The sequence below is a fragment of the Alteromonas macleodii ATCC 27126 genome (genome assembly GCF_000172635.2).
GTDB classification, from domain to species: Bacteria; Pseudomonadota; Gammaproteobacteria; order Enterobacterales; family Alteromonadaceae; genus Alteromonas; species Alteromonas macleodii.
Genome location: NC_018632.1, coordinates 288,357 through 346,027, shown reverse-complemented (window position 1 = coordinate 346,027; position 57,671 = coordinate 288,357). Strand labels below are relative to the sequence as shown.

General features: G+C 45.2%; 49 protein-coding genes and 3 rRNA genes (2 of these 52 cut by a window edge). 18 read left to right on the top strand and 34 right to left on the bottom strand.

All coding sequences use genetic code 11. From position 1 onward, the window contains the following. Positions 1-628, top strand: the 3' portion of a protein-coding gene (gene purU / locus MASE_RS01505) for a formyltetrahydrofolate deformylase (RefSeq protein ID WP_014947992.1). Its footprint begins 227 nt before the window's first position; the window shows 628 of its 855 coding nt (coding positions 228-855); its start codon lies beyond the left edge, outside the window; it ends in the stop codon at positions 626-628. 77 nt (positions 629-705) lie between these two features. Here purU and MASE_RS01500 read toward each other — a convergent pair whose 3' ends face one another. Then, complete coding sequence (locus MASE_RS01500; protein ID WP_014947991.1) at positions 706-1,146, bottom strand: hypothetical protein; 441 nt, start codon at positions 1,144-1,146, stop codon at positions 706-708. A gap of 148 nt (positions 1,147-1,294) precedes the next feature. Beyond that, positions 1,295-1,813, bottom strand: coding sequence for a YgjV family protein (locus tag MASE_RS01495; protein WP_014947990.1), 519 nt, complete (start codon positions 1,811-1,813; stop codon positions 1,295-1,297). On the opposite strand from MASE_RS01495, the gene MASE_RS01490 reads away from it, so the two are divergent. From MASE_RS01490 to MASE_RS01480, 3 genes are all read left to right on the top strand, one after another. Further along, positions 1,812-1,997 carry a hypothetical protein gene (locus MASE_RS01490; protein ID WP_014947989.1) on the top strand — a complete coding sequence of 62 codons (186 nt, stop codon included), beginning with the start codon at positions 1,812-1,814 and terminating at the stop codon, positions 1,995-1,997. The genes MASE_RS01495 and MASE_RS01490 overlap by 2 nt on opposite strands. Positions 1,998-2,067: 70 nt before the next feature. After that, positions 2,068-4,257, top strand: coding sequence for a M3 family metallopeptidase (locus MASE_RS01485; protein ID WP_014947988.1), 2,190 nt, complete (start codon positions 2,068-2,070; stop codon positions 4,255-4,257). Positions 4,258-4,665: 408 nt separating this feature from the next. Further along, the gene (locus MASE_RS01480; protein ID WP_014947987.1) at positions 4,666-6,576 is read left to right on the top strand and encodes a methyl-accepting chemotaxis protein; all 1,911 of its coding nucleotides are present in this window, start codon (positions 4,666-4,668) and stop codon (positions 6,574-6,576) included. 60 nt (positions 6,577-6,636) lie between these two features. On the opposite strand, the gene MASE_RS01475 is transcribed toward MASE_RS01480, so the two are convergent. Continuing rightward, complete coding sequence (locus MASE_RS01475) at positions 6,637-7,224, bottom strand: hypothetical protein (protein WP_014947986.1); 588 nt, start codon at positions 7,222-7,224, stop codon at positions 6,637-6,639. A gap of 273 nt (positions 7,225-7,497) precedes the next feature. Beyond that, positions 7,498-8,349 (bottom strand): SdiA-regulated/phytase-like domain-containing protein, encoded by an 852-nt coding sequence (locus MASE_RS01470; protein WP_014947985.1) that lies wholly within the window; start codon positions 8,347-8,349, stop codon positions 7,498-7,500. A 210-nt stretch (positions 8,350-8,559) separates the two neighbouring features. On the opposite strand from MASE_RS01470, the gene MASE_RS01465 reads away from it, so the two are divergent. Then, positions 8,560-10,377 (top strand): cation:proton antiporter, encoded by a 1,818-nt coding sequence (locus MASE_RS01465; RefSeq protein ID WP_014947984.1) that lies wholly within the window; start codon positions 8,560-8,562, stop codon positions 10,375-10,377. Between the two features lie 294 nt (positions 10,378-10,671). Here the strand turns inward: MASE_RS01465 and waaA are convergent, their stop codons facing one another. Continuing rightward, the gene (waaA, locus tag MASE_RS01460) at positions 10,672-11,982 is read right to left on the bottom strand and encodes a lipid IV(A) 3-deoxy-D-manno-octulosonic acid transferase (RefSeq protein WP_014947983.1); all 1,311 of its coding nucleotides are present in this window, start codon (positions 11,980-11,982) and stop codon (positions 10,672-10,674) included. 396 nt (positions 11,983-12,378) lie between these two features. Between waaA and MASE_RS01455 the strand changes: the two genes are divergently transcribed. Further along, positions 12,379-13,488 carry a glycosyltransferase family 4 protein gene (locus MASE_RS01455; RefSeq protein ID WP_014947982.1) on the top strand — a complete coding sequence of 370 codons (1,110 nt, stop codon included), beginning with the start codon at positions 12,379-12,381 and terminating at the stop codon, positions 13,486-13,488. Positions 13,489-13,568: 80 nt separating this feature from the next. Here the strand turns inward: MASE_RS01455 and rpsQ are convergent, their stop codons facing one another. From rpsQ to rpsJ, 11 genes are read right to left on the bottom strand one after another with little or no spacing between them, the layout of a single operon-like run. Next, positions 13,569-13,826: a 30S ribosomal protein S17 gene (gene rpsQ, locus MASE_RS01450; protein WP_014947981.1), complete on the bottom strand. Its 258-nt coding sequence runs from the start codon at positions 13,824-13,826 to the stop codon at positions 13,569-13,571. Continuing rightward, positions 13,826-14,017 carry a 50S ribosomal protein L29 gene (rpmC, locus tag MASE_RS01445; protein WP_014947980.1) on the bottom strand — a complete coding sequence of 64 codons (192 nt, stop codon included), beginning with the start codon at positions 14,015-14,017 and terminating at the stop codon, positions 13,826-13,828. The genes rpsQ and rpmC overlap by 1 nt, the downstream gene beginning before the upstream one ends. Further along, positions 14,017-14,427 (bottom strand): 50S ribosomal protein L16, encoded by a 411-nt coding sequence (rplP, locus tag MASE_RS01440; protein WP_014947979.1) that lies wholly within the window; start codon positions 14,425-14,427, stop codon positions 14,017-14,019. The genes rpmC and rplP overlap by 1 nt, the downstream gene beginning before the upstream one ends. A gap of 2 nt (positions 14,428-14,429) precedes the next feature. Continuing rightward, positions 14,430-15,134 carry a 30S ribosomal protein S3 gene (gene rpsC, locus MASE_RS01435; protein WP_014947978.1) on the bottom strand — a complete coding sequence of 235 codons (705 nt, stop codon included), beginning with the start codon at positions 15,132-15,134 and terminating at the stop codon, positions 14,430-14,432. A 9-nt stretch (positions 15,135-15,143) separates the two neighbouring features. Continuing rightward, positions 15,144-15,476, bottom strand: a complete 333-nt coding sequence (gene rplV, locus MASE_RS01430; RefSeq protein ID WP_014947977.1) for a 50S ribosomal protein L22 — start codon at positions 15,474-15,476, stop codon at positions 15,144-15,146. 11 nt (positions 15,477-15,487) lie between these two features. Continuing rightward, positions 15,488-15,763: a 30S ribosomal protein S19 gene (gene rpsS / locus MASE_RS01425; RefSeq protein ID WP_012516961.1), complete on the bottom strand. Its 276-nt coding sequence runs from the start codon at positions 15,761-15,763 to the stop codon at positions 15,488-15,490. Between the two features lie 15 nt (positions 15,764-15,778). Then, complete coding sequence (rplB, locus tag MASE_RS01420; protein WP_014947976.1) at positions 15,779-16,603, bottom strand: 50S ribosomal protein L2; 825 nt, start codon at positions 16,601-16,603, stop codon at positions 15,779-15,781. A 14-nt stretch (positions 16,604-16,617) separates the two neighbouring features. Next, positions 16,618-16,917, bottom strand: a complete 300-nt coding sequence (gene rplW / locus MASE_RS01415) for a 50S ribosomal protein L23 (protein WP_012516959.1) — start codon at positions 16,915-16,917, stop codon at positions 16,618-16,620. Then, entirely contained in the window at positions 16,914-17,519 is a 606-nt protein-coding gene (gene rplD / locus MASE_RS01410; RefSeq protein ID WP_012516958.1) for a 50S ribosomal protein L4, read from the bottom strand. The genes rplW and rplD overlap by 4 nt, the downstream gene beginning before the upstream one ends. A gap of 18 nt (positions 17,520-17,537) precedes the next feature. Next, complete coding sequence (gene rplC, locus MASE_RS01405; RefSeq protein WP_014947975.1) at positions 17,538-18,176, bottom strand: 50S ribosomal protein L3; 639 nt, start codon at positions 18,174-18,176, stop codon at positions 17,538-17,540. Between the two features lie 18 nt (positions 18,177-18,194). Then, entirely contained in the window at positions 18,195-18,506 is a 312-nt protein-coding gene (gene rpsJ / locus MASE_RS01400) for a 30S ribosomal protein S10 (protein ID WP_010179497.1), read from the bottom strand. Positions 18,507-18,894: 388 nt separating this feature from the next. Here rpsJ and MASE_RS01395 point away from each other — a divergent pair, with 388 nt between their 5' ends. Beyond that, positions 18,895-21,153: a GspE/PulE family protein gene (locus MASE_RS01395; RefSeq protein WP_014947974.1), complete on the top strand. Its 2,259-nt coding sequence runs from the start codon at positions 18,895-18,897 to the stop codon at positions 21,151-21,153. Positions 21,154-21,262: 109 nt separating this feature from the next. Continuing rightward, a complete protein-coding gene (locus tag MASE_RS01390; RefSeq protein WP_014947973.1) occupies positions 21,263-21,757 on the top strand; it encodes an SEL1-like repeat protein in 495 nt (164 codons plus the stop codon). Between the two features lie 61 nt (positions 21,758-21,818). Here MASE_RS01390 and acnA read toward each other — a convergent pair whose 3' ends face one another. Beyond that, the gene (acnA, locus tag MASE_RS01385) at positions 21,819-24,536 is read right to left on the bottom strand and encodes an aconitate hydratase AcnA (protein WP_014947972.1); all 2,718 of its coding nucleotides are present in this window, start codon (positions 24,534-24,536) and stop codon (positions 21,819-21,821) included. A 488-nt stretch (positions 24,537-25,024) separates the two neighbouring features. Between acnA and MASE_RS01380 the strand changes: the two genes are divergently transcribed. Together MASE_RS01380 and gpmA are read left to right on the top strand one after the other, a co-directional pair. Continuing rightward, on the top strand, positions 25,025-25,486 hold the full coding sequence (locus tag MASE_RS01380) for a cupin domain-containing protein (protein WP_014947971.1): 462 nt from the start codon (positions 25,025-25,027) through the stop codon (positions 25,484-25,486). A gap of 177 nt (positions 25,487-25,663) precedes the next feature. After that, complete coding sequence (gene gpmA, locus MASE_RS01375; protein ID WP_014947970.1) at positions 25,664-26,410, top strand: 2,3-diphosphoglycerate-dependent phosphoglycerate mutase; 747 nt, start codon at positions 25,664-25,666, stop codon at positions 26,408-26,410. Positions 26,411-26,476: 66 nt separating this feature from the next. On the opposite strand, the gene MASE_RS01370 is transcribed toward gpmA, so the two are convergent. From MASE_RS01370 to rrf, 4 genes are all read right to left on the bottom strand, one after another. Then, entirely contained in the window at positions 26,477-27,478 is a 1,002-nt protein-coding gene (locus tag MASE_RS01370) for a branched-chain amino acid aminotransferase (protein ID WP_014947969.1), read from the bottom strand. Between the two features lie 797 nt (positions 27,479-28,275). After that, positions 28,276-29,808, bottom strand: a 16S ribosomal RNA gene (locus MASE_RS01365). An 89-nt stretch (positions 29,809-29,897) separates the two neighbouring features. Next, a 23S ribosomal RNA gene (locus MASE_RS01360) occupies positions 29,898-32,776 on the bottom strand. Positions 32,777-32,920: 144 nt separating this feature from the next. Further along, a 5S ribosomal RNA gene (gene rrf, locus MASE_RS01355) occupies positions 32,921-33,036 on the bottom strand. A gap of 89 nt (positions 33,037-33,125) precedes the next feature. Between rrf and MASE_RS01350 the strand changes: the two genes are divergently transcribed. Further along, the gene (locus tag MASE_RS01350) at positions 33,126-34,274 is read left to right on the top strand and encodes an iron-containing alcohol dehydrogenase (RefSeq protein WP_014947968.1); all 1,149 of its coding nucleotides are present in this window, start codon (positions 33,126-33,128) and stop codon (positions 34,272-34,274) included. Here MASE_RS01350 and MASE_RS01345 read toward each other — a convergent pair. The 7 genes from MASE_RS01345 to MASE_RS01315 form a co-directional block, all read right to left on the bottom strand. Further along, positions 34,271-35,038, bottom strand: coding sequence for a 3-keto-disaccharide hydrolase (locus MASE_RS01345; protein ID WP_014947967.1), 768 nt, complete (start codon positions 35,036-35,038; stop codon positions 34,271-34,273). The genes MASE_RS01350 and MASE_RS01345 overlap by 4 nt on opposite strands. A gap of 65 nt (positions 35,039-35,103) precedes the next feature. Next, on the bottom strand, positions 35,104-35,721 hold the full coding sequence (locus tag MASE_RS01340) for a gluconate 2-dehydrogenase subunit 3 family protein (RefSeq protein ID WP_014947966.1): 618 nt from the start codon (positions 35,719-35,721) through the stop codon (positions 35,104-35,106). Next, positions 35,721-37,406, bottom strand: coding sequence for a GMC oxidoreductase (locus MASE_RS01335; protein WP_014947965.1), 1,686 nt, complete (start codon positions 37,404-37,406; stop codon positions 35,721-35,723). Before MASE_RS01335 ends, MASE_RS01340 begins: the two co-directional genes overlap by 1 nt. A 44-nt stretch (positions 37,407-37,450) precedes the next feature. Further along, on the bottom strand, positions 37,451-38,380 hold the full coding sequence (locus MASE_RS01330; RefSeq protein WP_014947964.1) for a hydroxypyruvate isomerase family protein: 930 nt from the start codon (positions 38,378-38,380) through the stop codon (positions 37,451-37,453). Next, positions 38,373-39,590, bottom strand: a complete 1,218-nt coding sequence (locus MASE_RS01325; protein ID WP_014947963.1) for a nucleoside permease — start codon at positions 39,588-39,590, stop codon at positions 38,373-38,375. Before MASE_RS01325 ends, MASE_RS01330 begins: the two co-directional genes overlap by 8 nt. Positions 39,591-39,616: 26 nt before the next feature. Further along, on the bottom strand, positions 39,617-40,684 hold the full coding sequence (locus tag MASE_RS01320; RefSeq protein WP_014947962.1) for a sugar phosphate isomerase/epimerase family protein: 1,068 nt from the start codon (positions 40,682-40,684) through the stop codon (positions 39,617-39,619). A gap of 36 nt (positions 40,685-40,720) precedes the next feature. Next, positions 40,721-41,875, bottom strand: a complete 1,155-nt coding sequence (locus MASE_RS01315; protein WP_014947961.1) for a Gfo/Idh/MocA family protein — start codon at positions 41,873-41,875, stop codon at positions 40,721-40,723. Between the two features lie 376 nt (positions 41,876-42,251). On the opposite strand from MASE_RS01315, the gene MASE_RS01310 reads away from it, so the two are divergent. The 3 genes from MASE_RS01310 to MASE_RS01300 all read left to right on the top strand — a co-directional run bounded on the left by MASE_RS01310 (position 42,252) and on the right by MASE_RS01300 (position 44,637). Further along, positions 42,252-43,256 carry a LacI family DNA-binding transcriptional regulator gene (locus tag MASE_RS01310; RefSeq protein ID WP_012516940.1) on the top strand — a complete coding sequence of 335 codons (1,005 nt, stop codon included), beginning with the start codon at positions 42,252-42,254 and terminating at the stop codon, positions 43,254-43,256. 54 nt (positions 43,257-43,310) lie between these two features. After that, positions 43,311-44,249 carry a sugar phosphate isomerase/epimerase family protein gene (locus MASE_RS01305; RefSeq protein WP_014947960.1) on the top strand — a complete coding sequence of 313 codons (939 nt, stop codon included), beginning with the start codon at positions 43,311-43,313 and terminating at the stop codon, positions 44,247-44,249. A 64-nt stretch (positions 44,250-44,313) separates the two neighbouring features. Further along, on the top strand, positions 44,314-44,637 hold the full coding sequence (locus MASE_RS01300) for a DUF3392 family protein (RefSeq protein ID WP_014947959.1): 324 nt from the start codon (positions 44,314-44,316) through the stop codon (positions 44,635-44,637). Between the two features lie 18 nt (positions 44,638-44,655). On the opposite strand, the gene MASE_RS20165 is transcribed toward MASE_RS01300, so the two are convergent. Continuing rightward, complete coding sequence (locus MASE_RS20165; protein ID WP_232362797.1) at positions 44,656-46,689, bottom strand: hybrid sensor histidine kinase/response regulator transcription factor; 2,034 nt, start codon at positions 46,687-46,689, stop codon at positions 44,656-44,658. After that, positions 46,671-48,497 (bottom strand): ligand-binding sensor domain-containing protein, encoded by a 1,827-nt coding sequence (locus tag MASE_RS20160; protein WP_232362796.1) that lies wholly within the window; start codon positions 48,495-48,497, stop codon positions 46,671-46,673. The genes MASE_RS20165 and MASE_RS20160 overlap by 19 nt, the downstream gene beginning before the upstream one ends. Before the next feature lie 77 nt (positions 48,498-48,574). On the opposite strand from MASE_RS20160, the gene MASE_RS20020 reads away from it, so the two are divergent. Then, the gene (locus MASE_RS20020) at positions 48,575-48,730 is read left to right on the top strand and encodes a hypothetical protein (protein WP_014947958.1); all 156 of its coding nucleotides are present in this window, start codon (positions 48,575-48,577) and stop codon (positions 48,728-48,730) included. Positions 48,731-48,733: 3 nt separating this feature from the next. Here MASE_RS20020 and MASE_RS01290 read toward each other — a convergent pair whose 3' ends face one another. Continuing rightward, the gene (locus tag MASE_RS01290) at positions 48,734-49,252 is read right to left on the bottom strand and encodes an HAD family hydrolase (RefSeq protein WP_014947957.1); all 519 of its coding nucleotides are present in this window, start codon (positions 49,250-49,252) and stop codon (positions 48,734-48,736) included. 281 nt (positions 49,253-49,533) lie between these two features. Here MASE_RS01290 and MASE_RS01285 point away from each other — a divergent pair, with 281 nt between their 5' ends. Continuing rightward, positions 49,534-50,427 (top strand): DMT family transporter, encoded by an 894-nt coding sequence (locus MASE_RS01285; RefSeq protein ID WP_014947956.1) that lies wholly within the window; start codon positions 49,534-49,536, stop codon positions 50,425-50,427. Positions 50,428-50,586: 159 nt separating this feature from the next. Next, positions 50,587-52,386, top strand: coding sequence for a GGDEF domain-containing protein (locus tag MASE_RS01280; RefSeq protein WP_014947955.1), 1,800 nt, complete (start codon positions 50,587-50,589; stop codon positions 52,384-52,386). Positions 52,387-52,456: 70 nt separating this feature from the next. Here the strand turns inward: MASE_RS01280 and MASE_RS01275 are convergent, their stop codons facing one another. The 3 genes from MASE_RS01275 to MASE_RS01265 all read right to left on the bottom strand — a co-directional run bounded on the left by MASE_RS01275 (position 52,457) and on the right by MASE_RS01265 (position 56,423). Then, entirely contained in the window at positions 52,457-53,980 is a 1,524-nt protein-coding gene (locus MASE_RS01275) for a trehalase family glycosidase (protein WP_014947954.1), read from the bottom strand. A 2-nt stretch (positions 53,981-53,982) separates the two neighbouring features. Continuing rightward, positions 53,983-55,221, bottom strand: a complete 1,239-nt coding sequence (locus MASE_RS01270; RefSeq protein ID WP_232362795.1) for an MFS transporter — start codon at positions 55,219-55,221, stop codon at positions 53,983-53,985. A gap of 167 nt (positions 55,222-55,388) precedes the next feature. Further along, positions 55,389-56,423 (bottom strand): LacI family DNA-binding transcriptional regulator, encoded by a 1,035-nt coding sequence (locus MASE_RS01265; RefSeq protein WP_014947952.1) that lies wholly within the window; start codon positions 56,421-56,423, stop codon positions 55,389-55,391. 306 nt (positions 56,424-56,729) lie between these two features. On the opposite strand from MASE_RS01265, the gene MASE_RS01260 reads away from it, so the two are divergent. Then, positions 56,730-57,671, top strand: partial view of a TonB-dependent receptor gene (locus tag MASE_RS01260; RefSeq protein ID WP_014947951.1) — the beginning only. 1,317 nt of this gene lie beyond the right edge of the window; 942 of the gene's 2,259 nt are visible here — the first part of the coding sequence; the start codon lies at positions 56,730-56,732; the stop codon falls past the right edge of the window.

The window sequence follows — 57,671 nt, the reverse complement described above, 5'->3', positions numbered from 1 at the left end:
GATGAACTGGAAGCTGAGCGACTCCAGCAAAAAACAGCGCGTCGCCCTGCTTGCCAGCCTTGAGTCTCACTGTTTAGTTGACCTGCTTCACCGCTGGCACACAGGCGAACTACACTGTGATATTCCGGTTATTATTGGTAACCACCCGCAAATGAAACAGTTTGCAGACTGGTACAAAGTCCCTTTCCATTGGGTAGACTTTAAAGCGTTAGGGAAAGAAGCCGCTTTTGCGCAAATCACGACTTTACTTCAAGAATACAAAATTGATTTGACCGTGCTTGCCCGCTTTATGCAGATTTTACCTGATACGCTTTGTCAAGAGTTGCAAGGTAAAGCTATTAACATTCACCACAGTTTCTTGCCGAGCTTTGCAGGTGCTAAGCCATACCAGCAAGCCTATGATCGCGGCGTAAAGTTAATCGGCGCAACCTGTCACTACGTTACTAAAGATTTAGATGAAGGCCCTATTATTGAGCAAAGCGTTAAACGTATAAGTCACAGTGACAGTGCAGCTGATATGGTACGTAAGGGTAAAGATTGTGAAGTAACGGCATTAGCTCATGGCGTGCGCTACCATTTAGAAGACCGCGTGATTATTCACAGAAATAAAACCGTGGTGTTTGCGTAAGTCTTTACACTAATAAATTAAAAAAGCCCGCGAGTAAACATTACTTTCGGGCTTCTCTTTACACTTTTTTCGTTTATTTAGACATTCTTTTTTACGTTGTTAAATCCATCATCACCAAGCACCTCTTGAAGTCTCGCTTTTATTACGGCTTCCTTATGAGGATAGTGAAAGTCAAACCCTTTACCGTTGCCGCTTTCCAAAATGACTCCAAGGTAATGGTGAGAAAAATTAAGCGCATAGATAGTATTGGCGTTCACCCTGAGGGGCTGGCGATCAAGTCCCTGTAAAAAGTGAAACATCACAAAATCACCATCTTTTTCTATCAATTTTTCAATGGGATATCTATTACCGAAGCGCCTGCTTCTTAAATAAGAGAAAAAGCCTATACATAGCCCAACACTACCTAGGGTAGCCGCTAGTTTAACTTCACCTTCTGCAGTGATATTTAAAATAAAAAGAGCCAGTAGAAACACTGGAACACCAAGAAATAGTGCCTTGTCGATGGGTTTGCGTTGCATCGTCTTCCCTGTGAAAGTTTGATTCCCTTTAAAAACGCAATAAATCACAAAGCGGCTATGGTTTCAATACAAGCAACGGTTTCAGTACGTCGACATTCTTGTCATTAGGTTAGTGCTGTTATCGGTCTGACATGAACTATTTTATGCTTCAAACAGGGCTGGTGCGCATGGCACGTCTTAGCTTCATGTAATACCACAGGTTCGAGGCTGCAAACAGGGCTTCAGTAATGGCTAATCCCCACGTTTGCGTAATTATTCCGTACGCAGTGAAGTTGATGGAGCCAATGATCATGCATACCCTTAAACCCGCTTCCTTGCAGTGAAGTTCGCCAAACCGGTATGCCATAAAAGTTAACACCGGCATAGCTTCAACTAACGATGTTTTACCGGTTAGGTTATTCACCGTCAGCACAATAACCATCATAGAGATTAATGTAATGTAGGTTGCCACAGGAGACAGAAGTTTTTGTTTTATTAAACGATAACTGGTACTCAGCCCTGCCACCGTAATTACTACGGCTCCTCCCCACGCTTGCTCGAAAACCAAAAGTGAGCCAATAGCAATACATAACCCTAAATTCAGTAGCAGTAATTTACGTTCAGTGTTCGACCAAAAGGAGGCCAAAGCGAATGCAACGGGAAACGCGTGAAGAAGTAATTCAAACATGATGATCACAGTAAAAAAGTCAGTGGTTTACGAGCTGCGGAAGACAGCTATTCAGAACGCGCGCAGTGTAATTTCCAAGCAGCATAAAGCCAATCAAAATTTGACCAATTTCGACGAATTGCATATCAGCGCGATTTCTCTTCAAACCGCTGTACTGCAAGGAATTACGTTAAAGAGCATTTAACTTATTTTTACATTATCTTAAGATGGATTTTGTCAAAAACGTATAGATAAAAAAACAGACAGGAAAACTCATGGGTAAATTTAAATCATCACTCACCGCTATGGCGGTTGTGGTTGCACTCGGTGCATGTTCAGAACAAAAAGCACCTGAGACCACCAGCACAGATGTACAAAATACAGCGACATCTCAACAAGCACAGTTTGATAACGTGCTGCTTCAAGAGTTTAAAGGCCCGTACGGCGGTGTGCCTGCTTTCGATAAAATGAAATTGGAAGATTTGAAGCCTGCGCTAGAAAAAGCCATGGAACTGAATCTTAAAGAGATCGAAGCCATCGCAAATAACGAAGCGCCACCAACGTTTGAAAACGTCATTGTTGAAATGGAGCGCGCAGGTGCAGAGCTTGGACGCGTATTCACGTATTACGGCATTTGGAGCTCAAACAAGTCTAGCCCTGAATTCCGCGAAATTCAGGCCGAGATGTCACCAAAACTGTCAGCTTTCTTCACTCAAATTACGCAAAATGAAAAACTCTTTGAAAGGGTGAAAACGGTGTACGAGTCTGATGAACTGAAATCGCTCACGCCAGAAGAACAGCGTATTACGTGGATGACTTACAACAGCTTCGCGCGCAACGGTGCGACGTTAGATGGCGAAGCGAAAAAGCGCTACGCTGAAATTAACCAAGAACTTGCTACGCTGCACACCAAGTTTTCTAACAACGTACTAGCAGACGAAGAAAACTACGTTACTTATATTACTGAAGACCAGCTTGACGGCCTACCCGCTTCGTTTGTAAAGGCAGCTAAAGCGGCAGCAGAGTCTCGCGGCGAAGAAGGTAAATATGCGATCACCAATACGCGTTCGTCTATGGACCCCTTCTTGACCTACTCAACCAATCGTGAGCTTCGCGAAAAAGTATGGCGTACTTACTACAACCGCGGTGACAATGCCGACGAGTTTGATAACAATGACATTATCAAGCGCATCCTAACCCTTCGAGATGAGCGCGTTGAGCTGTTAGGTTACGAAAATTACGCACAGTGGCGTTTAGAAGATCGTATGGCGAAGACCCCAGAAAACGCCATGGATCTGATGATGAAAGTATGGCCTGCCGCTATTGCTCGCGTTGAAGAAGAAGTGGCCGACATGCAGGCCATTGCCGATGAAGAAGGTGCAGACATCACTATTGCGCCATGGGACTACCGCTTCTATGCAGAAAAAGTGCGCCAAGCGAAGTACGACCTAGATTCAAACGAAGTAAAGCAGTACTTACAGCTTGATAAGCTGCGCGAAGCGATGTTTTACGTTGCAGGTCGCTTGTTCAACTTCAACTTCACACCTGTTGAAGAAGGCAAAGTACCCGTTTTCCACGAAGACGTGAAAGTATGGGAAGTAACTGACAAAGACAGCGGTGAGCATATCGGTCTTTGGTACCTTGACCCATTCTCACGCCAAGGTAAGCGCTCTGGTGCTTGGGCAACGACGTATCGCTCTTACACCACGTTCGATGGCAAGAAGACCGTATTGTCTTCAAACAACTCGAACTTCGTGAAAGGTGCTGATGGCGAAGCTACACTTATTTCGTGGGATGATGCTGAAACCTACTTCCATGAATTTGGTCATGCTCTTCACTTCTTAGCGTCTGACGTAGAATATCCGTCTTCGCATTCTGGCGTACGCGATTACACTGAGTTCCAGTCTCAGTTATTAGAGCGCTGGTTAACCACCGATGAGGTAATCAACAACTATCTGGTTCACCATGAAACAGGCGAGCCAATTCCAGCAGAACTAGTTGAGAAGATTAAAAAGGCCTCAACCTTCAATGAAGGCTTCAAAACCACTGAGTACATGGCTTCTGCCATTATGGACCTGAAGTATCATACTACCGATCCTAGCAAGATTGACCCTGACACTTTTGAGCGTGAAGAGCTTAAGAAGCTTGGTATGCCAGAAGAAATCGTTATGCGTCACCGTTCACCTCACTTCGGTCACGTGTTCTCGGGTGAAGGTTATGCTGCGGCCTATTACGGCTACATGTGGGCAGAGGTTCTTACTGCTGACGCAGCAGAAGCCTTTATGGAAGCACCGGGTGGTTTCTACGATAAAGAAGTAGGCGATCGCTTAGTGAAATATCTATTCGCCGTACGTAACGCAATGGATCCAGCTGAAGCATATCGCAAGTTCCGTGGTCGTGACGCCAAGGTAGACGCATTGATGCGTGACCGTGGTTTCCCTATTCCTAAGGAAAGCAAAGAGTAAGTTAACGCACTTACCCTTCCTAGGTCCTGTTGTTATTCGCTCTACATCAAAGAGCAACAGGCCCTAGCTGTGGCTAATTAAATATTTAGCTTCAGTACGCCATTGGCCCTCTTGTTTTCTTCGTAAGCCAGAGGGCTTTTTTATAACTGACGTTTTTGTAAAGCCTCATCTTTCTATTGACCTATTGGTCAATTATGCTTCACAATCTCTTTGCCCTAGCAAAAAGTATAAACTTTGCGGGGAAAAGGTCGATAACTTGTCTGCGCTTTAAAAATAACAATAGCACTAGCGTAAGAATCAGAGAGTAGTACTGACCCGCCTAGGACTCAGTATCAGACGTTGCTGTGCCTGCAATGCCACGTCACCCTTGATCATAAATTTCAGCATTAACTTACGTGGTCGAAAGTCATGACTTTCAGTATAAAACAAAAACTCATTATTTCTCTTATTGTGGCGGTGCTCGCTGCTGCTATTCTTGTAGGTTCTATTAGCCAATGGATCGCCCGTGATCTCGTTAAAGAGAACATGGAAGAACTTCAGCTTCCTTCATTACTTAAACAAGTTGGTAACCGAGTGGACAGGGAAGCAAGTGTAATGCTTACCGTTGCTCACGGCATTGCTTCTAACCCCGATATTCTTGCCTGGTCGTCGGCAGGCGCAGATAGCGCTGGAGAACGCCGTCTCCTTAGCTATTTAAGTAATATCGTTGAATTTAACGATTTAACGGTAGCCTCATTTGTAGACAGAACCACCTACAAATATTGGAACCAAGATGGTTTCTTGCGGGTGCTACAAAACGATGAATTTGATGCGTGGTTTTTCGCTTACAAAAATAGCGGCGAACCAATTTCACTAAGCCTATACAACGAACCGGGTCAAGGTTACCGACTTTTTGCGAATTACCAGCAAGTAAACGGCAGAGGTATGTCGGGTGTCGCTAAATCGGTCGATGAGCTGCTAGATATCATCAATGCGGTGAAAATTGCGCAAACCGGCTTTGTCTTTCTTGTTGACGGAAACGGCACCATTATCGCTCATCCCAATACCGAGTTATTAGGAAAGGCTAAGTTAGCGTCCATAAGCGATTCAAGCACATCAGGGCAACTACTCAATCGTCAGAGCTTTGCTATGGCCACCAGCGACGCGGCAAGCGACACGCAACTGTTTGCCAGTACCTATGTGGAAAAAGCCGGTTGGTACGTGGTTGCACAAGTACCCGAGCATGAGCTTTACGCATCACTAAATGCAGGCAGTCGCCAGATTATTATTTGGGCTTTGGTGATAGCAGGCGCTTTCGCACTTATTGGTATTTGGCTAGCAGGCACGCTTACCAAACCACTTGAATCACTGGCCGATGTTTTCCAGCAGCTTGGCAGAGGACAAGGCGACTTACGCTCTCGTATTCCTATGCCAGAACAAAAGGAAATTGCCCGATTAGTGGAAGGGTTCAATAACTTTATTGATCACCTTCACGGCACCATTTCGCAAGTGGCGAAAACAAGTCACGCACTAAAGGCGTCGGCACAAGATGTTGCGAAGCAGTCTCATCAAACAGAAAACTCTACCAAGAGCCAGCGCGATCAAACCTTACAGGCGGCAGCCGCGCTAACAGAGATGGGCAGTACGGTAAATGAAGTAGCCCAGTCAGCTACCCATGCTGCGCAAAATGCGAATATGGCTACAACTAATTCCGCTCACGGTCGAGAAATTACCCAACGTGCGGTGCACGCGATAAACGGTCTTTCGGGTCAAATTCAAGATGTGTCTCGGGTTATTCAATCGCTAGATGAACACACCGCAGCCATTGGCGGTATCCTCGATACAATTCGAGGTATTTCAGAGCAAACCAATTTACTTGCGCTAAATGCTGCTATAGAAGCAGCTCGGGCTGGCGATCACGGCCGAGGCTTCTCAGTCGTTGCTGATGAGGTGCGAACACTTGCACAACGTGCCGCTCAAGCGACTGATGAAATACAGGTGAAGATCGATAAGTTCCAGCAAGACTCTAAATCTGCCGTTTCGCAAATGGAGTCAAGTCGCGCACGCACAACCGATGTGGTAACCGCAACCAATGAAATAGACAAACTGCTTCAAGATATCGCCGAAGAGATTGCTCACATTAATGATGTGAACACGCAAGTAGCGACGGCTACGGAAGAGCAAGCTACGGTGGTTGAAGATATCAGTCGAAATATTAATGACATTAGTGCATCAAGTGAAGAAACCCTGAATGCGACTAAGATATTGGTTAGCGTGAGTGACAAGCTCGATGAACTGGCGCAAGAACTCTCGTCTGAAGTGAGCAGATTTAAGCTTTAAGTTTACTTATGTCTTATGAATGACAAAGCGGTGAGATAATACAACCTTATGCGCCATCATTTAGAAAGTGATGGCGTATTCTACTTTTACTTGATTGTCACGGCTGGAGCGCCATGGCAATTGCATTGATGCTCCTTCACTTTCCCACGATTCTCTCATAGCTCCAACAGTAAGAAGGTGCTTGTCTTCCTTGAATGGGATTTCAACGTAAAGGCCTGCTGATGTACTGGTAGGCAGACGAATTGTATCGGCAACCGGAATGCTCATCTCATGACGGGGACGAACTTTATGGCTTAACCCCAACCGATAATCACCTCGATCCCACCAGCTAACCACTTCAAATTCGTGGCTTCTGACACGCTGAGACATAACACCGTAGTCAAGCAGCCCTTTGTTGTAATGGACAATGGCTTCAACGTTAAACATTGGCGCCAGTTTTTGGCTAAATGCAAGTTGATACTGCTTTTGTTTGCAGCCTTTGAACTTAATTTTATTTTTAGTGAGAGTTAGGGAAAACGTATCGTCACTGTCTGAATATTTGTTGAGCCATTCTTGTGCCTTTTCGACCACAGAGGCATTAGCTGCACCCGCCAATAAAAAACATGGACAAAAGCACATTGCTAAAAAGGACTGGTTTAAACGTCTCATTTTTCGCTGCCTCTCAAATTGTGGTTGGCTACAACTTATTCGATCACAATTTCAGTATAGACAGGAAAGTAGGCAGTTGGGTATTAGCCATTTTACTAACATCGACTAAAAGATAACTTTAAAAGAACAGCTGCTGACAATGAAAGAGCGCTTATTCACAACCGTGAATAAGCTTCGGGGGATTGGCTGCCAGACTTCAATCAGCTCGCTTTTTTATGGCGTTGCTCGTTACGGCGTTACCTGTTTTGGCGCTACTTGTTATGGCGCTACTTGTTATGGCATTACTCTGGCGCTAGACAACGATGCTTTGCGCCCTTCAGTAGCTTCTTCGCTGAACCAATATGTGCCGTTATTATCCACGCATATGCCTTCAACTTGTTTATATTGCTCAAGCGGCCATACATCAAGAAGGGCAAAGTCGCTTGATACTTGAGCCATGAAAGTAGCAAAGTTTCCAAATGGATCTGATTTGTAGCCGGTGATAACAAACCTATTTTGGTGCTGATCGAAGTCTACCCCAGTTACCACGCCCGGCAGTCCATCAATGGACGCAAACGTACTAATGGTTTGCTCAGCTTCGTCTTCGTTCACTTTATAGATATGGGTTATACCAGTTTTCCAACTTTTAGAAAAAAGAAGCAGGTCATCGCCATGCTTAACCATCGCCTCTGAGTCAAAATCATGTGCATAAGGAATGTTATTCGAAGCGTCATTACCCTCGTATTTCAATGTAATAGAGGTGATGTCATTCACATTTGAGCGGTTTACTTTATGTATTTCGACCTGCTCTCTTTTGCCTTTATTGTTTCCCACATCCGCAATGTAAAACGATGAAGCGTCAGCGGTTATTGCTTCCCAGTCTTTATTGGTGAGCGGTAAGCGCGTTCGTTCAATAATTTCACCCTGGTAATTTATACGATAAATGACGGGAGCATTACCTGAGTCATTTAATGAGTACATGCCGTCCGTTTCGCAAAATAGACCCGATGTTTCTGAAAGTTCTTCCGGCAACTCAACGATATTTTTTATTTGTAACTGTGCAGAAGGGATGGGATATTGAACTGCGCATGCCGATGCTAGTACAAGCGATGCTGATAAAGCCGCGAATTTAAAGTGAGTGTTCAATGAAAGGCTCCGAAAAGAACGATAAGTGAAGAATAATATCAAACCTACCCACTCTCTAACATGCATTTTAGTGCGCTAAATAAGGTCTATTGGTCTAAACTTTTAGCCCAAGCGTATATCGCTATAAACATAGGTTGGCCTAAAGTCTCTGTATGACAAATGTTTAGGCTGATATACCATGGAATAATATCAACACGTTAAGGACTCACTTTGTCAGACCCGCTTCTTTCACTCGTTGCAGTTGGATTGCTGTCAATTACCTGCCAATACTTAGCCTATAAGGTTAGGCTCCCTGCTATTTTACCGTTGTTAATTGTCGGTATTGTGGTTGGCCCTGTTTTTGGCGTGCTCAACGCGGACGACTTATTCGGTGATTTGCTGTTTCCTGTCGTTTCTCTCTCTGTTGCCATTATTCTTTTTGAAGGGTCACTGACGCTGAAGTTCAGCGACATCGCGGGTCATGGGAACATGGTTCGAAACCTTTGCTCTGTGGGCGTGGTTGTAACCTGGCTTGTCGCAGCCACTGCAGCGCACTACAGTCTTGATCTTACTTGGCAGCTATCCTTCCTATTCGGAGCCATTGTTACCGTAACAGGCCCCACGGTTATAGTGCCCATGCTCAGAACCGTGCGACCGAAAACGAATTTGGCCAATATCTTACGCTGGGAAGGGATTGTCATAGACCCTATCGGCGCTCTGCTCGCCGTACTGGTTTTCGAGTTTATCGTTGCATCGCAAGAAACCGCCATTACCCATACGCTGATAGCGTTTGGCAAAACCATTGGAATTGGCTCCGTACTTGGTCTCGCTTCTGGCTATCTGCTTGGCCTGTCTATTCGCAAAGACTGGATACCGCACTATTTGCTTAACACCGCAGTGTTAACCGTTATTCTGGGTGTGTTTGCAGCGTCTAATTATGTTGCGCACGAGTCTGGCCTTTTGGCGGTTACCATATCTGGTATGGTACTGGCCAATATGAAGGACGTAGACGTAGAAGACATTCTTGAGTTTAAGGAAACCCTGAGTGTTTTACTTATTTCAGGCTTATTTATTCTGCTTGCCACGCGTTTGAACTTACAATCGGTAGTGGATGTAGGTTGGGGCTCCATTGTAGTGCTTGCCGCCATTATGTTTGTGGCTCGGCCTTTGTCCGTATTGGCGTCCTCCGTCGGTACCGGACTCAAGTTAAACGAATTAGCCTTGCTAAGCTGGATTGCACCTCGCGGTATTGTTGCAGCGGCGGTATCAGCCCTTTTCTCTTTAAAGCTTGAAGAAATTGGCTATGAAGGCGCGGGTATTATCGTTCCTATTGTCTTTATGGTGATTATTGCAACAGTGGTAGTACAGAGCCTTACTTCACGCACTGTTGCGTCGCTACTTAAGGTGAGAGCGCCTGCGCCAACTGGCTATCTGATTTTCGGTGGCAGTAAATTCAACCGCGCCTTAGCGACAGAAATGATAAATCAAAAGCTAGACGTTACCATTGCAGATACTAACTGGGACGCAATAAGAGAAGCGCGTATGAAGGATATCCCAGTATATTTTGGCAACCCAATGTCTGACCATGCAGCGCGACATCTTGATCTGAATACATTCGGTACCGTGCTGATTATGTCGCCTTATAAACAGCTTAACCCACTTATTGCTTATCACTTTGAATACACGATGGGCAAAGACAAAGTATGGGCGCTGACAAATAACGAACAATCTACGCGACCAAGTCACCAAGTTAGCGAACAATACGCGAAAAAACTTACTCTGTTCGATGAAGGCGTTACTTATGGGTATTTAGCATCGGCCATTGCCCGTGACTCAATGGTGAAAACCACCCGTTTATCTGAAGAGTTTACTTACGAGCAGTACATAAAACAGTATGGTGAGCGCGCTACACCTCTCATTGCGATCAACGCTGAAGGTAAGAGCTATACTTTTATCAACGGTAACAGTATTCAGCCTAAAGCAGGATGGCGTGTGATTAGCTTGATTGAACCAGAACGAAAAGAAGAAAAAGTAGAAGTGCAAAAGTAAGAAAACCTCCTGCCCACCGGCAGGAGGTCTCTCCCTGGAAAACGCGCAACGCAGTGCCCTTTTTAAAAGGTGCATATTTATTTGGATTTTACTGTTGTTACGCTGTCGCACACTTTATAGCAAGCAGCGAACCAACTTTGACAATCCTTGTATAATCAAATAGATAGCTAAAAACCAAGTCCCTATTCATTATTTTTTAGCTGTCACAGCGCCTAATTTGGTGCATCAGACGCACAAATGCGGGGTTCCTTTTTTGTTCAATAACAACGAGTTGCTGTTTTTGACTGACGGCATTTAACGAATACTGCGATGTATACACGCTAAAGTAGAATCTAACGCGCCGCTGTTATCCTGTAGTACCTTTTTACCGGCCATTCCCGCTTTTTCAGCTTTACTGGGTGATTCAAGCCATTCTTGTACCGTTGAAGAAACGCGAGAAGCATCTTCTACAATGCTTAATGCGCCACATTCTTTTAAATAGTCGCAGATAACAGGGTTATTATAGGTGTGTGGCCCCATCATTATTGGCAACGAGAATGCTGCCGGCTCAAGGGCATTATGGCCGCCTCTATCGGCAATAGAGCCGCCAACAAAGGCAAATGTTGCTACCGCATAAGCATGATTTAACTTACCCATTTCATCCAACAGGATAACGTTCACATCGTTTGGAACGTTATCTACCTCTGAACTTTTGACGAAGTTCAGATTATGCTTTTCAAGTAATTTTGCTACGGCTTCAAAGCGCTCTGGATGGCGAGGGACAATAATCACCCGTAGTTGAGGGCTCTCTTTCCATAAAACCTTTGCAGATTCAACGATAACGCTCTCTTCAGGTTCGTGCGTGCTGCCTGCAACTAGTATTGGCCTTTCACCCTTAGCTAACCCAAGAAAATGTGCAGAATAGCTCGCTGTATTTGCGGCTTGATCAAACTTAATATTATTCGTGAGGGTTAGCTTATCTTGCGCAACACCAAGCCATGCATAATTATCATAGTCTCTCTGCCCTTGAGCACATACGTGAGATAGCTTAGCCAACATAGGGTTAAATAGTTGTCCGATTTTTTTATAACGTTTAGCCGAGCGCTCAGTCATGCGAGCATTTATTACCATAACGGGAATATTGCGCTTCCAGCACACGTGAATAAGGTTTGGCCATAGTTCAACTTCTGTAATCATTACTGCTTTGGGCTTAATGCGTTTCAGCATTGAAGACATAGTCAGCGACAAATCATAAGGCAGATAGAAATGGTGAACGGTGTCTTTGAATATATCTCGAACACGAGCAGAGCCTGTAGACGTGGTTGTAGTTACGGTTATTTGCGCGTCTGGCTCGTGTTGCATTATTCGTTTTATTACGCATGAAGCAGCCACGACTTCCCCCACTGAAACACAGTGAAACAAATAGCCATTCTGCTTGAGCGGCTTTGGGACTATACCAAAACGCTCAAATCTCCCTCGATGCGAGCAATCGCTTGCTTTAGTGGCTTTTATCAATAAATGAATAAATGCGAAGGGAATCGCAATCGCCAATACAAGCGAATATCCCCACCGGCAGAGCGTTTCAAGTAGAGTAGGTTTATAGCCACGTGTATTGGCAACAACCATAAATACATCCTTTTTGATACAGATACTTCGACGGCACGACTACAAGTGATCGACTATCGATGTTGAATTATGCTTTTCAAATACGGTGTGCTGGGCACTGCGAAACACCCACTCCCAGCGGTAAGCAGGTAATTCTAGCTATCTAGTGCCGCAGTTCCCGATAGATTCTTTCGACATTGTAGTGGCTAAATAGCCCGCGTCTAGGGCAAAGCGACCTTATACGTAAGTAAATAGTGTATATGAGAAAGGCAATAATATATTGATCACTCGCTTTATGCGTATAGCGATGTTTAAACAGCAAGATGTAACCACAACCATATAAGAAAAGCCGCAAAAAACGGTCTTAAATAAAAAAGCAGCGTATACAGAATATTAAATAAATTTTAAGGAAGGCATTTGAGTATACGCGTTCTTCACATTGAACTTGGCATACATCTTCACGGTGGCGCAGAACAAGTTGCATACCTCATCAATGCGTTAGAGCACCATGATGATATTTCACTTCACTTGGTTTGCGCTGAAGACAGTGAGATTCGTCATACGGCTTTTGGGCATTGTGAAACGCATACCATTAAGTATGCCGGTGAGTCAGACTTCCTATGTGTAAAGCGTTTACTGGAAGTCGTAAATGGGGTTAACCCAAATATTATTCATGTACACAGCGAACGAGGTTCGGATGTATGGGGTGCCATGCTCGCCAAAATTTCAGGTGTGCCTACGGTTTGCACAAGGCGAATAGATAACCCCGAAACTCACTTTTCATTTTATAAGTACAAACAATTCGATGCAGTTATCAGCGTATCTGAAGGTGTGAGGAAAGTGGTTTCACTACATTGTGAAGGCGTAGAACATCAGCGCGTTATATATCCAGCAGTAGACTTAACAGAGTATTCCCAACGCAAAGATAGCGGTTGGCTGCGACGTACATTCTCTATTCCTGAAGACCATATCGTCATTGCAAATTTCGCTCAGTACATATCTCAAAAAGGGCAAGCGGATATCATTTTGGCTATGCACGATGTATTGAACAAGCATGAAAATGTAACCTGTTTATTGTTTGGCGAGGGAAATCTAAAAGAGAGCTATCAATCACTTATAGAACGCCATAAGCTAGACGAGCATGTGAAGCTTTGCGGTTTTACTAAAGAGGTAGCCAAAATACTCCCTAATGTAGATATTCTGGTTCATCCTTCCTATTCAGAGGGTTTAGGCGATATTTTACTTCAGGCAGGTGCTAACAAATGTGCAGTGTTATCTAGTCCTGTGGGGGGAATACCCGAAGTTATCAAGCATAAGGAAACAGGTGTTATGGTAGCGCCTGGCGATATTGACGGAATTGGGGAGAGCTTAATTAGTTTAATTGAAGCCCCTGATGAAAGAGCACAATATGGAGAGGCTTTGTATAAGCTTGTCACAAGTAAATTTGGTATAGAAAGGATGTCCAATGCCTACGCTGATTTATACAAGACATTGCTGTCTGACAGTGCTGGGCAGGCTCGTGCTTAGTGTGAATCAAGACTGAAAAACGCCAGATACAAAAAAGCCGCTCGAGAGCGGCTTTTTTAAGACTTTGAAAAAGTTAGCGATTAAACGCCAGCTTTCTCAACAACGTCAACTAGCATCCAAGATTTGCTCTTAGATAGTGGGCGACATTCACGTACTGTTACTACGTCACCTTTATTGCATACGTTGTTTTCGTCGTGGGCGTGAAGCTTAGTAGAGCGCTTGATGAACTTCCTGTAGATTGGGTGCTTAACAAAACGTTCAACTACAACAGTGATAGACTTATCCATCTTGTTGCTAACCACACGACCTTGTACTGTACGAATTTTTTGCTCAGTCATTACGCATCAGCCTTTTGAGTCAGAATGGTTTTAACACGCGCGATGTTACGACGTACTTTTCTCAACTGATCAGTTTTTTCAAGCTGACCTGTTGTGTGCTGCATGCGTAGGTTGAACTGTTCGCGTAGCAGGTTAATCAACTCTGCGTTCAGCTCTTCTACGCTCTTTTCTTTCAGTTCAGTCGCTTTCATTACATCACCGTCCGAGTTACAAAGGTTGTTTTAAATGGCAGTTTAGCCGCTGCCAATTCAAACGCTTCGCGTGCAAGATTTTCAGGAACACCTTCCATCTCGTATAGCACACGACCAGGCTGAATTTGGCATACCCAGTACTCAACGTTACCTTTACCTTTACCTTGACGCACTTCTAGAGGCTTCTCAGTAATTGGCTTGTCAGGGAAAACTCGAATCCAAATTTTACCTTGACGCTTAACGTGACGAGTCATAGCACGACGCGCTGCTTCGATTTGGCGCGCAGTCATTCGACCACGACCAACTGCTTTAAGGCCGTAAGTACCAAAGGCAACAGTATTACCCGCTGCTAAGCCGCGGTTGCGGCCTTTGTGCATCTTACGGAACTTCATGCGTTTTGGTTGTAACATGATTAGCCCTCTCGCTTAGCGTTGCGGCCTTTCTTCTTAGGTTGAGCAGCTGGTGCTTGCTCTTGAGTTGTAGGTAGACCACCTAGAACTTCACCTTTGAAGATCCATACTTTAACGCCGATGATACCGTAAGTAGTTGACGCTTCAGAGGTTGCGTAATCGATATCCGCACGGAAAGTGTGCAGAGGAACGCGACCTTCACGGTACCATTCAGAACGTGCAATCTCTGCTCCGCCCAAACGGCCGCTAACTTCAACTTTGATACCTTTCGCGCCTAGACGCATTGCGTTTTGTACTGCGCGCTTCATAGCACGACGGAACATAACACGACGCTCTAGCTGGCTAGAGATGCTGTCAGCTACTAGCTGGCCATCTAGCTCTGGCTTACGTACTTCAGCGATGTTGATCTGAGCTGGCACGCCGGCTAGCTTAGATACGTAGTTACGCAACTTCTCTACGTCTTCACCTTTCTTACCGATTACAACGCCTGGACGAGCAGTGTGAATAGTCACACGGATGCTCTTAGCAGGACGCTCGATCACGATTTTAGAAAGTGAAGCGTTCTTTAGTTGCTTAGTCAGATACTGACGTACCTGATGATCGTTATACAGGTTGTCTGCATAGTCTGCAGTATTAGCGTACCAGGTAGAAGTCCATGGTTTGCTGATACCCAGGCGTATACCTGTAGGATGTACCTTCTGTCCCATTATCTACTCCTAGTTATCCGCTACAACCACAGTGATGTGACTGCTGCGCTTGAAGATACGATCAGCACGGCCTTTAGCACGTGGCTTGATACGTTTCATAGTTGGACCTTCGTCAACGAAAACTTTAGACACGCGTAATTCGTCGATGTCTGCGCCTTCGTTGTGCTCTGCGTTAGCAATCGCAGATTCCAATACTTTCTTTACTAGCGCTGCGCTTTTCTTCGGGCTGTACGCAAGAAGCTCTAGAGCTTTCTCAACGTGCATTCCGCGAATTTGATCCGCAACCAAGCGTGCCTTTTGAGCCGACGTGCGGGCAAAACGGTGTTTAGCTAATGCTTCCATCTTCCTACCCCTTAACGTTTAGCTTTCTTATCCGCGACATGGCCGCGGTAAGTACGCGTTGGCGCAAATTCGCCCAACTTGTGGCCGACCATTTCGTCACTAATAATGACAGGTACATGTTGGCGACCGTTATGGACCGCAATGGTCAACCCAATCATATCTGGGATGATCATAGAACGACGAGACCAAGTTTTGATTGGTTTACGTTCGTTCTTTTCCACTGCAGCCTCTACCTTCTTCAGCAAGTGAAGGTCAATAAAAGGACCTTTCTTGAGAGAACGTGGCATGGTGAATCCTCGCTATTACTTGTTTCGACGACGTACGATAAGCTTATCAGTACGCTTGTTGCTTCGGGTTTTCTTACCTTTGGTAGGAACACCCCAAGGAGTTACTGGGTGACGACCGCCTGATGTACGACCTTCACCACCACCGTGTGGGTGATCAACCGGGTTCATGGCAACACCACGAACGGTAGGACGAACACCACGCCAGCGTGTAGCACCAGCTTTACCTAGTGAACGAAGCATGTGCTCTGCATTGCCAACTTCACCGATAGTGGCGCGGCAATCAGATAGAACTTTACGCATTTCGCCAGAGCGTAGACGTAGGGTAACGTAGTTTCCGTCACGTGCTAGGATCTGAGCATAAGCACCAGCAGAACGTGCGATTTGCGCACCTTTGCCAGGCTTCATTTCAATTGCGTGTACAACAGTACCTACAGGGATGTTACGCATAGGTAGAGTGTTACCAGACTTGATCGGAGCGTCCGAACCAGACTGGATTGCATCACCTGCTTGCATACCCTTAGGAGCCAGAATGTAACGACGTTCACCGTCTGCGTACAATACTAGTGCAATGTTTGCAGAACGGTTTGGATCGTATTCTAAACGCTCAACTTTAGCTGGAATGCCGTCTTTGTTGCGTTTAAAGTCGATTACACGGTAGTGTTGCTTATGACCACCACCAATGTGACGAGTGGTAATACGACCATTGTTGTTACGACCGCCAGATTTGCTGTTCTTTTCAAGCAAAGGTGCGTACGGTGCACCTTTGTGCAGGTCAGGATTTACGACCTGAACAACGTGACGACGACCGGCAGAAGTTGGCTTAGCTTTCAATAATGGCATTTCTAATCCCCTTCTTACTCAGCACCACCGACAAAGTCGATGTCCTGACCTTCTTTAAGAACCACGTAGGCCTTTTTCCAGTCGCTGCGCTTACCGAAAGACATGCCGTGACGCTTGGTTTTACCCTTAACGTTCACAGTACGAACACCTTCAACTTCAACTTCAAACAGTTTTTCAACTGCAGCTTTGATTTCGGCTTTGTTCGCGTCTTTAGCTACTTTAAATACAACTGTGTTGTTCGCTTCAGCAGCCATTGTAGACTTTTCTGAAACGTGAGGTGCTACTAGCACCTTCAGTAGACGTTCTTCTTTCATGCTAACGCCTCCTCAAGTTGTTTAACCGCATCAGCAGTCATTAGCACTTTTTCAAATGCAATCAAGCTCACTGGGTCGATGCCTGCTACGTCACGTACGTCAACTTTGTACAAGTTGCGCGCCGCTAGGAACAAGTTCTCATCAACTTCAGGAGTAACGATTAGAACGTCATTTAGTTCATATTCGTTAAGTGCAGAAATAAGAGCTTTAGTCTTAGGTGCGTCAACACCGAACTTCTCTACAACAACCAAACGGTCTTGACGGATTAGTTCAGACAGGATGCTCTTGATCGCACCGCGATACATTTTCTTGTTAACTTTTTGGTCAAAGTCACGAGGCTTTGCTGCGAAAGCACGGCCACCGCCAACCCAAATTGGGCTACGGATTGTACCAGCACGCGCGCGGCCAGTACCTTTTTGACGCCATGGCTTCTTACCGCCACCACGAACTTCAGCGCGAGTTTTCTGCGCTTTTGTACCCTGACGAGCACCTGCACCGTAAGCTACAACTACCTGGTGTACCAGGGCTTCGTTGAATTCACGTCCAAAGGTCGCTTCGGATACTTCAAGAGCGCTTTGCGCGTCTTTCAATGTTAATTCCATCAGTTCACTCCCCAGACGTTACGCTTTAACAGCTGGCTTTACGATTACATCGTTGCCAGTTGCGCCAGGTACGGCACCTTTAACTAGGATAAGGCCGTTCTCTACGTCAACACGTACAACTTCCAAAGACTGAGTAGTCACTTGCTTGTTACCAAGCTGACCAGCCATTTTCTTGCCTTTGAATACTTTACCTGGTGATTGGTTTTGACCAATTGAACCAGGAGCACGGTGTGACAAAGAGTTACCGTGTGTCATACGCTGAGAACTGAAGTTCCAGCGCTTGATAGCACCTTGGAAACCTTTACCTTTTGATGTACCAGTTACATCAATTTTCTTAGTGTCGTTAAAGATTTCAACAGTGATTTCACTGCCTACTTCAATATCGGCACCTTCGTTTTCTTCTAGGCGGAATTCTACTAGAGTGCGTCCAGCTTCAACACCAGCTTTAGCAAAGTGACCTGCTTCAGCTTTGTTGATGCGGTTAGCTTTCTTAGTTCCAGCAGTAACCTGAAGAGCGCGATAACCGTCAGTTTCCTCAGTACGAAGCTGAGTAACGCGGTTTGGGGTCGCTTCAATAACAGTCACAGGGATAGACGTACCATCTTCAGTGAAGATGCGAGTCATACCCACTTTACGACCGACTAGACCAATCGCCATTGTTATAACCCTCTCTTATTAGCCCAGGCTGATTTGAACATCAACGCCAGCAGCCAAGTCCAAACGCATCAACGCGTCAACTGTTTTATCAGTTGGCTCGATGATGTCTACCAAACGCTTATGAGTACGGATTTCATATTGATCACGCGCGTCTTTGTTAACGTGCGGAGAAATCAGAACTGTATAGCGTTCTTTGCGAGTAGGTAGAGGAATAGGACCACTTACCTGAGCACCAGTGCGTTTCGCAGTTTCAACGATTTCAGCCGTAGACTGATCGATCAACTTGTGATCAAACGCTTTCAAACGAATGCGAATTCTTTGATTTGGCATCGATTAAGCTCCAATCGAAAGAACAAAAAAATTCACCCTTTCTCTTCCATTTATTCCGGAAAGAAAGGATGTGCGTAAACCGATGGTTCCCAATCGGAACCCTGTTCTTTTTTCTAGCACGCCAGCAACAGGCTAATCAGTGATGATGAATCCGTTACTTCGGCAACCACCCTAAAAGCAGTGAGGTCGCGGCTAAAAATTACGTGCCCTAATTGGGCAGTGGGCGCGAATTATACAGAAAGGCAGAAGCAATGCAAGAGGCAGTTTGCTTTTTATACACATATTTTTACGCTATACCAGTGTATGTAACTGTCTATAAGTAGTATTGTTGCTTTCGTGGTATAGGTATATCTTGTTACCCTAGCTTAACAGGCACTTGTAACGCCAAATGCATAAAGGACTAGGCGCCAACATTATTAGTAGTGAGAATATGGAAGTAGTGAATAACCAGCAAACTTTTGCACAAATAAAACGCATTCTAAATAACCATTCCACGTTACTGGATGCATATGGTTTATTAGAGCCAATTATCCTCGGTTTGTTTGATGCCCAACGTATGAGTATTTTTCAACGTCGACGTCAGCATCAAGATTTGGTCGCGAGATTTAAAACGGGTAAAGAGACGCTGGAAATAAAAGTGCCAATTAGCCCAATGTCGATTGCTGGTTATGTCGCCCTATCACAAAAGGCTGTGGTTATTGACGACCCGTATAATCCTGCACTACTTCAAAGCATTCACCCTCGCCTGCGCTTCGCCGACAAGTTCGACAAAGACAATGACTTTAAAACCCAGAACATTTTATGCGTACCTATAATGAATGCGGGCGTGTTGATGGGTGTTATCCAAATCATCAACAAAGTCAGTGGTGGTTTTACTGAAGAAGATTTAAAGCTAGGCAATGCCCTTGCACTTATTCTTGGCGACAAGTTCAGATTTGAACTGGGCGGCACAAACAACCCTTTCGATCTACTAGTCCACAAAAGCTTATTAGACGAAGCTACATTAAACGATATTCAAAGTTCTACTCCAGACATTCGCGCTCTTATACAGCGTCTTGTGTCGGAACACCGCATCTCTGAAGAAGAAATTGGCAACTCGCTTTCTATTCACTATCAGGTGCCTTTTATTCCTTATTTACCTGATAAGTATCACAGGTTCGAAAATGAAAGCCGTCTGAATGTTTCTTATTTAAAAAGAAACTATGTGGCTGTCATTGCCGATGCCCATGACAAGCCCATCGTGTTGATGGCTGAACCTAATAATGCGGCGCTACTTATGGAAATAGAGAGCGCCATGGGTATTGATAGCTACGAGATAGCTGTCAGCCTACCAAGCTTAATTCTTCAATATTTGGGGGAAAACAGCGGTGGCGGTGGCCCCGGCGAGATGAGTGATATTCTCGACGAGATTGGTACATCAACTGAAGATAACGACGACCAAGTCGATGAGCTGTCGGACGACGCCCCTGCTGTGGTGCGCTTAGTAAGCCGTATTCTGCACGATGCAAAAAGACTCAACGCGTCAGATATTCATATAGACCCAGAGAAAAATGCGCCCACTCGTGTACGTATGCGCGTGGACGGTGTGTGCCGCGACATGAACCAAGTGCCTAATTCGCACCACAGTGCGGTTATTGCACGCATAAAGATAATGTCGAATTTGAACATTGCCGAAAAACGCGTACCTCAGGATGGCAAACTCGCGTTTAGAATGAATGGTCAACTTGTTGAAGTTCGTGTTGCCACCATTCCTACGGTTGCCGGTGAAGGTGTGGTTATGCGTATTCTGGCATCTGGCGGTGCGATGCCTATTGATAAGATGAACTTGGCACCGAACAACCGTGCGCGTTTAGAAGAAATGATTAAGAAGCCTCACGGCATTCTTCTCGTTGTTGGGCCAACGGGTTCAGGTAAAACCACCACGCTTCACGCTATATTGGGATATTTAAACACGCCTGAAAAGAAGATTTGGACCGCTGAGGACCCGGTGGAAATCACGCAACCCGGCCTACAACAGGTACAAGTAAGCCCCAAGATTGGCTTCAACTTTGCTGCTGCCCTGCGCGCATTCTTACGTGCTGACCCTGACATTATTCTTATTGGTGAGATGCGTGATAAAGAAACCGCGCATGCAGGTATTGAAGCCTCGTTAACCGGTCACTTAGTACTGTCTACACTGCATACTAACTCAGCCCCTGAAACGATTACCCGTTTACTTGACTTGGGTCTCGACCCTGTGAACTTCTCCGATGCCTGCGTGGGTATACTGGCTCAACGTCTTATTCGAACGCTATGTAGTAACTGCAAAGAAAAGTACATCGCCACTGAAACCGATATGGCCTTTATTGAGCGCCAGTATGGTCATGCGCACATGGCGGAGCTGAATATTCAGACGCCACTAGAGCTTTACCGTGCTAAAGGCTGTGAAGAATGTGGAAACACGGGTTACAAAGGTAGAACAGGGGTACATGAACTACTAGGTATGACGCCAGAGCTTCGGTCAATGGTGTACAAAGAAGCCAGCGTCGCCGATATGAAGTCTCAGGCTGCTGCTGATGGCATGCGCACCCTCGTTCAAGACGCAATTTTCAAAGTGCTTAAAGGCGACACCGACCTTGCACAAGTCCAAATTATTGGTGGAGATTAATCACTCAACTCTTAAAATTTTTAGTAACATAAAACAAATACTGTACTTTTAGACGGTTCACTATGAGTGTGAATTGCGTTATAAATTTATCAAAAAGAAGGGATACTACATGAAAAATCTATTAGCAATAGCTGCCGTTTTATCTTCAGTTGTACTTTCAGCCCCTACGTTGGCTCAGTCGCATACTAAGAATCATATTTGGAAATCCGAATATTTATCTACTTTAGAATTGGGCTTGCACGCCCTGAAGGCAGAGAAGTATGAAAAAGCACTGGAGAAGCTGACTGCTTCTGCAAAAATGGGAAATAAAGAAGGCCAATATTACCTCGCGCAAATGTATTTCCAAGGGTGGGGGACGCCCGTTAATTATGAAGAAGGCTGGCTCTGGTTGAATGTTGCTATGGAACAAAAAACCGCTGAATGGAACCGTTCTTACCGACAGATAAAGAATGCTTTACCTGAAGACTACATCAATGCTTTAGAGCCTTATGTAGAAGAATATATCTCTCTTTACGGTGCACAAGCCCAAGATTTGAGATGTGAGACACGCGCTGCCATCGGCTCGAATATTAAAGAAGTAATCTGCGAAAAACGCTATTACTAACATCACATGGCATAGCGACTTCTCACTACAGAGAAGTCGCTAACCATTACCCTTATACGTGCTATTTCTTCAAGTATTCTCTTATCACGTAATGCAGAATGCCGCCGTTTTCAAAGTAAGTGAACTCGTTTGATGTATCAATTCTGATATCCATCGTAAACGTTGTTGTTTTTCCTTCATCCGACACGGCTTTAACTTCAACCTCAGTCTGCCCACGTTCAACAGCGTTAATAGAAAAAGACTCATTGCCTTTAAGCTCCAAAGAACTCGCGCTATCACCTGACTTAAATTGAAGTGGCAAAATCCCCATTCCAATGAGATTCGAGCGGTGAATTCTTTCGTAGCTCTCAGCTAGTACTGCTTTCACCCCCATCAAAGAAGGGCCTTTAGCAGCCCAATCTCGACTCGAGCCAGTACCGTACTCTTTTCCACCAATTACAATGGCTGGTACGCCGTCATCTTTGTAACGCATGGCAGCATGGAAAATAGACATACTATCGCCACTTGGGAAGTGTGTGGTTGCACTGCCTCTTGTACCGGGTGCTAATTGGTTTTGCAGACGCACGTTAGCAAACGTACCTCTCATCATAACCTCGTGGTTACCACGACGCGATCCATAAGAGTTAAAGTCTTTAGGCTCGACCCCTTGGGCCTGCAGGTACTCTCCGGCTGGGCTATCTTCTGCGATGGCGCCGGCTGGAGAAATATGGTCGGTAGTAATCGAATCGCCCACCTTAACCAAGCATCGTGCGTTTTCAATTGCAGTTAGAGCCTCTGGCTCTTTACCCATTACTTCAAAGAAAGGTGGATGCTTAATGTAGGTTGATTCTGGCCAGTCGTAGACCGATGTTTTACTCACCTGCAGCTCATTCCATTCACCGCTTCCTTTAAATACATCTGCATACTTTTCTTTAAACAAATCACCGGTGACGTTTTCCGCTATGTATTGCTGAATTTCGTCTTCGGTAGGCCAGATGTCTTTTAGATATACCGGAGAACCATCACTCGCCTGCCCCAACGGCTCTTTAGTGATATCTACATTCATGTTCCCAGCCAACGCGTATGCAACAACCAGTGGTGGTGATGCAAGGTAGTTTGCAGCCACATCAGGATGGATACGCCCTTCAAAGTTGCGGTTACCAGATAAAACTGAGGTAACCGTAAGTTTCGCTTTTCTAATGGCGTCGGTAATGGCATCAGGTAGCGGTCCAGAGTTACCAATACACGTAGTACAGCCGTAGCCAACCAAGTTAAAGCCTAGTGCTTCAAGTGGGTCCATAAGACCTGCATCTTCTAGATACTGAGTAACAACCTGAGAACCAGGTGCTAATGAAGTCTTAACCCACGGCTTACGAGTTAGCCCTTTTTCTGCTGCTCTCTTCGCAAGTAAGCCTGCGCCAACGAGTACTGATGGATTTGACGTATTAGTACAGCTGGTGATAGCAGCTATTACAATAGCGCCATCTTCAAGGTTGAACTTGCTTCCTCTGAACTCCACGAACGAGTCGTGTTCTTCGTCCACCTCGTCTGTTGTACCTAACCCCGCTTCTGCGATGAGATCGGTTTCTTCATCAAGTACTTTCACGTCAATTTGCGAACGATGCCACTCTCTAAATGCCTCTGCTGCATTATCGAGGGCAATTCTATCTTGAGGACGCTTAGGTCCAGCAAGTGAAGGAACCACTTCATCTAAGTTAAGTTCCAGGGTCTCATGATACTGGGCATCTTTTGAGTGGTCGTCGTGCCATAGGTGGCTGAATTTCGCATATTCCTCTACAAGGGCAATTTGATCTTCGTCTCGGCCGGTGAGTCGCAGGTAATCTAGCGCAACATCATCAATAGGGAAAATACCGCAAGTAGCACCATATTCAGGCGCCATGTTTGCGATGGTGGCGCGGTCTGCCGTAGTAAGATGCTTAAGACCCGGTCCATAGAATTCTACAAACTTTCCAACAACGCCATGTTCACGTAGTTGTTGTGTGATAGTTAGCACCATGTCGGTGGCAGTTACGCCAGCAGGCAACTTACCCGAAAGCCTGAAGCCAACCACTTTTGGTAATAACATTGTTACTGGTTGACCCAGCATCGCCGCTTCTGCTTCAATGCCTCCCACACCCCAGCCAAGTACGCCAAGGCCATTAATCATAGTGGTATGCGAATCTGTTCCTACTAGGGTATCTGGGTAAACCAACGTTTCCCCATCCTGTTCCTTAGTAAACGCGCAACGAGCAAGATACTCTAGGTTAACCTGATGCACGATACCGCGACCAGGGGGAACCACTTTGAAATTGTCAAAGCTAGACTGACCCCATTTTAGAAATTGATAACGCTCTCTATTTCGCTGAATTTCAATGTCGGTATTCTTTTCAAGCGCATCGTCTTCAGCAAAATGATCTACCATTACTGAGTGGTCAATAACCAGCTCTACTGGATTGAGGGGATTAATCGCCTGAGCGTCGCCACCTAAACGATTAACCGCATCGCGCATGGCTGCTAAATCAACAATAGCAGGCACACCCGTAAAATCTTGGAGGATGACGCGTGCGGGAACAAAAGACACTTCGTGATCAACGTGATTATCTGTGTCCCACTTTGCTACTTGCTCAATATCGTTGCTGTTAACAAACTCTTGGTCTTCATGACGAATCAGGTTTTCCAAAAGAATTTTGATACAAAACGGAAGCCTGTCGAGCGCATATTTACTGCCTATACCGTCAAAATTAACCGCCTTGAAGTTTTTGCCGTTTACTTCAAGCTGCGAAAAAGACTTATATGTCATACGCTCACCATCCTTCTTTGCCTGTTCGTGAATATTGTGTACGTTTCAATTTTGCCAACGCAAGAAACGAGCAACTTGTTTTTAGTCGCCTTATTTTCCAATTTGTACGGCCTAAACATGAAAAAAAGTTCACCTACTATTAGTAATGGCATCGCTTTTTTAGCTATTTCTCATTATTGGTTTAAACAGATGGATTATGGAGAAGCGCTGTAACAGTTGGAAAAAGCTGACTAGGGCAGATAGCGCTTATTGGTAAGTAAGCTTGACACATTATATATTGAGGCTAATTGGTAAGAAAACTTCGCGTATGCACAGAGTACTTGCTGATTAAGATGGTTTACAAATATGCAACATTTCTGTTTTCTTATAACGCACCAAACGGTATGCTTAAAAGAAGGTTAAACATTAAATGTCTTAATACATGCTTAGGAAAGCTTTGAGATATACAAGCATTAGTAGTAAGCAATAAAAATAATAACGAAGTTATCATGACACACCCGCTAGTTAAGAAGTACAACCTTGCACCTCACCCCGAGGGAGGTTTCTATCGTCAAGTTTTCCGTTCTGAAAACGAAACTAAATCGTTTGTGCACAATGCTAGTCGACCCGCGCTTACTCATATTTATTTTCTTCTATTAAAGGGACAAGTTAGTCGTTTTCATCGCGTGTTACATGATGAAGTGTGGAATCACTACGAAGGGGCTCCACTACAACTGTTTCAACTTGAAAAACAACAGTTGTGGGAACGTCGCATTGGTGGGCAAAGCACTGACTATGTAGAAGTTGTTAAAGCAGGGAATTTTCAGGCAGCCGCAACGATGGGTGATTACTCCCTTGTCGGTTGTACAGTAGCACCTGGCTTCGACTTCGAAGACTTTAGCTTTATTGAAGAGCCATCGATGCAAGAGTGGATAAAAGTTGCTCATCCAGACCTTACCCGTTTTATATAATAATTCCCAAGTTATAGTGATAAACACACGTCTTACCTGCGATTTTGTACCAGCATAAACTGGATTTTTAAGCGCCAATCAAGGATGATAACAGCAGATTTTTAAATATACGTCTGAACGTCCAATTTCTGGAATTATCTCAGACTATTTCACTCTAACGCCGCAGGTAACCCAACTATGTATAAATTGGTACTTATTCGTCATGGAGAAAGTCAGTGGAACTTGGAAAACCGTTTCACAGGCTGGCACGACGTTGACTTGACCGACACTGGTGTAGCACAAGCAAAGACCGCAGGTCAGCTTCTTAAAGATGCTGGATTTACATTTGATCAGGCTTATACGTCTGTACTTCTTCGCGCAATTAAAACACTTAATATTGCACTTGAAGAAATGGGTCAGCACTACCTTCCAGTTGAGCGTCACTGGCGTCTGAACGAGCGTCACTACGGTGCGTTAACAGGTCTAGACAAAGCAGAGACTGCCGCTAAGCATGGTGAAGAACAGGTTAAAATCTGGCGTCGTAGCTTCGACATCCCACCTCCGGCCGTTGAAGATGATAGCGAGCACTTCCCAGGTCACGATCCGCGTTACAACAATGTAGATGCTGACATCTTGCCACGTGGTGAAAGTCTAAAACTAACTATCGAACGTGTACTACCATACTGGCACGACGTTATTCGTCCAGACATCCAAGCAGGCAAGCGCGTAATTATTGCTGCGCACGGCAACAGTCTTCGTGCTCTTGTTAAGTACCTTGATGGTATGTCAGACGAAGAAGTGTTGGGTCTAAACATTCCTACAGGTGTACCGCTAGTATACGAACTAGATGAAAACCTTAAACCAATCTCTAAAGAATATCTTGGCGATGCTGACGCTATCAAAGCAATGATGGATGCAGTCGCTAAGCAAGGCAAAGCGAAGTAATCGAGTGCCTTTTTAGATACGAAAAAGCCTGCGTTCGCAGGCTTTTTTAATGGGTGTCTGATTAGACTAGTTTGGCACTTTCACCAACCAATTGTGAGTGTCTTCAGCCTTACCCCATTGGATATCATTTAACGCTTGTCTTAGCTTCATCGTTACTGGGCCAGCTTCTCCGTTACCCACCTGATACTCTTTATCATTGTGAATAAAAGTACCTACCGGCGTAAGTACAGCCGCTGTACCAGACAGTGCTGCTTCAGTGTTCGGTTTGGCTGAACGCTCTAGTAGTTCGTCTACAGTAATATCACGCTCGCTCACTTTCATGCCGTGGTCTTTGGCAATTTGAAGAATCGTTGCTCGGGTCACACCGTGTAGGAAGCTAGAATCTAACCCTTTGGTAATGATTTCATCACCATCGATAAGCAGGAAGTTAGCAGCTCCGGTTTCTTGTACATCGCCATTAGGGCAAAACAGAATTTGATCAGCCTGAACTTCTGCACGCGCTTTAAGAATAGGAGGCAACGCACTGGCGTAGTTACCACCGCTTTTTACCATTCCCATGTGCGGCGCACAGCGCATGCCTGTTTCGTCAAGCAACAAGCGAAGTGGCTTCAAACCGCCAGCAAAGTAATCACCAACCGGCGATAACAGGACGTATAGCATAGAACTTGCTGATGGCGCTGCCGCTTTACCGATAGACGCTTCTGTGCCGATATGCGTAGGGCGGATATACATAGAACCTGGAGGCTCTGGAACCTCAGAGGCATATTTTGCAACAATATCGATGATCATCTTTTCGACTTGCGCTTTGTCTATTTCAGGCAAGTTAAGTAGACGGCTACTTTGAGCAAAGCGCTCAATATTCTTATCCATTCTAAAAATGTTGATGCTGCCATCTTCGTGCTTAAATGCTTTCAATCCTTCAAAGCATGTACTTGAGTAATGAAGCACGTGTGCACCAGGGTGCAGCTGAATACTATCTGCACTGACAAATTCGGTGTCAGTCCACTTATCGTTGACAAAGGTAGCAAGTGCCATTTGTGGCATGAATACTGTACCGAATACGGCCATTTTGTCCTATTTACTTCGACTAGAAAAATACTCGACAGAGTTTACCAAAAAACGCTCACTTTGCTAAAAGTAAGTCAGATCTATTAAGGCTTTTATCGAATAAGAATGTCTACAAATACTGACAACACAAAAATAATGGGGTCAGAGTACATTTTTCTAATAAGGTACGCTGGCGAATTTGAGAGTTTCTCCCTCACAGTTATGAAATCACGCATAGTTAAATTCGTTTGTTCATAAAAGTACTCTGATTTAACGGCGCTGGAGGGCATGGGTACTTTGACTCGGTTCTGGTAACCTGAGCAATAAAGTACTCTGACCCCAATATTGAGGTTTTGCTGGGGGAAGTGGGATTAATGTACTCTGACCCCATTATTTTTCTTTCTTCCAAACGCAAAAAACCCGCCGTTAGGCGGGTTCTTCTTAATGAACGTATTGCACATTGTTTATGCAAACGATCGAAAAATAAGGATTTTTTTAAAATACTTGTCGACGTGAGCGCTCATTTCCCTAAAATGCGCATCCGCTTCGGGGGAAAAGCAAAACAGCAAGCCTCCTGAAGTAAGTCTCTACTACCTTTATAGGCCAGTAAAGACGGGAGTTTAGAAGAAGCGCTTCAGAAAATAAATTTTCAAAAAGTGTTGACAGCGAAAACTTCCAGCGTATAATGCGCACCTCACTCGAACAGGGTGAGTCACTAAGAAGCAACGGCTTCTAGTGAATGTTCTTTAAAAATTTAGACAAGACAATCTGTGTGGGCACTCGTTAAGAGTGTCACAACGACGATTCATATTTCGATATATTTAGGTGATCCAACCCCAGGTTCCCCTAGGGTTACCTTGTTACGACTTCACCCCAGTCATGAAACACAAAGTGGTAATCGTCCTCCCGAAGGTTAGACTAACTACTTCTTTTGCATCCCACTCCCATGGTGTGACGGGCGGTGTGTACAAGGCCCGGGAACGTATTCACCGCAGTATTCTGACCTGCGATTACTAGCGATTCCGACTTCATGGAGTCGAGTTGCAGACTCCAATCCGGACTACGACATTCTTTAAGGGGTCCGCTCCACATCACTGTCTCGCTTCCCTCTGTAAATGCCATTGTAGCACGTGTGTAGCCCTACACGTAAGGGCCATGATGACTTGACGTCGTCCCCACCTTCCTCCGGTTTGTCACCGGCAGTCTCCTTAGAGTGCCCAACTTAAGGCTGGCAACTAAGGACAAGGGTTGCGCTCGTTGCGGGACTTAACCCAACATCTCACGACACGAGCTGACGACAGCCATGCAGCACCTGTGTCTGAGTTCCCGAAGGCACGAAACTATCTCTAGTAACTTCTCAGCATGTCAAGTGTAGGTAAGGTTCTTCGCGTTGCATCGAATTAAACCACATGCTCCACCGCTTGTGCGGGCCCCCGTCAATTCATTTGAGTTTTAACCTTGCGGCCGTACTCCCCAGGCGGTCTACTTAGCGCGTTAGCTTCGCTACGCACGCCTTAAAGGCACACACAGCTAGTAGACAGCGTTTACGGTGTGGACTACCAGGGTATCTAATCCTGTTCGCTACCCACACTTTCGCACATGAGCGTCAGTCTTTGGCCAGGGAGTCGCCTTCGCCACTGATGTTCCTCCAGATATCTACGCATTTCACCGCTACACCTGGAATTCCACTCCCCTCTCCAAGACTCTAGTCTGCCAGTTCTAAATGACCATCCCAGGTTGAGCCCAGGGCTTTCACATCTAGCTTAACAAACCGCCTGCGTGCGCTTTACGCCCAGTAATTCCGATTAACGCTCGCACCCTCCGTATTACCGCGGCTGCTGGCACGGAGTTAGCCGGTGCTTCTTCTGTTGTTAACGTCACGGCTAGCAGGTATTAACTACTAACTTTTCCTCACAACTGAAAGTGCTTTACAACCCGAAGGCCTTCTTCACACACGCGGCATGGCTGCATCAGGGTTTCCCCCATTGTGCAATATTCCCCACTGCTGCCTCCCGTAGGAGTCTGGGCCGTGTCTCAGTCCCAGTGTGGCTGATCTTCCTCTCAGAACAGCTAGAGATCGTCGCCTTGGTAAGCCGTTACCTTACCAACTAGCTAATCTCACTTGGGCCTCTCTTTGCGCCGGAGCCGAAGCCCCGTTTGGTCCGAAGACATTATGCGGTATTAGCAGTCGTTTCCAACTGTTATCCCCCTCGCAAAGGCAAGTTCCCAAGCATTACTCACCCGTCCGCCACTCGTCATCTTCTAGCAAGCTAGAAATGTTACCGTTCGACTTGCATGTGTTAGGCCTGCCGCCAGCGTTCAATCTGAGCCATGATCAAACTCTCCTTACCATTACGTCGAAAGACGCCCCTTACCATTACGTCGAAAGACGCCTTGATGCAGTGCCTACACAGATAGTCTTGTTTAATATACGCTTCGTATGGTTAAGCCTCTCGGGCAATTAGTACAGGTTAGCTTAACGCCTTACAACGCTTCCACACCCTGCCTATCAACGTCATCGTCTATAACAACCCTTCCAGACCTTAAAGGTCAGGGATGACTCATCTTTGGGCCGGCTTCCCGCTTAGATGCTTTCAGCGGTTATCCGTTCCGAACATAGCTACCGGGCAATGCCATTGGCATGACAACCCGAACACCAGCGGTTCGTCCACTCCGGTCCTCTCGTACTAGGAGCAGCTCCCATCAATCATCCAACGCCCACACCAGATAGGGACCGAACTGTCTCACGACGTTCTAAACCCAGCTCGCGTACCACTTTAAATGGCGAACAGCCATACCCTTGGGACCGACTTCAGCCCCAGGATGTGATGAGCCGACATCGAGGTGCCAAACACCGCCGTCGATATGAACTCTTGGGCGGTATCAGCCTGTTATCCCCGGAGTACCTTTTATCCGTTGAGCGATGGCCCTTCCATACAGAACCACCGGATCACTATGACCTACTTTCGTACCTGCTCGACGTGTCTGTCTCGCAGTTAAGCTAGCTTATGCCATTGCACTAACCTCACGATGTCCGACCGTGATTAGCTAACCTTCGTGCTCCTCCGTTACTATTTGGGAGGAGACCGCCCCAGTCAAACTACCCACCAGACACTGTCCACATTCCCGATAAGGGAACAATGTTAGAACATCAAACATACAAGGGTGGTATTTCAAGGACGGCTCCACACAATCTAGCGACTGTGCTTCAAAGCCTCCCACCTATCCTACACATGTAGGTTCAATGTTCAGTGCCAAGCTGTAGTAAAGGTTCACGGGGTCTTTCCGTCTAGGTGCGGGTACACAGCATCTTCACTGCGATTTCAATTTCACTGAGTCTCGGGTGGAGACAGCGTGGCCATGGTTACACCATTCGTGCAGGTCGGAACTTACCCGACAAGGAATTTCGCTACCTTAGGACCGTTATAGTTACGGCCGCCGTTTACCGGGGCTTCGATCAAGAGCTTCGTCCGAAAACTAACCCCATCAATTAACCTTCCGGCACCGGGCAGGTGTCACACCCTATACGTCCTCTTACGAGTTTGCAGAGTGCTGTGTTTTTAATAAACAGTCCCAGCCACCTGGTCACTGCGGCCTCCATTTGCTTACCACGCGAAGTGTTCACAAACAGAGGCGTACCTTCTCCCGAAGTTACGGTACAATTTTGCCGAGTTCCTTCACCCGAGTTCTCTCAAGCGCCTTAGTATTCTCTACCTGACCACCTGTGTCGGTTTGGGGTACGGTTCATATAATCATAAGTTTAGAAGCTTTTCCTGGAAGCAGGGCATCAACAACTTCACTCCCTTGGGAGCTCGTCTCGTGTCTCGGCCTTAGAATTCCGGATTTACCTAAAATTCCAGCCTACTCACTTTCACTTGGACAACCAACGCCAAGCTTGCCTAGCCTTCTCCGTCCCTCCATCACTGATTATATAAGTACGGGAATATTAACCCGTTTCCCATCGACTACGCATTTCTGCCTCGCCTTAGGGGCCGACTTACCCTGCCCTGATTAGCATGGGACAGGAAACCTTGGTCTTCCGGCGTGGGAGTTTTTCACTCCCATTATCGTTACTCATGTCAGCATTCGCACTTGTGATATGTCCAGCAAGCTTTACAACTCACCTTCATCCACTTACACAACGCTCCCCTACCCAGCATGTAAACATGCTGCCGCAGCTTCGGTATATTGCTTAGCCCCGTTACATCTTCCGCGCAGGCCGACTCGACTAGTGAGCTATTACGCTTTCTTTAAAGGGTGGCTGCTTCTAAGCCAACCTCCTAGCTGTCTATGCCTTCCCACATCGTTTCCCACTTAGCAATATTTTGGGACCTTAGCTGGCGGTCTGGGTTGTTTCCCTCTCCACGACGGACGTTAGCACCCGCCGTGTGTCTCCCGGATAGTTCTCATTGGTATTCGGAGTTTGCAAAGGGTTGGTAAGTCGGGATGACCCCCTAGCCTTAACAGTGCTCTACCCCCAATGGAATTCGTCCGAGGCTCTACCTAAATAGATTTCGGGGAGAACCAGCTATCTCCCGGTTTGATTGGCCTTTCACCCCCAGCCACAAGTCATCCCCTAACTTTTCAACGTTAGTGGGTTCGGTCCTCCAGTTGATGTTACTCAACCTTCAACCTGCTCATGGCTAGATCACCGGGTTTCGGGTCTATACCTAGCAACTAAACGCGCAGTTAACACTCGCTTTCGCTACGGCTCCGTTATTCACTTAACCTTGCTACTAAATATAAGTCGCTGACCCATTATACAAAAGGTACGCAGTCACCACACGAAGTGGCTCCCACTGCTTGTACGTATACGGTTTCAGGTTCTATTTCACTCCCCTCACAGGGGTTCTTTTCGCCTTTCCCTCACGGTACTGGTTCACTATCGGTCAGTTAGGAGTATTTAGCCTTGGAGGATGGTCCCCCCATATTCAGTCAAGATAACACGTGTCCCGACCTACTCGATTTCACTGTAAAGAATCCGTCGTGTACAGGGCTATCACCTTGTATCGCTCCTCTTCCCAAAGGATTCCACTAAATTCTAAACAGCTTAAGGGCTGCTCCCCGTTCGCTCGCCGCTACTAGGGGAATCTCGGTTGATTTCTTTTCCTAAGGGTACTTAGATGTTTCAGTTCCCCTCGTTTGCCTCGTTAACCTATGTATTCAGTTAACGATACCTGTAAACAGGTGGGTTTCCCCATTCGGACATCTGTGGCTCAAATGCATTTTGTCGGCTCACCACAGCTTTTCGCAGACTTACACGTCCTTCATCGCCTCTAACTGCCAAGGCATCCACCGTATACGCTTCGTCACTTAACACTTAAACAACGCCCAAGAAGCTTTAGGCTTCTGAGTGTTGTAGACAAGCTAAGCTCTGAAAAATGAGCCGCAAGTAGAGTGAAAAGACAGTTACTCACTGATTGAATTGATATCCAGTTTTCTAGATTGTTACCAGTTTTTCCGACCTGGCAGTGTCCTACTCTCACATGGGGAAGCCCCACACTACCATCGGCGCTAATACGTTTCACTTCTGAGTTCGGAATGGAGTCAGGTGGTACCGTATCGCTATGGCTGCCACTATAAGGTTAGTTAATTGGTAAGTCACGCTGTGTACTATAAATTAATAGAACAGTATTTGAACGTGTACGTGGATTATTGAGGGGTTTGCATGAAGGTTTCTGAATTTAAAACCGCTGGAAAACTCATAACGGGTCTTGGCGCTATTAAAGCCCTCACGGATGAAATGGCGAGATTATCCATAAAGGAATGTGCCATCGTTACTGACAAGGGCGTTTCTTCATCTGGTCTTCTTGATCAACTACTCACACTATTACCCTCTTCACCCTTACTTATTATTGATGACATTCCACCAGAGCCTGAAGTGAATATCACAGAAGATAAGTTAGCGATACTTCGTGAGAAGCAAGTAGACGGAATTATTGCTCTTGGTGGAGGTAGCGCTATTGATAGTGCAAAAGTACTTGCAGCTACATACGATCATACTGGCTCCCTCAGTGAACTCTTCGGTGAAAATACGCTTTCAAAACGGCGTTTGCCTCTTATTGTTATCCCCACTACTGCCGGTACAGGTTCAGAAGTTACCAATATTGCTATCTTGTCAGATCCGATAGCACAGATGAAAAAAGGAATTGTTAGCCACTGCTTGCTACCCGATGTTGCGATTGTTGCACCGGAGATGACAAAAACCTGCCCCCCGTCCATTACAGCAGCGAGCGGTATAGACGCATTCGTTCACGCGCTTGAAGCTTATATAAGTGTAAATGCCAGCCCAATTACCGACGCATTAGCAGAGAAAGCACTGAAGCTTATCTTTAATTCATTACTTCACGCTTATAACAATGGTGAGAACTTAGCAGCACGTGAAGATATGGCCACCGGCAGTTTAATGGCCGGTCTTGCGTTTGGAAACGCGGGCGTGGGTGCAGTACATGCCTTAGCTTATCCACTAGGCGGGCGCTTTCATTTATCACATGGCATGAGTAACGCGGTAATGCTACCTCATGTGTTGAAAGTAAATGCGCCGTTCTGCCAAGACAAACTTTATTGTGTAGCAAAGCTATTAAAGGTATGTGAGTGCCATCACTCAAAAGAGGAAGCAATTAAACTGTTATTAGTTGCTATAGAAAAACTGTGTCGCGATGTAGATATTCCCGCTTCGCTCACCCACTTCAATATTCCGCCTTCTTGTGTAGGTGAATTAGCAGAAGAGGCGAGTAAAGTAACTCGCCTTCTTCGCAACAACCCCAAGCAATTGAGTATTGAAGAGATTGAAGATATCTATCGGCTAGCTTTTTAAAGTGGTCTTACCCACATATTCTTAAAGCTTACTAAGTTGCCGTGATCTTGCAGTTGAAGCGGTGCGCATCCGTGAGCTTTGTACTTAGGTGCACCGATCCATTCTGTTGTCCCTTGAATTTCAGTATGGTTCTGAACCACTACGCCGTTATGTATTACCGTAACATAACCTTTCGTTGCTAGCGCTTCACCGTTAAAGGTAGGCGCTTTATATATGATGTCGTAAGTTTGCCATTCGCCAGGCGCCTTCATAGCGTTAACTAAAGGAATAGTTTGCTTATATACGCTTGCCGCTTGTCCATTTGGATAGGTCTTATTCTGATATGAGTCTAAGACTTGAATTTCATATCGCTGCTGCAGGAAGATACCACTATTATTGCGCTGTTGTCCTTCCATACCTGCTTCTGGCTGTGGCGCTTTCCACTCTACGTGCAACTGAACATCACAGAACTCTGCTTTCGTTTTGATATCGCCTGTTCCCGGCTTCACTGTTAGAACACCGTTTTCCAGCGTCCACTTAGCATCACCTTTCTTTACTGAAGTCCAGTTAGATAAGTCATCACGAATTAAAGAGATGGCATCAGAGGGCACGCCTGCCTTATCAAAAGAAACCACTTCAGGAACAGGTTCCCAAACTTCCGTTTTAGCGGCCTGTTGTTCTCGGGTTAAACGCGATTCGCTTTTTTCAGTATCTGCATCTGTCGTTGCGCATGCAGAAAGTGGCATAAGCAAAGCCACAGTTGAAGCGACGAGTGTTTTATTCATAGTGTCAGTACCTTGTTTTATCCGTTGTATAACTGTGTTGTGTTTGGCTGCTCGATAGCGCAGGTTTAGGTTGCCCACGCTTTGTCGCCCTTTTTATAAGGGAATGCACCGTCGTAACGTCCAGGAATAGCCACATATCGAAGTACTTTAGTCGCGCCAACTTGAGACGTGAAAAAGCAATAAAGTGTTAGCTGTTTTAGTAGCGTAAAGTAGTGAGGGGTAGGCTCATCGGTGCCTGGCTCCCACTGACTTGGCTTTCCTGTTTCAACACCTTGATAAACACCGTTAGCAAGATTCGCTGCTTTTGCTTCTACATCCAGGTCGTTAAATAAAGCCTCTCGTTCTTGCTTGGTAAGCTGAACAAATTGCTTGTTGAAACGACTTTGACTTAACGAAGATATTTTCTTAATGCCATCGAGAAAGGTCTTTTGAAGTAAAGGTGTGTAGCAATCGGTTACCAACACAGCCATTGTCGCGCCAACGTTGGCTGCTTTTGCTCCAGGCGTGTCAGTTTGAGGAATGATCACCTCACCCATTTCATTCAGCAAGGCCACATCTTTTTCATTAAATAATGTGTCGCTAAGCGGTACAGCGGGCACATCTGTGTAGGCAAGTACATTACCTGCGAACAATGCTGTGCCTGTAGCAGTTGCGATGAGTTTAAGTAGTTCTCTGCGTTCCATTATAGATTTCCTCGCTTTAACTCTTCTACGGCAAAGTCTGCGGCTCTTGCCGTTAGTGCCATATAGGTCAGTGAAGGGTTAACACAACTGCCTGATGTCATTGCTGCGCCATCGGTTACGAATACGTTCGGTGCATCCCACACTTGGTTGTGTGCGTTAAGTACTGAGCTTTTGGGGTCTCTTCCCATACGCGCCGTACCCATTTCATGAATGCCCATACCAGGTGCGTAGTCTGCATCCCAGCCTTGAACATTTTTAAGGCCAGCCGCTTCAAACATCTCAATAGCGTCTTGCTGCATGTCCTTACGCATCTTAAGCTCGTTTTCTTTAATCTCTACATCCATTGCGAGTACTGGTAAGCCCCATTTGTCGGTGACTTTTTTATTCAAGTACACTTTGTTCTCGTGATACGGAAGAATTTCGCCAAACGCTGTCATGCCTATTGTCCAAGGACCTGGCTCGGTTATCGCATCTTTAAGCCCAGCACCTATACCAAGTTCAGCTATGTCTTTGCGCCAACCTGAACGGCTTGCGCCGCCTTGATAACCAAATCCACGCAAGTAATCTCGCTTATCACTTCCCCAGTTTCTAAACCTTGGCACATAGAAGCCACTCGGTCTGCGACCGTAGGTATATTTGTCGTCAAAGCCTTCTACGTCTGCCGAAGCACCTACTCTAAAGTGGTGATCCATAACGTTGTGACCCAACTCGCCGCTGCTGCTTCCTAAGCCACCGTCCCATACGTCTGTGGCAGAATTCATCAGTACCCACGCCGAGTTAAGTGCTGACGCATTTACAAAGATGATCTTGCTTTTAAATACATAGGTCTCGTTGGTTTCAGCATCGATAATTTCAACGCCAGTCGCGCGTTTCTTGTCTTTGTCGAACAAGATCTCTTTTACTATCGAAAAAGGTCGAAGGGTTAAGTTACCTGTTTTAACCGCAGCTGGAAGCGTAGATGCTTGTGTACTGAAGTAGCCACCGAAAGGACAACCCAACCAGCACTTATTGCGGTATTGGCAATGAACACGCCCTTCTTCGGGCTTGCTTTGTGTCATGTTTGAAGTGCGGCCATGCACCATGTGCCGCGCGCCTTCATAGGCCTTTTTCACCCGCGCCGCGACACTTTCCTCTACAATATTCATTGGCATTGGTGGCTGGTATACACCATCAGGCAATACATCTAAGCCATCGCGATTACCACTGATACCCGCGAATTTTTCTACGTAGTCATACCATGGCGCCAAATCGTCGTAGCGAATAGGCCAGTCGACAGCAATGCCTTCTTTAGCATTGGCTTCGAAATCTTCTTTGTTCAAACGGTAGCTTTGGCGTCCCCACAACAGTGAGCGTCCACCTACGTGGTAACCTCTGTACCAGTCGAAGCGCTTGTCTTCGGTATAAGGGTTTTCTTTTTCATTTGCCCACATACCGTACGTTTTTTCATTTAGCGGGTAGTCGCGTTTAAGCACGGGATAATCCACTTTCATTGCTTGAGTAGGCAAGTCTCGGTGAGGAAAATCCCAATCTTCTTTGTGCGCATTTTTATAATCTTTAATGTGCTCGATATTTTGGCCACGTTCTAACATGAGCACTTTTAGGCCCTTCTCAGTTAGCTCCTTAGCAGCCCAACCGCCACTGATACCAGATCCAATAACTATTGCATCATATTCGTTACTCGCCATAACACGTCCTTAAAACTTAATTCGTCGCTGTGCCTGTTCGCACGTTACACATCACAGATATGGATCGCTTGTTGTAGCGACGCTATTCTGTTGGCTTTGGTTTTCGGTGTGGGTATAAACTCTTGTGCTAAGTAGCCTTTAAATCCGGTCTCGACAATGGCTTTAGCAATTGCTTCGTAATTGAGTTCTTGTGAAGCATCTATTTCGTGACGCCCAGGTACGCCGGCCGTATGGTAATGGCCAAAGTACTGATAGTTATCTCGAATAGTTCGGATGATATCTCCCTCATTAATTTGCATGTGGTAGATATCGTAAAGCAGTGAGAAGTGCTTAGAACCTAGGCGTTTGCAAAGTTCTATCGCCCATGCAGAATTGTCGGCCATGTAATCAGGGTGGTCGACTTTGCTGTTAAACAGCTCCATGAAAATCACTACGTTGCGTTTTTCAGCATGAGGTAAAATGCGTTTTAACCCTTTAACCGCATTTTCCAGTCCATCTTCTCGTGACATGCCTCGGGCATTGCCGCTAAAGCAGATAAGGTTTGTATAACCTGCATCAGCGACCAAATCGATGTGCTTTATATAACGCGCTTCTAGTTCGTCGTGGAGCTCACTGTGAATGAAGCCGTCTTCAAGACTTATCTCGGCGCCGTTACACATAGAAGAGTCGATGCCGTACTGCTTTAGCACAGGCCAATCTTCAGGGCCTACCAAGTCAATGGCTCCAAATCCTAATTGCTTAACGGTTTGGCACAACTCTTCAATGCTTAAATCGCCGTAAGTCCATCGGCTTACCGAATGATTTACATTTCCTTTAAGCGGCGTATTCATGGTGTTGCTACCTTTCGTGCCGTTTGTACTCGCTACAGCAGGCATCGCAGTGGCTAAACCAGCTGCTGCTAACCCTGTTCCGGCAATGCCTGCCCCTGTCATAGCCATACTTTGAAGTAATTTTCTGCGGGTAATGTTATGCATCTGCGTTCACCTTTTCCTTTCTGAACAGAGTGGCGAATAGCACTAACACAACAGCGGCAAACCCTGCTGGGAATAACCAGACTTGCTGCCAACTGTGCGCACCGGTTTCCATCGTGTAGGTGTCGGTAATTGCGCCTGCCACTGCAAAGCCCACCAGCATACCTACGCCATATGTCGCTAAGGTAATTAGCCCCTGCGCTGCACTTTTTACGTTTTCTCCCGCCTTTGCATTGGTATAGATTTGCCCTGATACAAAGAAGAAGTCGTAACAAATACCGTGCAGTGCAATACCAACAATAAGCATGAACAAGCCTTCGTCAGCGTTTCCGAATGCGAACAGTGCATAACGTACTACCCACGCCGCCATACCTATCACTAACGTGGCTTTAATGCCGAAACGGTTCAAAAATACTGGCAGAGCCAACATGAACAACACTTCGGAAACTTGACCTAGTGTCATTTTGCCCGTTGCATTTTCAACGCCTATTTCAGTAAGGAAAGGGTTTGCATTCTGGTAGTAAAACGCCAGCGGAATACAAATAAGTACAGATGAAAGAAAGAATACAAAGAAGTTTTTGTCTTTTAACAGTGCCAACGCGTCCAAGCCAAGAATGTCGCGAATAGTTACCGCTTTACCGCTAGATTGAGGTGGCGTGTTTGGCAGTGTAAAACTGAATATGCCCAACATTAGCGAGGCAACGCTGCACAATAAGAACGTGTTTTTGAGCATACCATCGGCAATAGACTGTGCAGAATCCCATGAGAAGACATAGCTAATCATAAGGCCAGCCACAATCCAGCCGATAGTGCCCCACACACGAACTTTTCCGAACTCTTTTGACGGGTCGACCATTTGTCCGAATGACACTGAGTTAACCAATGCAAGCGTAGGCATGTATGCAATCATGTATGCCAACACATAAGGGTAAAAGCTGGCAAAATCATTCGCTTGGTACATACAGTACATAAGCACGGCGCCAACAATATGTAGTAAGCCGAGGATCTTTTCTGCATTAAAGAACCGGTCAGCAATAAGGCCCACAATAAAGGGGGCAATGATGGCGCCCCAACTTTGGGTTGAGAAAGCCATGCCGATTTGTCCACCGTTGGCAGACAGGGTATTTGATAGATACGTGCCTAATGTTACAAACCAGCCTCCCCAAATGAAGAACTGGAGGAACATCATCAAACTAAGGCGTAGGGTTATCATAGTTATTGTTATCCTATTGATGGCGCTTAGCGCTCAAGGCCTAAAATACGATTATTCTTCGCTTCGCTAACGTCTCCACCAGCAAAGTCGTCAAACGCATATTTGCTTGGCTCGATAATGTGTGAAGCGATAAACGGTGCGCCTTCTGCCGCGCCTTGCGCACTGTCTTTTAAGCAGCATTCCCACTCTAGTACCGCCCAACCTGTGAAGCCATACTGGGTAAGCTTGCTGAAAATACCTTTGAAGTCGACTTGGCCGTCGCCAAGGGAACGAAAACGTCCCGCGCGGTCTTGCCAGTCTTGATAGCCGCCGTACACACCGTTTCTACCGTTCGGATTGAACTCGGCATCTTTGACGTGAAACATTTTGATCCGGCTGTGGTAGCGGTCAATAAAGTCAAGGTAGTCAAGCTGCTGTAAAACAAAGTGACTTGGATCGAAAAGAATATTTGCTCGTGGGTGGTTATCTACAGCTTTTAAAAACTGTTCGAACGAAGCCCCATCGTGCAAGTCTTCCCCGGGATGAATTTCGTAGCATACGTCAACACCCGCATCGTCGAATGCATCGAGAATGGGTTTCCAACGCTTGGCTAATTCAGCAAAGCCTTGCTCAACCAAGCCAGCAGGACGCTGAGGCCACGGGTAAACCAAGTGCCACATTAGTGCACCAGAAAAGGTAGCGTGAGCTTTCAATCCCAAGCGCTTACTGGCAATAGCCGCACATTTGAGCTGATTAATTGCCCATTCGGTTCGCTCTTGTGGCTTGCCGTGTAAGCGTGCCGGCGCAAAGTTATCGAATAACTCATCGTAAGCGGGGTGAACCGCCACTAGCTGACCTTGTAAGTGCGTCGAAAGCTCAGTGATTTCTACCCCTGCGTCTTTACAAATTTTAGCAATGTTGTCGCAGTACTCTTGGCTCTCGGCTGCTTTTTCTAAATCGAACAGACTAGGATCAGTAGGTACCTGTATTCCCTTGTAACCAAGCGACGCTGCCCACTTCGCCATATTTTCGAGCGTATCGAACGGCGCTTCTTTTCCCATGAACTGAGCAAGGAAGATAGCCGGCCCTTTTATAGGTTGTTGATTAGTAGCCATAAGCGCTCACCTTTTTCATTGTATGTTTTAATTGCATTACTGCGTTCCTTCCTGACTGACCGACTCCCATTTGGTGTCGCTGTCAGTACTGGCAAGCATGGCATCTATAAATACCATTCCGCGTATGCCTGAATTTATTCCTGGAACGCCATCAGCTTTGCCTTTTTGATTCGCGCGTACCGCTTTAGCAAAATCGGTATACAAGTTTGCCATTGCTTCTAAGTAACCCTCTGGGTGGCCAGCTGGAACACGGCAACGTGCAGATGCAGCATCACATAACCCAACTTGACCTTGGCCGGCTCTAAACACTTGATAAGGGGCATCAACAGGGCGATAGATAACGGAGTTTGGCTCCATTTGACGCCACTCTAAACCGCCCTTGTCACCGTAGACGCGGATCTTCAACGCGTTTTCTTCACCAGCACAAACCTGTGAAGCAATCAACACGCCTGAAGCACCCTTCTTAGTTTTAATAAGCGCGGCGCCGTCGTCATCTAATCGGCGTCCTTCAACATGCGTATCTAACTCGCCACAAAGCGAGGTAACACTGTCGTTTAATACAAACTCAACAAGTCCAAAGGCATGAGTGCCGATGTCGCCCATTGCGCCCGTTGCGCCAGAAATTGCTGGATCGGTACGCCACTGCGCTTGCTTATTGTGCGTTTCTTCTTCGCCAGACAACCAGCCCTGCGGATACTCAACATACACTTTTCGAATTTTGCCCAGCTTACCGCTTTCAACGAGATGACGTGCTTGCCAAACCATAGGATAACCAAGGTAGGTATGAGCCAAGCCGTATAGCGATTCACTGGCGTGAATAACATCTTGAAGCTCTTTTACTTCTGCAAAGCTAACGCCTGCTGGTTTTTCACAGAAAACATGAAAGCCCGCCTTAATTGCGGCAAGTGAAATAGGTACGTGAAGATGATTAGGCGTTACGATAACCACAACCTGCATGCGCTGCTGCTCAGGTAATTTGGCTTCTTCTTCTAACATTGACTGCCAGCTATCGTATGTACGCGATGTTGATACGTTCAATGCAGCAGCAGTACGCGTATTATTTTCTTCGTTACGGCTAAATGCGCCACACACCAACTGGTAGTTCCCATCTAACCCTGCGGCATGACGATGCACGGCACCGATAAACGCGCCTTCCCCGCCTCCGATCATTCCCATTCGAATTGGTTGCATTGAAATTCCTCTGTGTGCAAACGCACTATTGGTGTTACTAATGCCACAAAATGTAACCCGTTACATTTTAATGGTCAATACAAAAAACAGCATTTTGTTAATCTAAAGTTTACAAATGGCGAGGTAATACTGGGGCTTTACTACCTTTAACCGCCTATTCCTGCACCAAATTTGAACATAACACTAGCTCAAATTTACATAAATCCTACAAATAACCTTTGACGTTTTAATGAAAGTGCGTATTCTTTTGCTTAAAATGAAAACGGTTACATATTAATTTCACGTAAATTTTGAATTCGCTACCATCGTATAGACCACACCTCTACTGGGTTAGGTTTACAATGCGCGAGTGAATTAACAAACAACAATAACGTAAATGGCAAATATTAGAGATGTAGCAGATAGTGCCGGCGTGTCGGTCGCTACCGTATCAAGAACATTGCAACAACCTGAGCGTGTTTCTCCTAAAACGCGCAATAAGGTGATGGCCGCTGTTCAGGCAGTTGGATATAAACCTAACTTAATGGCAGTTAAGTTTCGTTCGGGAAAAACGCACAATTTAGTGGTACTGGTGCCTACGGTAGCAAACGTATTTTTTGCCCGTGTTATTAGCGGTATGCAGGAAGCGGCAGCCGAACTGGGCTATTCCATTTTACTTGCCAATACGCTTGGTAATAGTGAAATAGAAAGCCATTACGCCAAGATGGTAAGTACTTCTCAGGCTGATGGGCTTATACAGTTACGTGCGCACAACCCATTTGATGCCACGATGATCAACGACAATGGCCTGCTTCCCATGGTGAATGCCTGTGAGGTGATTGACGATGGTCAATATCCTGTTGTGTCGTTAGACAACCGTGCTGCAGCCAAAGCAATGACCGAGCACTTAATTTCATTAGGCCATACCCGTATAGCCATGATCAAAGGACCTAATTCAAGTCCGCTTACCCAAGAACGCTTGGTTGGATATAAAGACGCATTAGCGCAAGCCAATATTGCCTTTGATGAGAGCTTGTTGTTCCCGGGGGATTTTACATTACAGGCCGGATACAACGCAGGGGAAACCATTAGTCACCTTGAAAGTAGACCCACCGCCGTATTTTGTGAGAACGACGAAACGGCTATTGGTGCCATGCAAGCCTTCAAGCAAGCCAACCTACATGTTCCCAATGACATATCGGTGGCAGGTTTCGATGACATTGCGTTTTCAGCATTTGTCGATCCACCGCTAACCACTATTGCCCAACCCGCAGAAGAATTTGGTAGAACGGCGGTTACGCTACTGGTGGACCTTCTTAACGGAAAAATTCGCAAGGCCCCCAAAGTTATTATGCCGTTTGAACTTATTGTGCGTGAGAGCACGGGCAAAGCTTTGGGTTAATTGATGATAGCAATGCGTCATCACCAATGTACCACTACAAAAAAGGAGCAAGCAGTGAATTTAAGTAAAACAAACTTAAGTAAGACAGCAATTTTAGACGCGGCCAGTAATATTGGCTCTGGCGTTTCAAGACGACAGTTCATTAAATATTCATCTGGTTTACTGGCGGCTATGAGCGCTCCTGCTGTTTTGGCGCACGGGCATGGTAGTGATAAAGGAGCTATGATGAAGGGCATGCACAAAAGTGCTGTTGGTCTGCAGCTTTACACGCTTAGAGATATTATGAAAGTAAGTGTGCCGGCTACGCTTAAACTGGTCGCTGATGTTGGTTATTCGGAAATGGAATTTGCAGGCTACTTTGACCACAGCGCAAAAAAAATTAAGCAACTGCTTGATGACAATGGCCTAACTGCGCCTTCGGCTCATATTCAGTTAGACGCGTTCGATACTAACCTGTCACAAATTTTAGATGACGCACAAACCGTTGGTCACAAGTACTTGGTAGTTCCTTGGCTTAGCGAAGCCCAACGTGGTACGGGCATTGCGCCATACCAAGCCCTTGCCGATAAGCTAAATACCATTGGTGAAGCGTGTAAGAAGGAAGGTATTACTCTTGCCTACCACAACCACGATTTTGAATTTGAAGTACGCGACGGTAAGACACCATTAGACGTGCTTATAACTCAGACCGACCCAGACCTTGTTGCCATGGAACTGGATTTATACTGGACGGTAAAAGCAGGTAAAAACCCCGTTGATTACTTTAAGCAGTACCCAGGCCGCTTTAAACTTTGGCATGTAAAAGATTTGGCTGAAGACGGCAGTTTTGCTGATGTGGGCACAGGCACCATTAACTTTAAAGAGATATTCGCGCACGGCAAGTTAGCCGGTATTGAACATAAATTTGTAGAGCGCGATCAGACCACCGACCGCATTGCCACTATTGAGCAAGGCTTTAAAGCAGTAAGCGCACTTAATAAAGGCGTTAGCTAACGCTTTTGACCTTACCGTGGTTATAATGGGCACACAGTAAAAACGTCATAATAGTAGTAATTTTATGAGTGAACTTTTCAGTGCCCTTTCTCGCGCCCTAAGCCCCTATTACACCGAAATGAGCATTATGCTTATGGCCACTATTTTAGTGGTGTACGGCGACCTGATTAACGGCCATGTAAAACGCATACTGGCACCTTACCATTTCACCATTCGCGTTAGTTTGTTTGTAGTGCTGTGTGCCTTTGGCTATGGCGCTCTAACCTTGTACGGCGCACCTTTTTTAAAACACACCCTAGCCTACTTGCCCTGGCAGTACCAAGGAGCAGGCTATGTGGCATCATTTCTATTGATTGGCTTTTTGGCGGAGAGACGTAGGTATATTTAGTTCTTTTAGATACTACCTTTACGCTACTGTTTTATTGTATTGCTCCACAAACTTTTTGGGTGGTAAGCTCATAACCTTTTTAAAGGACGTCGAAAAATAAGCTGCGGTGCCGAAGCCAACGTCTAGGCAGGTATCTAGAATGCTATTTCCCTCTAACAGTAACGGAATAGACTTTTCGATTCTGAAGCGTGAAAGAAACTCGCTGAAGTTGTATTCAAACAACTCTGACATTCTTCGGTTCAAACTTCTAGGACTTATCAATAACTGCGAGGCAGCTTGGTCTCTATTGAATGATTCATTGTGGTAGTTCTTTTCCAATACTGCGATAAAGTTCAAAAAGAACGCCATATCCTTTTCGTTATCAAACTCGGGGATTTTCAAGCATCCAAATTTAAATGCAGGCTCTTCGCTTTCCTCTTCCTCGCGCTCTTTTGCCTCTCTGACCGACAATAAATGCTCAACCCTAAGAGTAATTTCCTCTTTTGATGCAGGTTTTGCCAAAAAGTAGTCCACTTTTTCTTCTAGCGCTGATTTTTCTAATTCAGTTCCGGTTTCCGCAGTTAACATCAATATGGGAATACTGGCATAGCTTACATTACCGCGAATTTCTCTTATTAAACTCAGCCCGTCCATTTCGTGCATCATTTGATCTGTGATAACTAGATCGACAAGGTAATGCTGCATAACGTCTAACGCCTGCACACCATTTCGCGCAACTAAACAGCGATATTTGCTAGAAAACAAATCAAATAGATAAGAGCGGAACTCTCTGCTGTCATCAACTATTAATAGTGATTTCTTGTTCGATTTGGCATTTGCGGGTGACAATTTTTCAGCATGCGAATTTACATACTCAATGTCATCAATGGGTAACGTTACGGTAACTTTAGTTCCAATGCCTTTTTGACTCTCTAACGCAATGTCGCCCTGGTTCAGTTCAACTAAGGTTTTCACCATTGCTAAGCCAACACCATGACCTTCATGCTCACTGCTCCCTTTAGTGAATCGCTCGAATACTTTTTTGTGAAAGTGCTCATCAATTCCTTCTCCGTCATCACTAACGATAACTTTAAGCACTTTACTATCTTGTATAGCGGCTACTTTTATTGTGCCAAGTTCTGGTGTGAACTTAATTGCATTTTGAATTAGATTTGCCAGGATTTTCTCTAAGCTGTCGTTAATGAGCGAAATTTCTTTTTTCCCTTTAATACGTAACTCTAAATTCTGCCGCTTCTGCTTGGCTAATGGCTCTAGCGATAGGACGATAAACTTTATGTTATCTGACGAGTAGGATCTGTAGTAGTCGGCTGCCGCCAAGGCTTTAGGGACATCTTGACTCATTTGATTAATCAACTGTTCGACCCTTTTCATATTGTCCTGAACACATATCAGTTCTTTGCTCGCTGCATGAGCTGTTTTGGATATGCCTTCTAACGATCCATTGATGAGCTGAATTGGGGTGCGAAGTTCGTGGGTGATTTCGTTAATGAAACGCTCTTTGCTGCGAAGCATCTTTTCAAATTTAGAGTGCCCATCGGTTATTTCATAGCGGGTAAGATGGTTGTAGAGTTTAGTAGTTTTGAATTTGTTATATAGCCTGCCTAAAACCCCTATTCTCCACAAACTCAAAACCCCAGCCAATATAAATAAATATATAGTAAAGCCGATATAAGAAGCCCAAATAGGTGGATCTATATCAAAACTAATTGTCAGTTCATTTGTAGTACTTTTATCTGCTGGAACACGGACTCTAAGAGTATGCACACCAACGTTCATATCACTTAATGTTAAATTCATTACAGGTTTATTGTGAGAAACCCAAGCGTCATCATCTAATTTAAATTCAATACTGCTGCTTTCATTGTAGAAATCACTGACGATAAAGTTGAATGTTACTTCCTTAAAGCTACTTTTAAACTTGAAGTCAAAGTCCTCAGGAAAATATGTGATATGTCGTCCTTCTCCATCTCCCCATTGAACATAACTAAGAATAGTAGACATCTCCCCAATTGAATTTGCATTGAAACTCTCAATTAACTTTTCTTCATCCAACAGGTAACTATATTTATCCCCTTAACTAGCACTTTTTCACCAAGCGCTTCAAGGCTCTTATACTCAAAGTCTGTATCGAAGAGTCCATAACGAATACCCACTTTAGAAGCTGAGTTGCTTATATTGGGCTTAACAAACAGGCCCATGTTAGACGCTACCCAGAGATTTTTCCCTTCGGTAACCATGGCACCTCTAATGAACCTTAGTTTCTCTAGGCCCAATATCGTGGAAGAGCTAACTTTTCCATTTTTCTTGTTGATTTCTTTTAGTCCAGCACCTGATGTACATACCAAATAGTTTTCTTGGAACTCTATTAAACATTGAAGCCCGAACCAGCCACCTTCTTTAGAGGTAACAGTACGCCAGTTGAATTTGGACAATTGAAAATGAACGTCATCAAATTCATCAATCGCAACGATTTCTCCACCACTCAACAAAGAGCTGAAGACCACTTTTTTAGGGGCTTTAATTGTGTCACGTATGGTGTTGTTAGCGATATAGTAGTAATTGGCATCGAGTCCATCATCAAAGTAGAAATAAAAGGCATTTTTGCCGGCTTCTATATAATGGGAAAACTCGCTATTGCAGAGAACAGAAGGGTCTATTTCATTGAGACGTATAAAAGTTCTTTCCTGCCAAGAGGTACAAAACTCTGCCTTGTCTTTATCCAAATGAGTATTGACTAACTCCCCACTCTTCTCGTTTAACTGAAAGAGACCTTTTTCAGTTCGAACTATAGTTCCGTTTTCATTTATTGATGTCTTTTGAATGTTTTCCCTTACAACGCTCCCATTAAATGACACTAGGTTTGTCACTAGCTTTGTTTTAGGTAATGAAACTAAGCCTAATTGTGAGGAGGCGATAAGGATGGAATTGTAGGGGTCTATAGCTATTTTGGTTACTGACCTTATCGCTTCAGACGTCAATATAGGATTCATGAAAGGGGGAGCCGATAGTTTTTCATCTTCTAGCAGTAAAAGGCGACCGTCGGAAACCCAGATCACCCCATCTTCACCTTTAACCACATCTTGGATGTAGGTGCCACTAATTCCCTCGGTTGGAACGAAGCGCTCGTTACTTCCTAATATGTACACCCCTTGTGGACCGCCGATATATAATTCATCATCAATTACTTTAATAAACGTTGCATTTGATAGTAATGGTAGCTTGCTACTCAATTTAAATTCTTGCAGATTATCTAATGCCCCTTCAATTGAAAGATAGCCCTTATTAGATGCTACATACGCATTGTGATTGTTTGCAAAAAGCGAGTAAGTGCCGTTTAACTTGAAAGATTCTAATTTGGAATTTAGGCTTGTCGATTGCCCTGTAGTTCTATCTACTGCAATGACATCGTCAATGACTGAGAAATATAAATGACTAGATGTCATTGCCATAGTCCAAATAGAACTCGACCATTCACGATCACTAAATACTTGCTGCGAGTTTTTATTTTCTAGATTAACTTTAAAAACACCAACTCCATATTCAACAACCCATAGGTCCGTTCCATTCAGTTGAATATCAGAGATAACCCCTGTGGCGTGATTAGAAGTGTTGAAGTCTAATTTCTCAGACTCGTGTCCAATAACTTCAAACACCCCGTTTTCTGCCGCTACATAAACTACTTTGTTTGAAACCTCTAAGTCTCGAATTACACCTGATGGAATTCCATCAAATGATGTCCTCCCCTCTAAGTTAATACCGATAGCATGGCTCAATTTTGGAATAACTAAGAAAAAAATAAGAAATATTGGGACACAAGTATGGATTTTCTGTCGATAAGGACAAACTGTCTCAGTAAACATGTCTTACATCCCTGTTTAATTATTACTTTATGTGTGCTCATTCGAGCTTGAGAATCAAAAAACAAAAAGGAAAAGACATGAATATCGAACAAAAAACAAACATGCAAGAGCTTGCCGAGGCAGAGTATACTAAAGTATATGCTGGAACTAATGCACCAACGTTGGAAATAGACTTTTACGTTATATTACCAATTGGGCCTATCAAGCCAAAGAAACCAGATGTAAATAGTTAATACCTAAACCAAAAACCACTTCATCCCAGCATTTTCGGCGGCTTGCTGGTCATAAATAAAGTCGCCTACATACAGGCAGTCTTCAGGTTGAAGCTGCCATGTGTTCGCCACCATCAATAATGCGGTTGGGTCGGGCTTGGCAGGGGCATCTTCGCGGGTTAGCACGTAGTCGATGGGTATGTCGTTATTGGCTACCTTAATTGCGGTGGCTTGTCGGCAGTTGCGGGTAACTATTGCCATGGGGAGCTTGTGTGCCTGCACCTTTTCAACCATGGCTTTGCCAATGGGTAACCACTTAGCATTTTGCGCATCGTCAAGTTCGTGCTGCAATATAGCTCGGTGTGCACTCGCTTGGGCTTCGGCGCAGCTAAGGGCATCTACAAAGGTAAGTATATCTTCGTTTTGTGGGCAGCCTACGTCGGCGCGCATTTGCGTGAAGTTAAGGCTAGACTCTACCAAGGTGCCGTCTAAATCGAATATTACACCTTTAATACCGGTTAAATTCATCTGCTCAACGCTCACGCTTTTCTCCTCCTTTTACTTCACTGTTATTCTTAAAGTTCGGTTAACGCCCACTTAATTAAGTACAGCGCTTAATTTAATCACGAATCTTACCACCAACATAATGCCACGAATGCCTTTAGCCTTCTGTTACGTTTGCTTAAGGCTTCAATATATTTAGTTAAAAACTACTGATGTGATTTAAGTTTACCCCGCCCACACCTTGCATTAGCATAGCCGCTCTTTTTGGCAAGCTACTTATTTGCCCCAGCGTTTTTGGGCAAAGTTTTAACAGGTAATTTATGGGTGTTTTTGCTGCGCTAGGTACAGCGCTTTGTTGGGCAATTGCTGCGCGTTTATTCCGTGGAACGGGTAACGCATTTTCGCCGCTTACCATGAACTTTTGGAAGGGGCTTATTTCTATTGCCATTTTGGCAGTGGTTTTAGTAGTGGTTCAGCCAACGGGGCTTAGTACTCATGCTATTTTGTGGCTATTGCTTAGCGGGCTTATTGGTATAGGCATTGGCGATACCTGCTTTTTTAAAGCCTTACAAAGCATTGGCGATAGCCAAGCGGTGTTGGTCGCCGAAACCCTTGCGCCTTTATTCACTGCCCTTTTTGCTATGGCTTTTATTGGCGAATGGATTACCTGGCAGCAGTGGGTTGGCGTTGCAGTAGTACTGTTTTCGGTAGATATGGTTATAAAGGTACGCAAACGCAGCACTACACACGTGTTTGCAACCAGTGGCTATTTGTATGGTGTGGGCGCGGCGTTATGTCAGGCGGTTGGTGCCGTAGTTAGCCGCGACATTTTAAGTGCCGGTGAAATTGACGCTGCCAGCGCTGCGTTCTTACGATTAGTTGGCGGTATGATCTTTGTGGTGCCATTTATAGCCATAACCAAAACGCGCTACATGCCCGTTATTAACTACCAAAGCAACAGTGGAAAACGTGTATGGCCTGCTTTTGTGTTAGCCACGTTACTTGGCACTACTGCCGCTATTTACCTACAAATGTTTGCATTCGCTTATGCGAAAGCGGCCGTGGTTCAAACCCTTATTGCTACAAGCGCATTAATGTCGCTAGGGGTTGCATGGGTACTTGGTGAACGGGCGACTAAAGCAACTATTGTATGGTCTGCCGTTGCCTTGGTTGGAGTAGCTATATTGGTTAGTTTTGGTTCGCCTACCCATTAGCAATGTAGGGTAAATACCTAACACATGCTTATATAGCCCAACGTTTTAGAGAATAGTAGACGCATTAAGATACAAAAAATACGTAACTTTTAGGTGCCCCGTGTAGTAGTTCTGGGCTCAAATCGATATTATGAAGAAAAAACAAAAACGTTATTTCTCATGTTTCAAAGGTTATCTTTAACAGTATTCTCTTTTTTGAGCGTTGCGCTAACTTCTTTTGGCGCGTTGGCAAACGACAACATTGATGCCGTTATCGAAAAGGTACGCACGCCTTCGTATGATTGCCCTAATCAGTCTCTACTTCCAGAACTTGAAGACACACTTGCGCTTGAGTCACTTACATCACAACAACGTTTTGCCTTAACCGTAGCCAAAGGGCAGTTTTTAATTTGCCGTGGTAAGTACGAAGAAGCTGAAACTATGCTGCTTAAAGCCATTATGCAAAGCAATATTGATGAAAGCTCTTATGCGTTTGCATCGGCTATTTATCAAATTGGCTTTTCTTATGACGCCAGAGAAAACCCTGCACGCTGTAAGTACTACCAACAAGCCCAAGAACTATCATCGCCCGAGCGCCACAGCGATATTTTTACCAGCTCTTCTTTAGGCCTAATTAACTACTGTTCAGAAACCACTTCACCTGAAATAAGATTAGGTAAGATGTTTGGTGTGCTTAAGCGTTATTCAAACGACGGCAGCCCCGGTGAGTTAGCGCATATTCACAACGCAATTGGTTTACTATATGGCGATTTAGAGCAACATGCCTTAGCAGCAGAGCAATATCTAAAAGCACATGAAATGGGCTTGCTTGTATATGAAGGCAGTAATAAGGTAAGTATTCTTATTAGTGCTATTGTATCGCTGTTAAGTAGCGGCCAAACCGACAGAGCCTATCAGGGCATTTTAGAACTAGGTGTACTTAATAGCGAAATAGACACACCGCTAACCAACTTCTTGTATCAGTATGCACTGTCTATTTACTATAGAAAAACAGAAAACTACAACCGACTTACCTACACCCTTCCCGATTTAGAAAAAGCGTCTTCGAACATCTCGAGTTCGTTAGGCGAACTTCTTGTTAACTGGCACAAAGCTGAGATTTGCTTACATGACAACGATCTCACCTGCATTAAGCAGTATATATCAGGTATTGAAGCGTTAAATGATGACGCGATACCGCCGGTCTTTCGTTCAAATTTGGATTACCTTAGCTTCAACGTATCCATGTATATCGCACTGCAGGACTTAGCTAAGGCGAAAGAAGCGCACGAGATTTATTCTAAAGAAGTGACTAAGCGCCGTGAAGTTACTCAAGACTCGGCCTTAATTATTGGTGCAGCTAACTTGTATACCCGCATTTATGATTTGGAATCTGCGATTGAACAAGCGGAACAGCAACGAAAGAACACGCTGTATACCGCTATTGTTATTTTTCTTCTGGTAAGTGGTATTACTGGCTACGTACTTCGTAGAAAGCACCTTGCTCGCAAAGCCATCGATCCCGTTACCCTGCTGCTTAATGCGAATTCGGCGATAGCCCGCATTAACAAGCTTGATGCGCCGAAAAAAGGCCGGGCCATTGCCATTGCTATATTCGACATTAGCAACCTGCGTGAAATAACGCGGAAAATGGGGTCAACAAAAGGTGATTTAGTATTACGACAAATTGCACAAACGCTTCAAAATGTTACCCGCGGTAACGATATTCTAGGGCGATTTGGTACCGAGCAATTTATTTTATGTCTGCACAATATTGAAGAACGAAGTGCGCGACAGTTTTTCGACCGCGTACAGAGCGCGTTAGACAATACCTTTGAAAACGATGCCACTTCCGACCATATCGTGGTTGAGTCGCAGATGAGCGTATTTATTGCTAACGAGAAAATTACTGGGCTAAACGACATACTCGATGATATTGCCATGTCGATTGATATGGGTAACCGCTCAGGCGACAATTAATATCTACACAATCAAAAACGCGCGGCCCGTTGTTAAGGTACCGCGCGTTTTTGTTTTAACCGAAGCGTGTTTACTGGTTCAGATATGTCTGAAAACGGGTATACACGCCATTGGTCCACCCGAAACCTAGCTGTACGTCGTATTCACCGCCACCTGCTTTTATATCCGGTTCGCACACATTGTACTTTTCAAGTAGCACACCGCTTGATGCAAAGTGACGCTCAATGGTTTTACAAAAGCGCAGCATGATGGTTTGAGCCTGCATTTCAAACCCATAGTTGCGCAGCCCTTCAACGGCAAACAGTTGAAGCGGTGCCCAGCCATTTGGCGCATCCCATTGTTGCGACGTAGCGTTTGAAGTAGTTACCACGCCACCTTCTTTTAGCAAGGTATTCATTACCGCGGCGCGCACTCCCTCTGCCTGTTGTTCATTTGCAATACCAACGAACAACGGCACACACATAGCCGCTGACACTACATCGGTTTGAGTTTGTGTGGGGAAGTGATAGTCAAAATAGCCCGCCTTTTCAGCATTAAACAAATAGGTGTTTATTGCGTTAATTCTCGCTGTAGATGCCTCACTGTAGCGCGCTTGCTCGGCACCTTTAGTCACGCTTGCCAGAGTTTGTTCAAGCGTTACTAAAAGCGCATTTAAATCTACGGGAATAATTTCAGTTGTACGAATACTTGCTAGTGAATTGGGATTAGCTAGCCAGCGCGAACTAAAGTCCCAACCCGATTCGCAAGCCGCGCGAACATGCTGGTAAAACTGACTTTTGTCAGCGCCTATGTGCTCTGCTGTTTCTATGTCTTCTCGATAAGACTCAGGGCGAGGCGTAGGCTCGGTGTCGAAGTAACGATTAAGTGTAGCGCCACACGGCATGGTAACCGTGCGCAGTTGTGCTACGCCCTTCTGTGACGCGTTCTCGCCCGCTTCATTCATCCAAAACTGGTATTCTTTCTTTAAGCCCCAGATAACGTATTCTTTTTGCTGGTCGCTTAGTGCGTCTTTAAGCAAATTATAAAACAACGCCAAAATAGGAGGCTGACTGCGAGAGTAGTAATAGGCGCGGTTGCCATTAGGAATGCAGCCTACTTCATTTAAAATATCTACAAAGTTCACCAACATGTTAATTGCCATGTCGGTGCGCCCCGCGTCAATTAGACCTAACGCGGTAAAATATGTATCCCAGTAATAGATTTCGCGAAAGCGTCCACCCGGCACTATGTATGGGCGGGTAAGCGCTATTAAGCTGTCTTTCTGCTCAGTGTCGGGGGTACGCGTTAGCACCTGCCACATATGCTCAATATAATCGGCTACATTTTCAAACTTGGTTTGCGATGTTGCGCTAATCATTTCTGGAATATCGAAATGGGTATTAACAAACGTAGCTAAGTCTACTGCTTCGCCGCTTTTCTCAGCATCTAAACACGCTTGTTCATAAGCCGCTAAAACGGTATTGAGATCGGTTATAACAATAGCGTCAGCGAAGGTTTTGCTGTCTGGGAATAGCTGTGCCATTTGCACATGTTTAAACAGGTCGCTGGCAAAAAACGACAAGCTGTCGCGCCAGTTGTGTGAAGAAGAACTCATAGTTACTGCGCACCTTTAGGCGATAGAGAAGAAGACGCTCGTTTAAAGAAGAATAGGGTTACCACTAATGCACCGATTGGAATAAGCGATAGATAAAATGCTTGTTGGCCCCCTACTGCGTCGAAAATAAACCCAGTCACGATAGAACCTGTGGTTCCCCCAAGAGCCGAAAATACAACAATTAGCCCTGTCATAGGTGCATGTTGATGTTGAGGGAGCGCGCTTAGCATTACCGAGTTTAATACAGGGTAAATAGGCGCCATCATCAATCCAATTAATGGAATAAGGAACGCAGCTATTGGTGCATCAGCCCAGCTGGCTATTGTGCTGTCAGCCACGTTTTCGGCAAGCGGTAAGCTTAGTAGCATTACCGTAGCCATACCCGCCAAACAGATATTTAAGAAGGGATACCAGTTCATTCGCGTAAGTACTGCGCCCGCAGTTAAGCGCCCAACGGCCAGCGCTATCGCAAAGATACTGGTTATTTGAATGCTGACTTGAGTAGGTAAGCCCAGCACCTCTTTGTTAAAAGTTGGCAGCCACGAACCTATGCCCTGCTCTATTAACACGTATAAGAAAATAGAGAAGATAAACACCAGCACTAAAGGCTTATACGCCAATTTCAGCATGCTGAAGAACTCGCTTGCAAGGCCTTCTGATTGCGCTTTTTCCACAGGCTTTATAGGAGCCAATGCCACAACGATTAACGTAAAACCAACCAGCGCAGCTAGTAAGTAGTAAACGTTCAGCCAAGATAAAGAAGCATCGTTATTGGGGTCGATAAACCCAGCGAACACCCAGTAGCCAGACAACACGCCCAACATAAAAATACCTTCAATGGTGTTCATTAACGATGAGTGCGCTTTAGTGGTAGACGACAGCTGCCCAATAATGGCGTACACCGACACTTTCACTAGCGCAAATGCAGTACCTATGCAGGCAAACAACACTTTAATGAACCAGAAACTTGCGATAGAAGGCGTCAGCGCACAGGCAACGGCCACTAATGCTAACCCAAGTAACATTGAAAGCTTGTAGCCAACTCTTGGAATGGAGCTGGCCACTAGGAACGAGACAATAGCAATAGAGAGATCTTTAAAGCCTTCTAATGTGCTTGCCTCTGGCTTACTAATGTCGAAGCTATTGATCGATTGCAGAATAACAGTACCCACACTGTTAAGTAGTATGGCAAATACGTAGTAGCTAATGGCAACGGCTGCAATGACCATGAATCGGGACATGTGTAAACACTCTGTTAACTGAATTATGCAGGAGTGTAGTCGTAAGAAAATAAAAATGCAAACGTTTGCAAAACGCTTTTATTTTTTCGTTAGAGCTTAATATCGTCACCCTGTTACCGTTAAATAATAGCGTTTATGCGTTAAAAAGCTGATAAAAAAGCGAAATATTAGTCGCTGTGCTGCGTAGAGCGACGGGCAATTAAGGTTGTTTCCACTACCTGGCTTTCTGTAGGTTTGTTTTCAAACTGGTTTAATAGCTGCGTAACCATCTCTATTGCGGCTTGCTGAGTATTCTGACGCACCGTTGTTAACGACGGGTGCATAAGTTCAGCTAAAGAAATATCGTCGTAACCCACAATGCCTACATCGCTTGGAATACCTACATAGCGCTCTTTTAACGCTTTTAACGCGCCTAATGCCACCATATCACTTACACAAACGATCCCGTCGAAATCTAACCCATTCGCCTTTATACGCTCGTTAATGTATTGGTATGCTGCTTTCGACGTAATATCGATGGCGCAGGTGCACTGCGTGTCGATTGGCACATTTGCATCGCGGTGGGCTTGCGAATATCCCTTGTGACGTTCCTGCATTTCCGCGTGTTCAGAGTCTCCAAGAAACAAGATGCGTTTGGCGCCGTGACTCAGCAAATGCTGGGTTGCCGTATAGCCACCCAGATAGTTGTCGCCGCCAATAATGGGATATGGCGCGTCTGTTTTTGCATCGCCCCACACTACAATGGGAATGCCCGACTGTGCTGCTCGGTCGATTTTGGCCGTAGATTTGCCTTGCCCAATGACAATAATGCCGTCGGCACGCTGGCTGCGAATAAAGTAGTTCGCCCAATCGTCAGATGCCATAAATGAGTTAGACAGCAGTAGCTCGTAGCCTTTGGCATTTAGCGCCTGATTTAGCTCTCCCACCAGCTTAAGCAGGAATGGGTCTGTGGTGCTTTGTTCGGTGTTGTCGATTAGATTTAGAATCACCGCTATCACGTGAGTTTTCTGCGTTCTTAAGCGGCTAGCGGCCGCGTTAATACTAAAATTGTGCTCTTTAGCTAGTGCCTGAATTCTGCTTCGGGTTTCCTGCTTAATAAGCGGGTTGTCTTTCAGTGCCCGTGATGCTGTCGATGTTGATACACCAGCAATATCAGCCAGCTTCGCTAAGGTGAGTTTTGTTTCAGAAACCAATGTGACCATTCTCTAATAATTTTCGGTATACCGGGTTACCCGTGATAGCACTACAAAATAAAAGCGTAAAACCGCTACCTAAACCGGATAAATCGTCGACTCTACAGCCGAATTCACAATATAGCGCGAATCGTCTTGGCGTAAAACCATGTTAACAACAATAAACAAAAAATTTGCAAACGATTGCATTTTATTCTTGCAATCGTTTGCAAACACATCTATTTTGTTTCGCAATCGTGATGCGTATAACAATTTTTAAACCTGTTTAACGCATTCAGTTAACAACGCAATAGAACATTTTCGGGAGCACACACCATGAAAACGTTGTTTACAAAAGGAATGCTGGCGAGTGCAGTAGCGGTAGCACTAACGCAGCCTGCCATGGCACAAGAAGACGTAAAACAACAAGCGAAAGACAACGCAGAGATCATTGTTGTCAGCGGTACGCCAGGCGGCGCAGGGATTAGAAAGATTGACGCAAGCTTCGCGGTAACCAACATCGACGCTAGCGACATTGAAAAATTGGCACCTAAGTCTACGGCCGATTTGTTTAAGGCCATTCCAGGTGTTTGGGTTGAAAGCTCAGGCGGTGAGTCTGGCGCGAACGTATTTGTGCGTGGTTTTCCAGGTGGTGGCGATGCGCCGTTCTTAACGATTGCGCTTGAGAACTCTCCTATCTACCCTGCACCTACGCTATCTTTCCTTGAGAACTCTCAGCTGTTTCGCATAGACGATACCATTGAAATGGTTGAAGGTTTACGCGGTGGTCCAAACCCAGTAGTAAGCAACGGTCAACCAGGTCTTACAACAAACTTCCGCCTTAAACGTGGTGGCGAGTCGACAGAAGCGTCAGCGAAGTACACCATCTCTGACTACGGCCTAAACCGTATTGACGTGGTTGCAAGCGGCGCACTAGATGACGACTTGTACTACATGGTAGGTGGCTACATTAAGAGCTCAGAAGGTATTCGTGATGCCGGCTTTAACTCTGAGCAGGGTAACCAGTTCACCGTTAACATCACTAAAGTTTTCGAAAAAGGCGAGCTTAACCTTTATACCCGTCAAACTGACGATCGCGGTACTTGGTACTTACCTACACCTTTAAACGTTGAAGGTATCGACGCAAACTATACGCAAATTGGTCCATTGAATCGCCAAGGCACCATTACGTATGGCCCTAACGATACCACTGAGTCATTCGACTTTGGCGAAGGTCGTGGATGGGACGGTCACGTAAGTGGCGGTAGCATTAAGCTT

Coding starts and splice junctions, on each gene's coding strand:
- MASE_RS01500 (WP_014947991.1), bottom strand. CDS start 1,146: ATGCAACGCAAACCCATCGACAAGGCACTATTTCTTGGTGTTCCAGTG.
- MASE_RS01490 (WP_014947989.1), top strand. CDS start 1,812: ATGATGATCACAGTAAAAAAGTCAGTGGTTTACGAGCTGCGGAAGACA.
- MASE_RS01495 (WP_014947990.1), bottom strand. CDS start 1,813: ATGTTTGAATTACTTCTTCACGCGTTTCCCGTTGCATTCGCTTTGGCC.
- MASE_RS01485 (WP_014947988.1), top strand. CDS start 2,068: ATGGGTAAATTTAAATCATCACTCACCGCTATGGCGGTTGTGGTTGCA.
- MASE_RS01480 (WP_014947987.1), top strand. CDS start 4,666: ATGACTTTCAGTATAAAACAAAAACTCATTATTTCTCTTATTGTGGCG.
- MASE_RS01475 (WP_014947986.1), bottom strand. CDS start 7,224: ATGAGACGTTTAAACCAGTCCTTTTTAGCAATGTGCTTTTGTCCATGT.
- waaA (WP_014947983.1), bottom strand. CDS start 11,982: ATGGTTGTTGCCAATACACGTGGCTATAAACCTACTCTACTTGAAACG.
- rpsQ (WP_014947981.1), bottom strand. CDS start 13,826: ATGACTGAGCAAAAAATTCGTACAGTACAAGGTCGTGTGGTTAGCAAC.
- rpmC (WP_014947980.1), bottom strand. CDS start 14,017: ATGAAAGCGACTGAACTGAAAGAAAAGAGCGTAGAAGAGCTGAACGCA.
- rplP (WP_014947979.1), bottom strand. CDS start 14,427: ATGTTACAACCAAAACGCATGAAGTTCCGTAAGATGCACAAAGGCCGC.
- rpsC (WP_014947978.1), bottom strand. CDS start 15,134: ATGGGACAGAAGGTACATCCTACAGGTATACGCCTGGGTATCAGCAAA.
- rplV (WP_014947977.1), bottom strand. CDS start 15,476: ATGGAAGCATTAGCTAAACACCGTTTTGCCCGCACGTCGGCTCAAAAG.
- rpsS (WP_012516961.1), bottom strand. CDS start 15,763: ATGCCACGTTCTCTCAAGAAAGGTCCTTTTATTGACCTTCACTTGCTG.
- rplB (WP_014947976.1), bottom strand. CDS start 16,603: ATGCCATTATTGAAAGCTAAGCCAACTTCTGCCGGTCGTCGTCACGTT.
- rplW (WP_012516959.1), bottom strand. CDS start 16,917: ATGAAAGAAGAACGTCTACTGAAGGTGCTAGTAGCACCTCACGTTTCA.
- rplD (WP_012516958.1), bottom strand. CDS start 17,519: ATGGAATTAACATTGAAAGACGCGCAAAGCGCTCTTGAAGTATCCGAA.
- rplC (WP_014947975.1), bottom strand. CDS start 18,176: ATGGCGATTGGTCTAGTCGGTCGTAAAGTGGGTATGACTCGCATCTTC.
- rpsJ (WP_010179497.1), bottom strand. CDS start 18,506: ATGCCAAATCAAAGAATTCGCATTCGTTTGAAAGCGTTTGATCACAAG.
- MASE_RS01395 (WP_014947974.1), top strand. CDS start 18,895: ATGCATAAAGGACTAGGCGCCAACATTATTAGTAGTGAGAATATGGAA.
- MASE_RS01390 (WP_014947973.1), top strand. CDS start 21,263: ATGAAAAATCTATTAGCAATAGCTGCCGTTTTATCTTCAGTTGTACTT.
- acnA (WP_014947972.1), bottom strand. CDS start 24,536: ATGACATATAAGTCTTTTTCGCAGCTTGAAGTAAACGGCAAAAACTTC.
- MASE_RS01380 (WP_014947971.1), top strand. CDS start 25,025: ATGACACACCCGCTAGTTAAGAAGTACAACCTTGCACCTCACCCCGAG.
- gpmA (WP_014947970.1), top strand. CDS start 25,664: ATGTATAAATTGGTACTTATTCGTCATGGAGAAAGTCAGTGGAACTTG.
- MASE_RS01370 (WP_014947969.1), bottom strand. CDS start 27,478: ATGGCCGTATTCGGTACAGTATTCATGCCACAAATGGCACTTGCTACC.
- MASE_RS01350 (WP_014947968.1), top strand. CDS start 33,126: ATGAAGGTTTCTGAATTTAAAACCGCTGGAAAACTCATAACGGGTCTT.
- MASE_RS01345 (WP_014947967.1), bottom strand. CDS start 35,038: ATGAATAAAACACTCGTCGCTTCAACTGTGGCTTTGCTTATGCCACTT.
- MASE_RS01340 (WP_014947966.1), bottom strand. CDS start 35,721: ATGGAACGCAGAGAACTACTTAAACTCATCGCAACTGCTACAGGCACA.
- MASE_RS01335 (WP_014947965.1), bottom strand. CDS start 37,406: ATGGCGAGTAACGAATATGATGCAATAGTTATTGGATCTGGTATCAGT.
- MASE_RS01330 (WP_014947964.1), bottom strand. CDS start 38,380: ATGCATAACATTACCCGCAGAAAATTACTTCAAAGTATGGCTATGACA.
- MASE_RS01325 (WP_014947963.1), bottom strand. CDS start 39,590: ATGATAACCCTACGCCTTAGTTTGATGATGTTCCTCCAGTTCTTCATT.
- MASE_RS01320 (WP_014947962.1), bottom strand. CDS start 40,684: ATGGCTACTAATCAACAACCTATAAAAGGGCCGGCTATCTTCCTTGCT.
- MASE_RS01315 (WP_014947961.1), bottom strand. CDS start 41,875: ATGCAACCAATTCGAATGGGAATGATCGGAGGCGGGGAAGGCGCGTTT.
- MASE_RS01310 (WP_012516940.1), top strand. CDS start 42,252: ATGGCAAATATTAGAGATGTAGCAGATAGTGCCGGCGTGTCGGTCGCT.
- MASE_RS01300 (WP_014947959.1), top strand. CDS start 44,314: ATGAGTGAACTTTTCAGTGCCCTTTCTCGCGCCCTAAGCCCCTATTAC.
- MASE_RS20160 (WP_232362796.1), bottom strand. CDS start 48,497: ATGTTTACTGAGACAGTTTGTCCTTATCGACAGAAAATCCATACTTGT.
- MASE_RS20020 (WP_014947958.1), top strand. CDS start 48,575: ATGAATATCGAACAAAAAACAAACATGCAAGAGCTTGCCGAGGCAGAG.
- MASE_RS01285 (WP_014947956.1), top strand. CDS start 49,534: ATGGGTGTTTTTGCTGCGCTAGGTACAGCGCTTTGTTGGGCAATTGCT.
- MASE_RS01280 (WP_014947955.1), top strand. CDS start 50,587: ATGTTTCAAAGGTTATCTTTAACAGTATTCTCTTTTTTGAGCGTTGCG.
- MASE_RS01275 (WP_014947954.1), bottom strand. CDS start 53,980: ATGAGTTCTTCTTCACACAACTGGCGCGACAGCTTGTCGTTTTTTGCC.
- MASE_RS01270 (WP_232362795.1), bottom strand. CDS start 55,221: ATGTCCCGATTCATGGTCATTGCAGCCGTTGCCATTAGCTACTACGTA.
- MASE_RS01265 (WP_014947952.1), bottom strand. CDS start 56,423: ATGGTCACATTGGTTTCTGAAACAAAACTCACCTTAGCGAAGCTGGCT.